The sequence below is a fragment of the Bittarella massiliensis (ex Durand et al. 2017) genome (genome assembly GCF_001486165.1).
GTDB classification, from domain to species: Bacteria; Bacillota; Clostridia; order Oscillospirales; family Ruminococcaceae; genus Bittarella; species Bittarella massiliensis.
Genome location: NZ_LN908975.1, coordinates 284,816 through 340,000, shown reverse-complemented (window position 1 = coordinate 340,000; position 55,185 = coordinate 284,816). Strand labels below are relative to the sequence as shown.

General features: G+C 60.8%; 57 protein-coding genes and 1 pseudogene (2 of these 58 only partly in view). 25 read left to right on the top strand and 33 right to left on the bottom strand.

What is annotated here, in order from left to right; all coding sequences use genetic code 11:
- Positions 1-143: the end of a TFIIB-type zinc ribbon-containing protein gene (locus BN3266_RS02020; protein ID WP_059003382.1), read on the top strand. Its footprint begins 319 nt before the window's first position; only the last 143 of its 462 coding nucleotides appear in the window; its start codon lies beyond the left edge, outside the window; it ends in the stop codon at positions 141-143.
- 905 nt (positions 144-1,048) lie between these two features.
- Here BN3266_RS02020 and BN3266_RS02010 read toward each other — a convergent pair.
- The gene (locus BN3266_RS02010) at positions 1,049-1,339 is read right to left on the bottom strand and encodes a hypothetical protein (RefSeq protein WP_059003378.1); all 291 of its coding nucleotides are present in this window, start codon (positions 1,337-1,339) and stop codon (positions 1,049-1,051) included.
- A 261-nt stretch (positions 1,340-1,600) separates the two neighbouring features.
- On the opposite strand from BN3266_RS02010, the gene trkA reads away from it, so the two are divergent.
- Together trkA and BN3266_RS02000 are read left to right on the top strand one after the other, a co-directional pair.
- Complete coding sequence (gene trkA, locus BN3266_RS02005; protein WP_059003376.1) at positions 1,601-2,962, top strand: Trk system potassium transporter TrkA; 1,362 nt, start codon at positions 1,601-1,603, stop codon at positions 2,960-2,962.
- Between the two features lie 15 nt (positions 2,963-2,977).
- A complete protein-coding gene (locus tag BN3266_RS02000) occupies positions 2,978-4,432 on the top strand; it encodes a TrkH family potassium uptake protein (RefSeq protein ID WP_059003374.1) in 1,455 nt (484 codons plus the stop codon).
- A 74-nt stretch (positions 4,433-4,506) separates the two neighbouring features.
- On the opposite strand, the gene BN3266_RS01995 is transcribed toward BN3266_RS02000, so the two are convergent.
- The 12 genes from BN3266_RS01995 to BN3266_RS01945 form a co-directional block, all read right to left on the bottom strand.
- Positions 4,507-5,094: a M23 family metallopeptidase gene (locus BN3266_RS01995; protein ID WP_059003371.1), complete on the bottom strand. Its 588-nt coding sequence runs from the start codon at positions 5,092-5,094 to the stop codon at positions 4,507-4,509.
- Positions 5,095-5,097: 3 nt separating this feature from the next.
- Positions 5,098-5,286 (bottom strand): hypothetical protein, encoded by a 189-nt coding sequence (locus tag BN3266_RS01990; protein WP_021660955.1) that lies wholly within the window; start codon positions 5,284-5,286, stop codon positions 5,098-5,100.
- 13 nt (positions 5,287-5,299) lie between these two features.
- Positions 5,300-5,551, bottom strand: coding sequence for a hemolysin XhlA family protein (locus tag BN3266_RS01985; protein WP_154668928.1), 252 nt, complete (start codon positions 5,549-5,551; stop codon positions 5,300-5,302).
- Positions 5,544-6,935: a hypothetical protein gene (locus tag BN3266_RS01980; RefSeq protein WP_059003366.1), complete on the bottom strand. Its 1,392-nt coding sequence runs from the start codon at positions 6,933-6,935 to the stop codon at positions 5,544-5,546. Before BN3266_RS01980 ends, BN3266_RS01985 begins: the two co-directional genes overlap by 8 nt.
- 16 nt (positions 6,936-6,951) lie before the next feature.
- Entirely contained in the window at positions 6,952-7,983 is a 1,032-nt protein-coding gene (locus BN3266_RS01975) for a siphovirus ReqiPepy6 Gp37-like family protein (RefSeq protein WP_082671584.1), read from the bottom strand.
- Between the two features lie 3 nt (positions 7,984-7,986).
- Positions 7,987-8,832, bottom strand: coding sequence for a phage distal tail protein (locus tag BN3266_RS01970; RefSeq protein WP_059003363.1), 846 nt, complete (start codon positions 8,830-8,832; stop codon positions 7,987-7,989).
- Positions 8,829-10,991: a phage tail protein gene (locus tag BN3266_RS01965; RefSeq protein WP_059003361.1), complete on the bottom strand. Its 2,163-nt coding sequence runs from the start codon at positions 10,989-10,991 to the stop codon at positions 8,829-8,831. Before BN3266_RS01965 ends, BN3266_RS01970 begins: the two co-directional genes overlap by 4 nt.
- A gap of 71 nt (positions 10,992-11,062) precedes the next feature.
- A complete protein-coding gene (locus BN3266_RS13685; protein ID WP_021660962.1) occupies positions 11,063-11,206 on the bottom strand; it encodes a hypothetical protein in 144 nt (47 codons plus the stop codon).
- 29 nt (positions 11,207-11,235) lie between these two features.
- The gene (locus BN3266_RS01960; RefSeq protein WP_021660963.1) at positions 11,236-11,625 is read right to left on the bottom strand and encodes a hypothetical protein; all 390 of its coding nucleotides are present in this window, start codon (positions 11,623-11,625) and stop codon (positions 11,236-11,238) included.
- A gap of 12 nt (positions 11,626-11,637) precedes the next feature.
- On the bottom strand, positions 11,638-12,243 hold the full coding sequence (locus tag BN3266_RS01955; protein WP_075109640.1) for a major tail protein: 606 nt from the start codon (positions 12,241-12,243) through the stop codon (positions 11,638-11,640).
- 70 nt (positions 12,244-12,313) lie between these two features.
- Positions 12,314-12,640: a hypothetical protein gene (locus BN3266_RS01950; protein WP_059003357.1), complete on the bottom strand. Its 327-nt coding sequence runs from the start codon at positions 12,638-12,640 to the stop codon at positions 12,314-12,316.
- Between the two features lie 155 nt (positions 12,641-12,795).
- Entirely contained in the window at positions 12,796-13,185 is a 390-nt protein-coding gene (locus tag BN3266_RS01945) for a hypothetical protein (protein WP_059003355.1), read from the bottom strand.
- A gap of 80 nt (positions 13,186-13,265) precedes the next feature.
- On the opposite strand from BN3266_RS01945, the gene BN3266_RS13680 reads away from it, so the two are divergent.
- Both BN3266_RS13680 and BN3266_RS01940 read left to right on the top strand, forming a co-directional pair.
- Entirely contained in the window at positions 13,266-13,436 is a 171-nt protein-coding gene (locus BN3266_RS13680; RefSeq protein WP_021660968.1) for a hypothetical protein, read from the top strand.
- Positions 13,437-13,819: 383 nt separating this feature from the next.
- Positions 13,820-15,199: an alanine/glycine:cation symporter family protein gene (locus tag BN3266_RS01940; RefSeq protein WP_059003353.1), complete on the top strand. Its 1,380-nt coding sequence runs from the start codon at positions 13,820-13,822 to the stop codon at positions 15,197-15,199.
- A 72-nt stretch (positions 15,200-15,271) separates the two neighbouring features.
- Here BN3266_RS01940 and BN3266_RS01935 read toward each other — a convergent pair whose 3' ends face one another.
- Complete coding sequence (locus tag BN3266_RS01935) at positions 15,272-16,924, bottom strand: AMP-binding protein (protein WP_059003832.1); 1,653 nt, start codon at positions 16,922-16,924, stop codon at positions 15,272-15,274.
- Between the two features lie 5 nt (positions 16,925-16,929).
- The gene (locus BN3266_RS01930) at positions 16,930-17,511 is read right to left on the bottom strand and encodes a helix-turn-helix domain-containing protein (protein WP_205301319.1); all 582 of its coding nucleotides are present in this window, start codon (positions 17,509-17,511) and stop codon (positions 16,930-16,932) included.
- A gap of 1,334 nt (positions 17,512-18,845) precedes the next feature.
- On the opposite strand from BN3266_RS01930, the gene BN3266_RS13395 reads away from it, so the two are divergent.
- The 7 genes from BN3266_RS13395 to BN3266_RS01895 all read left to right on the top strand — a co-directional run bounded on the left by BN3266_RS13395 (position 18,846) and on the right by BN3266_RS01895 (position 25,922).
- Entirely contained in the window at positions 18,846-19,094 is a 249-nt protein-coding gene (locus tag BN3266_RS13395) for a YdbC family protein (protein WP_185915526.1), read from the top strand.
- 68 nt (positions 19,095-19,162) lie between these two features.
- Positions 19,163-20,107, top strand: a complete 945-nt coding sequence (locus BN3266_RS01920) for an AEC family transporter (RefSeq protein ID WP_059003350.1) — start codon at positions 19,163-19,165, stop codon at positions 20,105-20,107.
- 204 nt (positions 20,108-20,311) lie between these two features.
- A complete protein-coding gene (locus BN3266_RS01915; protein WP_059003349.1) occupies positions 20,312-21,313 on the top strand; it encodes a nucleoside hydrolase in 1,002 nt (333 codons plus the stop codon).
- 141 nt (positions 21,314-21,454) lie between these two features.
- On the top strand, positions 21,455-21,982 hold the full coding sequence (locus tag BN3266_RS01910) for a DUF4358 domain-containing protein (protein ID WP_059003347.1): 528 nt from the start codon (positions 21,455-21,457) through the stop codon (positions 21,980-21,982).
- Between the two features lie 244 nt (positions 21,983-22,226).
- Entirely contained in the window at positions 22,227-22,769 is a 543-nt protein-coding gene (rbr, locus tag BN3266_RS01905; protein WP_059003345.1) for a rubrerythrin, read from the top strand.
- A gap of 391 nt (positions 22,770-23,160) precedes the next feature.
- Entirely contained in the window at positions 23,161-24,837 is a 1,677-nt protein-coding gene (locus BN3266_RS01900) for a hypothetical protein (RefSeq protein ID WP_059003344.1), read from the top strand.
- 17 nt (positions 24,838-24,854) lie between these two features.
- Positions 24,855-25,922, top strand: a complete 1,068-nt coding sequence (locus BN3266_RS01895; RefSeq protein WP_059003342.1) for an NAD/NADP-dependent octopine/nopaline dehydrogenase family protein — start codon at positions 24,855-24,857, stop codon at positions 25,920-25,922.
- A 153-nt stretch (positions 25,923-26,075) separates the two neighbouring features.
- Here BN3266_RS01895 and BN3266_RS14195 read toward each other — a convergent pair whose 3' ends face one another.
- Together BN3266_RS14195 and BN3266_RS14190 are read right to left on the bottom strand one after the other, a co-directional pair.
- Positions 26,076-26,198: a DUF4368 domain-containing protein gene (locus BN3266_RS14195; protein ID WP_368013938.1), complete on the bottom strand. Its 123-nt coding sequence runs from the start codon at positions 26,196-26,198 to the stop codon at positions 26,076-26,078.
- A 168-nt stretch (positions 26,199-26,366) separates the two neighbouring features.
- Positions 26,367-26,687: a recombinase zinc ribbon domain-containing protein gene (locus tag BN3266_RS14190; protein WP_242861700.1), complete on the bottom strand. Its 321-nt coding sequence runs from the start codon at positions 26,685-26,687 to the stop codon at positions 26,367-26,369.
- A gap of 642 nt (positions 26,688-27,329) precedes the next feature.
- Between BN3266_RS14190 and BN3266_RS01885 the strand changes: the two genes are divergently transcribed.
- Genes BN3266_RS01885 through BN3266_RS13070 form a run of 3 tightly spaced genes read left to right on the top strand, consistent with a single transcriptional unit; the run spans position 27,330 to position 29,277 of the window.
- Entirely contained in the window at positions 27,330-27,473 is a 144-nt protein-coding gene (locus BN3266_RS01885) for a helix-turn-helix domain-containing protein (protein ID WP_368013937.1), read from the top strand.
- 29 nt (positions 27,474-27,502) lie between these two features.
- The gene (locus tag BN3266_RS13075) at positions 27,503-28,432 is read left to right on the top strand and encodes a DNA-methyltransferase (protein WP_154668927.1); all 930 of its coding nucleotides are present in this window, start codon (positions 27,503-27,505) and stop codon (positions 28,430-28,432) included.
- Positions 28,433-28,446: 14 nt separating this feature from the next.
- A complete protein-coding gene (locus BN3266_RS13070) occupies positions 28,447-29,277 on the top strand; it encodes an EcoRI family type II restriction endonuclease (RefSeq protein WP_075109639.1) in 831 nt (276 codons plus the stop codon).
- A gap of 1,056 nt (positions 29,278-30,333) precedes the next feature.
- Here the strand turns inward: BN3266_RS13070 and BN3266_RS13670 are convergent.
- The 3 genes from BN3266_RS13670 to BN3266_RS13665 all read right to left on the bottom strand — a co-directional run bounded on the left by BN3266_RS13670 (position 30,334) and on the right by BN3266_RS13665 (position 31,177).
- Positions 30,334-30,489: a hypothetical protein gene (locus BN3266_RS13670; protein WP_021660986.1), complete on the bottom strand. Its 156-nt coding sequence runs from the start codon at positions 30,487-30,489 to the stop codon at positions 30,334-30,336.
- A 121-nt stretch (positions 30,490-30,610) separates the two neighbouring features.
- Complete coding sequence (locus BN3266_RS01880) at positions 30,611-30,943, bottom strand: helix-turn-helix domain-containing protein (RefSeq protein WP_059003340.1); 333 nt, start codon at positions 30,941-30,943, stop codon at positions 30,611-30,613.
- A gap of 78 nt (positions 30,944-31,021) precedes the next feature.
- On the bottom strand, positions 31,022-31,177 hold the full coding sequence (locus BN3266_RS13665; RefSeq protein WP_021660986.1) for a hypothetical protein: 156 nt from the start codon (positions 31,175-31,177) through the stop codon (positions 31,022-31,024).
- Between the two features lie 913 nt (positions 31,178-32,090).
- On the opposite strand from BN3266_RS13665, the gene BN3266_RS01875 reads away from it, so the two are divergent.
- The 3 genes from BN3266_RS01875 (at position 32,091) to BN3266_RS01865 (ending at position 33,828) form a co-directional block, all read left to right on the top strand.
- Positions 32,091-32,441: a helix-turn-helix transcriptional regulator gene (locus BN3266_RS01875; RefSeq protein ID WP_021660990.1), complete on the top strand. Its 351-nt coding sequence runs from the start codon at positions 32,091-32,093 to the stop codon at positions 32,439-32,441.
- A 105-nt stretch (positions 32,442-32,546) separates the two neighbouring features.
- Positions 32,547-33,272: a hypothetical protein gene (locus BN3266_RS01870; RefSeq protein ID WP_059003338.1), complete on the top strand. Its 726-nt coding sequence runs from the start codon at positions 32,547-32,549 to the stop codon at positions 33,270-33,272.
- A gap of 154 nt (positions 33,273-33,426) precedes the next feature.
- Positions 33,427-33,828, top strand: a complete 402-nt coding sequence (locus BN3266_RS01865) for an RrF2 family transcriptional regulator (protein WP_021660992.1) — start codon at positions 33,427-33,429, stop codon at positions 33,826-33,828.
- Positions 33,829-33,954: 126 nt separating this feature from the next.
- Here BN3266_RS01865 and BN3266_RS01860 read toward each other — a convergent pair whose 3' ends face one another.
- From BN3266_RS01860 to BN3266_RS01850, 3 genes are read right to left on the bottom strand one after another with little or no spacing between them, the layout of a single operon-like run.
- Positions 33,955-35,946 (bottom strand): ABC transporter ATP-binding protein, encoded by a 1,992-nt coding sequence (locus BN3266_RS01860; RefSeq protein ID WP_021660993.1) that lies wholly within the window; start codon positions 35,944-35,946, stop codon positions 33,955-33,957.
- Positions 35,943-37,679, bottom strand: coding sequence for an ABC transporter ATP-binding protein (locus BN3266_RS01855; protein ID WP_059003335.1), 1,737 nt, complete (start codon positions 37,677-37,679; stop codon positions 35,943-35,945). Before BN3266_RS01855 ends, BN3266_RS01860 begins: the two co-directional genes overlap by 4 nt.
- On the bottom strand, positions 37,676-38,182 hold the full coding sequence (locus tag BN3266_RS01850) for a MarR family winged helix-turn-helix transcriptional regulator (RefSeq protein WP_021660995.1): 507 nt from the start codon (positions 38,180-38,182) through the stop codon (positions 37,676-37,678). The genes BN3266_RS01855 and BN3266_RS01850 overlap by 4 nt, the downstream gene beginning before the upstream one ends.
- Before the next feature lie 220 nt (positions 38,183-38,402).
- Between BN3266_RS01850 and BN3266_RS01845 the strand changes: the two genes are divergently transcribed.
- The 7 genes from BN3266_RS01845 to BN3266_RS01815 all read left to right on the top strand — a co-directional run bounded on the left by BN3266_RS01845 (position 38,403) and on the right by BN3266_RS01815 (position 45,144).
- Entirely contained in the window at positions 38,403-39,764 is a 1,362-nt protein-coding gene (locus tag BN3266_RS01845) for an aldehyde dehydrogenase family protein (protein WP_059003333.1), read from the top strand.
- A gap of 34 nt (positions 39,765-39,798) precedes the next feature.
- Positions 39,799-40,764, top strand: a complete 966-nt coding sequence (locus BN3266_RS01840) for a carbohydrate kinase family protein (RefSeq protein ID WP_059003328.1) — start codon at positions 39,799-39,801, stop codon at positions 40,762-40,764.
- A 91-nt stretch (positions 40,765-40,855) separates the two neighbouring features.
- Positions 40,856-41,839, top strand: a complete 984-nt coding sequence (locus BN3266_RS01835; RefSeq protein ID WP_059003326.1) for an IF-2B domain-containing protein — start codon at positions 40,856-40,858, stop codon at positions 41,837-41,839.
- The gene (locus tag BN3266_RS01830; protein ID WP_059003324.1) at positions 41,840-42,625 is read left to right on the top strand and encodes a BtpA/SgcQ family protein; all 786 of its coding nucleotides are present in this window, start codon (positions 41,840-41,842) and stop codon (positions 42,623-42,625) included. It begins immediately after the preceding gene.
- A 223-nt stretch (positions 42,626-42,848) separates the two neighbouring features.
- Positions 42,849-43,592: a MerR family transcriptional regulator gene (locus BN3266_RS01825; protein WP_059003322.1), complete on the top strand. Its 744-nt coding sequence runs from the start codon at positions 42,849-42,851 to the stop codon at positions 43,590-43,592.
- Positions 43,593-43,679: 87 nt separating this feature from the next.
- Entirely contained in the window at positions 43,680-44,414 is a 735-nt protein-coding gene (locus BN3266_RS01820) for an ABC transporter ATP-binding protein (protein WP_059003320.1), read from the top strand.
- Positions 44,401-45,144: an ABC transporter permease gene (locus BN3266_RS01815; protein WP_059003319.1), complete on the top strand. Its 744-nt coding sequence runs from the start codon at positions 44,401-44,403 to the stop codon at positions 45,142-45,144. Before BN3266_RS01820 ends, BN3266_RS01815 begins: the two co-directional genes overlap by 14 nt.
- A gap of 255 nt (positions 45,145-45,399) precedes the next feature.
- Here the strand turns inward: BN3266_RS01815 and BN3266_RS01810 are convergent, their stop codons facing one another.
- The 10 genes and pseudogenes from BN3266_RS01810 to BN3266_RS01760 all read right to left on the bottom strand — a co-directional run.
- Positions 45,400-45,780 (bottom strand): cytidine deaminase family protein, encoded by a 381-nt coding sequence (locus BN3266_RS01810; RefSeq protein WP_059003317.1) that lies wholly within the window; start codon positions 45,778-45,780, stop codon positions 45,400-45,402.
- A 22-nt stretch (positions 45,781-45,802) separates the two neighbouring features.
- Positions 45,803-46,465, bottom strand: a complete 663-nt coding sequence (trmB, locus tag BN3266_RS01805) for a tRNA (guanosine(46)-N7)-methyltransferase TrmB (protein ID WP_059003315.1) — start codon at positions 46,463-46,465, stop codon at positions 45,803-45,805.
- Between the two features lie 199 nt (positions 46,466-46,664).
- Positions 46,665-48,491, bottom strand: a complete 1,827-nt coding sequence (locus tag BN3266_RS01800) for an alpha-amylase family protein (protein WP_059003313.1) — start codon at positions 48,489-48,491, stop codon at positions 46,665-46,667.
- 1 nt (position 48,492) lies between these two features.
- Positions 48,493-49,191 (bottom strand): formylglycine-generating enzyme family protein, encoded by a 699-nt coding sequence (locus tag BN3266_RS01795; protein WP_021661007.1) that lies wholly within the window; start codon positions 49,189-49,191, stop codon positions 48,493-48,495.
- A 107-nt stretch (positions 49,192-49,298) separates the two neighbouring features.
- Positions 49,299-50,381, bottom strand: a complete 1,083-nt coding sequence (locus BN3266_RS01790) for a BMP family lipoprotein (RefSeq protein WP_154668926.1) — start codon at positions 50,379-50,381, stop codon at positions 49,299-49,301.
- A gap of 360 nt (positions 50,382-50,741) precedes the next feature.
- Positions 50,742-51,707 (bottom strand): annotated as a pseudogene (locus BN3266_RS14185) (BMP family ABC transporter substrate-binding protein).
- 547 nt (positions 51,708-52,254) lie between these two features.
- Positions 52,255-52,806 carry a pyruvate kinase alpha/beta domain-containing protein gene (locus tag BN3266_RS01775; protein ID WP_242861699.1) on the bottom strand — a complete coding sequence of 184 codons (552 nt, stop codon included), beginning with the start codon at positions 52,804-52,806 and terminating at the stop codon, positions 52,255-52,257.
- Complete coding sequence (locus tag BN3266_RS01770; protein ID WP_059003301.1) at positions 52,803-53,297, bottom strand: HNH endonuclease; 495 nt, start codon at positions 53,295-53,297, stop codon at positions 52,803-52,805. Before BN3266_RS01770 ends, BN3266_RS01775 begins: the two co-directional genes overlap by 4 nt.
- Positions 53,298-53,300: 3 nt before the next feature.
- Positions 53,301-54,449: an aldo/keto reductase gene (locus BN3266_RS01765; protein ID WP_082671582.1), complete on the bottom strand. Its 1,149-nt coding sequence runs from the start codon at positions 54,447-54,449 to the stop codon at positions 53,301-53,303.
- Between the two features lie 161 nt (positions 54,450-54,610).
- Positions 54,611-55,185, bottom strand: partial view of a hypothetical protein gene (locus BN3266_RS01760; RefSeq protein ID WP_059003300.1) — the 3' portion only. The gene runs 160 nt beyond the window's last position; the window shows 575 of its 735 coding nt (coding positions 161-735); the start codon falls outside the window, past its right edge; its stop codon occupies positions 54,611-54,613.

The window sequence follows — 55,185 nt, the reverse complement described above, 5'->3', positions numbered from 1 at the left end:
TCCAGGCCGTGCGGGACGGCAAGTTCGGCCTGCTGCAAAAGGCGCTTGTGGTCGTCGCGGCAGACGGCGGGGTGCTAAAACTCACCCTGCCCAAGCAGGCGCAGTGGAAAGAGGCCATCCTCGCCGCCGCTAACCTCCATTAAAGGAGAGCTCTGCCGAAGAGCTCCCTCTCCCGACCGGGCCTCAAGGGAAAAAGCCGCGCCCATCTCTCCCTGTCCTCTCTCAGCGCAAGTCCCGGGGGGGAAGGCCATCCCCAGCTCTCCCCCGGCCCTTCCCAACGCAAGTCCTGAGGGGAAGACTGTGCTATCTCTTTCCCCGGCCCCTCCTGACGCAGAATCCGGAAGAAGGGCTGCACCCAGCTCTCCCCCAGTCCCTCCCGCCGCAGGCCCTGAGGGGAAGGCCGTGCTATCTCTTTCCCCGGCCCCTCTTGGCGCAGACTCCGGAAGAAGGGCCGCACCCATCTCTCCCCGGCCTCTCCCAACGCAGGCCTCGAGAGAAAGACCGCACCCACCTCTTTCCCCTTCCTCCCCCAAGCGCAGACCCCGGAGAAAGGTCCCCCCAGCTCTCCTCTAGCCCCCCTGGCACAGGTCCTGAGGAGAAAGCCGCGCCCACCTCTCTGACCTCTCTTAACGCAAGTCCCGAGAGGAAGGCTATGCCGCCTCTTCCCTTGGCCGCCCCGACGCAGACCCTGGAAAAAAGATGGTGCAGTCTCTTCCTCTCTCTCTCGCCGCGAGCCCCGGAGAAATGGCCGCGTCGCCTTTCCCTCCGTCCTCCCCCGACCCACCGAGCAAAAGCCCCCTTGTCCCTATATCCCCCCTCCCTTTTCCCCCATGGAGCAGACAGGACGCGCTTTCGCCTCCCCGGGAAAAGCCGGTTTCCCCTTTTCCCCTCCATCACCGGCAGAGGAAACCAACAAGAAAAGGGCTCTCCCCCACCCCCTATCTGGGGCAGGCCCCTCTCCCTCCCACACAAAAAGGGCGGGTCACCGACACAATTGCCGGCGACCCGCTCTTTTTCCTTTTTCAAACCGTCCGCAGACGGCCCTCTTTTAGATGCGCAGCTTCTCTTCCAGTTCCCCCGCCTCTTTTTTCTCCGCAAAGGCGGCGTCGGCCTCTTTCAGCCAACCCTCCAGGGCGGTGCGCCCCTCCTCGTCAAGGGGAAAGGACTGCTCGCCCTCCACTGCGCTCTTGGCCCGGCAAAAGTACCCGTACCAGACCTCCGCGAACAGCTGTCCCTCCTGGGGCCAGATCCGGTAGTTAAACCCCCTGTGGCTGCCCACATAGTCGTTTCCGCTCTCAAAGTAGTCCAGGTTGGGGACTTCCAACACCCGCTCTTCCACCGCTCATTTCCTCCCTTGTTCCAGGGGACAGGCCAGCCGCCCCCCGCGATCTCCTGTCAGACAGTATAGCAGATTTTCGCCGCCCCCGGTAGCCCTCCTCCCCGACCTGTCCCCCTGTTTTTCTCCCTTTTCGCCAAAAAATCAGGGCGGGATTTATATAAAGATTTCGTTAATTTCATTCGCCTTATTGTTAATAACGTGTTAAGATATACCCATCGCGACAAAATTCTTTTCTTTTCACGAAAGATGAGAGGTGTTGAAATGAAAATCGTCATTGTCGGCGACGGCAAGGTCGGTCTGGCCCTCACCGCCCGCCTGTCCCGCGCCGGGCACGACGTGGTGGTCATCGACCGCGATCCCCGGGTGCTGGAAGAGAGTTTACAGACCTATGACGTGATGGTGGTACAGGGCAACGGCGCCTGCAAGTCGGTGCTGGAGGAGGCGGGCATCAACACCGCCGATCTCCTCATCGCCGCCACCAGCAGCGACGAGATCAACCTCCTGTGCTGCATGGTGGCCAACAAGATGGCCAATGTCCACACCATTGCCCGGGTGCGCAGCCCCGAATACGCCGGCCAGCTCAACTTCCTCAAGGACGAGCTGGGCCTCTCCATGACCATCAACCCCGAGATGGCCGCCGCCCGGGAGATCGACCACCTGCTCCAGTTCCCCTCCTTCCTCAAGCGCGACCGCTTCGCCAAGGGGCGGGTGGAGATCGTGGAGCTGAAGATCTGCGCCGACTCCCCCCTGCGGGGCAAGCCCCTCTCCCAGCTCTACAAACTCATCCGGGTCAAGGTGCTCGTCTGCGCTGTCGAGCGGCGGGGGATGGTCTACATCCCCTCCGGCGCCTTCACCCTCGAAGAGGGGGACAAGATCTCGGTCACCGCCGACAGCAAGGACCTGGTGACCCTGCTAAAAAATCTGGGTCTCACCACCGAGCGCACCCGCAGCGCCCTCATCATCGGCGGCAGCCGCATCGCCTACTACCTGGCGCGCCGTCTCCTCTCCAGCGGCATCACCGTCAAGATCATCGAGCAGGACATCGCCCGCTGCGAGGAGCTGGCCGCCCTGCTGCCCAAGGCCACCATCATCAACGCCGACGGCAGCCGGCAGGACATCCTGCGGGCCGAGGGGATCACCTCCACCGACGCGGTGGTCACCCTCACCGACATGGACGAGGAAAACCTCATCATCTCGATGTATGCCACCCATGTGGGGGTCCCCAAGAGCATCACCAAGATCAACCGGGCCGAGTACGTCGACACCTTCTCCGACCTGGGCATCGACACGGTCATCAGCCCCAAAGACCTCTGCTGCACCGACATTGTCCGCTATGTGCGCGCCATGGAAAACACCACCGGCGGCGCGGTGCAGACCCTGCACTACATCGTCGAGGGGAAGGCGGAGGCGCTGGAGTTCGTGGCCACTTCTGCCACCCGCCATCTGGACGAGCCCCTGACCCAGGTGCCCATCAAACCCAACATCCTCCTCTCCTGCATCCTGCGCGGGGGAAAGACCATCATCCCCCAGGGCTCCGACTGCATCCGCCTGGGCGACACCGTCATCGTCGTCACCACCGCCGAGCAGACCATCCGGGATCTGGGCGACATCTTCGCGGGATAGGCGGGGGAGGAAACTATGAACTGCGCGATCATCAGCCGCTACCTGGGCAATCTCCTGCTGTTGGAAGCGGCCTTCCTCGTCCCCCCCGCCGCCATCTCCGCCTCCCTGGGGGAGGAGACCGCCCGCCGCGGCATCCTCCTGACTGTCGGCATCCTCGTGGTGCTGGGGCTCCTCCTGCGGCGGGCAGGGCAGAGATCCGGCTCCACCTTCTACGCCAAAGAGGGGTTCGTGTTGGTGGCCCTGGCCTGGGTGGTCATGTCCTTTCTGGGCAGCCTCCCCTTCTACTTCAGCGGGGAGATCCCCAGCCTGGTGGACTGCTTTTTTGAGACGGTCTCGGGCTTCACCACCACCGGTGCCTCCATCCTCACCGACGTGGAGGCCATGAGCAAGGGGCTGCTCTTCTGGCGCAGCTTCACCCACTGGCTGGGCGGCATGGGGATGTTGGTCTTCCTGCTGGCCGTCGCGCCCGGGCAAAAGGGGCAGGGCTTTACCCTGCACCTGATGCGCGCCGAGAGCCCCGGCCCCTCGGTGGGGAAACTGGTGCCCAAGATGCGCCAGACCGCCAAGATCCTCTATCTCCTCTACGTCGGGCTGACGATCATCTGCGTCCTCTTCCTGCTGGCAGGGGGGATGCCCCTCTTCGACAGTCTCTGCACCGCCTTCGGCACCGCCGGCACCGGGGGCTTCGGCATCAAAAACGACAGCATGGCCGGCTACTCCATCTACCTGCAGGGGGTCTGCACCGTCTTTATGGCCCTCTTCGGGGTCAATTTCAGCGTCTACTACCTCCTCTTTCGCAACTGGCGTGCCGCCCTTAAAGACGAGGAGGTGCGGCTCTACTTCGCCATCATGCTCAGCGTCTCGGCCGTCATCGCCTGCAACATCTACCCCCAGATGGGCTCGGTGGGGATGAGCATCCACGAGGCCACCTTCCACACCAGCAGCATCATGACCACCACCGGCTTTGCCATCTCCAACTTCGACCTCTGGCCGGAGCTCTCCCGGGTCCTTCTCCTGGTGCTGATGATCGCCGGGGCCTGCGCCGGCTCCACTGGCGGCGGCGTCAAGACCATCCGCCTGCTCCTCATCTTCAAGAATATGAAGGCGGGCTTTCGCAAGCTGCTCCACCCCAACAGCGTGGAGACGGTCAAGCTCAACGGCCGCCCGGTCGGCCGCTCGGTGCTCGAGGGGATCAACACCTACATGTCGGCCTACTGCCTGATCGCCATCGCCTCCCTGCTGGTCGTCTCCCTGGACAACTTCAGTCTGGTGACCAACCTGAGCGCCGTCCTCTCCTGTTTCAACAACATCGGCCCCGGGCTCGACATCGTCGGGCCCATCCACAACTACTCCACCTACTCCGACCTCTCGAAGATCGTCCTCAGCCTGGACATGCTTTTGGGGCGGCTGGAGATCTTCCCCATGCTCATCCTCCTGCGCCCCGCCACCTACCGGCGGCGGCAGGCGTGAATGCCCCGCGCACCAAAGGGAGAGGCCCGACCGGCGATTTGGTCGGGCCTCTCCCCCTCTATGGGGTCTTGTCGCTACTGGATCTCGGGGATCTGCGCATCCCGCGGGTCGACCCATTCCCGGCCGTAGCCGGTGGCGATGGCCTGCCAGTCGGGGCCGGAGGCCTTGCAGTGGGTCACCCGCATGGGGTCCACCGTGGTGTCCTTCGCCCCCCGCAGTCCCTTCTTGAGTAGATTGGAGTGCCCCGTCAGGGTGGGGGTGTAGGCTGGGTAGCGGGTGTCGGTGTCAAACTCGACATGCAGGTGGGGGCCGGTGGTCAGCTTCCCGGTGTTCCCCACCGTGCCGATGCGGGTGTCCTTGGTGACCCGCTGCCCCTTTTTGACCCGCACGTCCGCCATGTGGTAGTACCGCCCCACCAGGGGACGGTGCCCGCCGTCAAAGTGGTTGACGCAGTCGTCGTAGACGATGCCCACCACATAGCCGCAGACGTTGTCCCAACCGGCAAAGGCCACCGTGCCCTCGCCCTGGGCGTAGACGATGGGGCCGCCGGTCATGTCCTGCCCGTAGTGCAGGGCCCCAAATTCCCGCTGGTAGGCGCCGCCCCACTTGTAAGACGCGGTCACCCGCGCCCGGTTGAGGGGCTGGATCAGTCTCTGTGCCATCTCTCATTCCCCCTTTTTGCCGCTGGACGGCTGTTTTGCAAAATAGAAGGTGATCACCGCTGTGGCCACCGTCATAAAGCTCTGCACATCGATCCTCCCTGCTGCCGACAGCGCGCAGAAGACCCCCATCACCATCAGGGTGATGATGCTCTTGACATCGATGAGCCGCGCCAACTTCTCCTTCACCTGCACTTGCACCCCTCCTTTAAAGTGTCTGGACATACCAGATAAAAAATCCCAGCAGGACCGAGACAATGGCCCCGCTCATCCCCCACAGCGCCTTGGTCAGCCCCTGCAAAGAATGGGTCAGGCTGTCGAATTTCTCCTCGAGGCGGACGATCTTTTCCTGTTGCATGTCCAGCTGATCCGACTTCTTGTCCACCCGCTGCTCCAAGCGCTCAAACCGATTTTCGCAGACGGCGTTGGGGCAGACGGTTCCGCCGTCGGCCCTAGTCATCGGTCAGGTAGGAAATGCTCCCCACCAGCTCCACCGTGCCGGATATGCCGAGCCCTTCATGGGCTGCCACCCGCCAGGATCGCTCTGCGTAGTTTCCCACAAAGTAGAACCCGCTGTCCCCACTGTAAATGCAGGTGGACAGGGCGCTGAAGGGGCTGCTGGTCGAGCCGTTGGCGTAGACGCCAAAATTGTAGTAGGAAACCGACCCGGCAGAGGTGGACGCCGGCGAGAAGGGAAGGTTGTTGATGACAACCGAATCGGTGCCGGACCTCCCTGTGATCGCCAGGTCAAAACTCAGGTGGACCCACCGACCGATTTTGGCGTAGTACCCCTTGGAAGAGCTGGCCAGGGTCCACCCCTTGGCCTTGGGGGTCCAGGTGCCAAACAGGACCCCCAGGTCCCCCAAAGTCGGCATCCAACTGGAAGGGCGCGCCCCCACCTGGGCTGCCGTATGGGTGTGGCTGGAGGGAGCGGCCCCCACCTGGGCCGCCGTGTGGGTGTGCCCCGCAAGGGCCGCGCCGACCTGGGCCGCCGTCACCCCGTGGGGGTTTTGCTTGTTGCCGGTGTGGCTGCCCAGCGCCGCCTGCACCGCCGCCGCACTGCCGGCCGCATCGGCCCCCACATCGCCGGCTGTCGGCATCTGCGCCAGCTTGCCCGCGCCGTCCAGGGTGGCGATCCCGTCCGCCTGTCCCCTGCTGTCCGCCAGCGCCTGCAGTGCGTCCTGCTCGGCAATGCCCCCCGGCTGCCCCTTGCTCTCGGTGATCTGGTTGATCTGTGCCTGCAGGGACCCCGCCACATTGTCCGTCAGCTGGTCCTTAATGGTGTCGAACCAGCCCTGAAATTCCTCGTTTTTGCCGGTGCGGTACTCCTCCGCCCAGGCGTCCAACTGCGCCATCAGCTGGCTGAAATCCATCTGGTCAAACCCCTGGGTGTACCCGCAGACCGCCTTGTCCGTCCGGGTGTCCTGCACCGCCGACTGGGTCAGGGCGATTGCCCCCGTCTCCACCTTCACCAGCGCCAACTGCAGGTCGTACACCTGGCTGTCCCGGCGCAGGGCGGGGGGCTGCGGGTTGTTGGCAGGCGTCCCCTCGACCACGCGCACCCCCATCACCTTTTCCGGCAGATCCCACCGCAGCACCACCGCGTCCTTGCGGGGCAGCGAGGGGTGCGCTGTGGGCACGGTGACCTCGACCGCCTCGTCGCTGCGGTAAAAATACCCGTTGATCCAGGCCCGTCCCGGCGTGACCTGCAGTTTCATCGACCCGTCGGCCAGCACCTGCGACCCGTTTTGGTAGACGCCGTTTGGCACCAAAGCCGCAATTCGCTGGGCCGGAAAGTCCTCGTCATAGGCCAGCCCGTTAAAATATCCGTATTGTTCCGCCATCTGCAAATCCCTCCTTTTACAACTGCAACGTCTCTGGAAGGGGGGTCCCCAGCACCGGGATCACCTGGTGTACCCCGCCCTCAAAGACCTCTTCTATCTCGGTGACCCGGGCGTCCAGCCGGATCCCCCACCGGGAATCGTAGACGCTCACCACATCGCCCAGCGCCCAGTCCTCCCCGTACACAAAGGGGGCGGTGGGCAGAATGGAGGAGTCGAAATTTTCCGCCACCTGGCTCTCCGCCAGCTTCTGCAGTCCCTCCTGGCGCAGGAGCGCCCGGTACTCCTCCTCTGTGCGCTCCTCCCGCCGCAGGCCGCCGGCATCGACGTAGAGCATCCGCCGGTCACCCCCGCCGCTTCGGTCCACTTCCACCACCATCCGCTCGCCGTTTTCGGCCTCCTCCCCGGCCACCAGGGCCACGTTTTTGTAGCCGGTGGCCGAATAGGTGTAGACCGGGGCGAGCAGATTGTCATACAGGTCGCTGAAGATCACCTGGGCGTTCTCCGTCTGTTCCAGCGTCCGAACGGCCCCCTGGTAGATGGCCAGCTGAAGGGCGCCGTCTCCCAGCACCTCCAGGTAAAACCCCAGGTTGTAGGCCTTTGCCAGGGCGGAGACGATCTGCAGGTCGCTCTTGAACCGCGCCTGCAGCTGAACGGTCTCCTCCGCTCCCCCGCCCTCAACAGAGGGCTCTGCCAGCGCCTTCACCCCCCCGGCCGCCACCGCCTTGCGCATGGCCTCGACCGCGCTGCAGGAGCAGGCAAACAGCGGTTGGATGTGCTGGTCCAGCCGGGCGGAGAGCATGCGGCCGGTCACCGACATCTCCTCCCCCTCCAGCTTGATCCCCGCGATTTCCCCCTGCTCCCGGCAGTCCAGCCGCTGCAGCCGGGCCCCTGGGCGGAGGAGGGCGACATTCTCTTTGCTGGCGGGGAGGTGCAGCTCAAACTCCCCCGGCTCGGTGTATTTCCGGCGCCAGCGCAGGGAGCCGAATTGGTCGATCACCCCGTGCCACGAAAGCCCTTGGCCGATGGGCGGGTACACATACAGTTCCATCTCTCAAGCCCCCCAGTATTCCAGGGTGTACTCCAGCTTCACATCCAGGTGTTCCACCCCCTGTTTCGCGCCGTACTGATAGGTGTTCTTCCCGGGGTACAGCTGGATCCAGTCGTTTGCCAGGGGCCAGATCTCCGGGTGGGAGACCCCGTTGAGGAATGTCCGCTTCTGGCCGCGCCCGGTCGTCACCACCACCGTGTCCCCCTCCGCCATCTCCAGTTCAAGCGCCAACTTGCCCCCGCTCCCCAACTCGGCGAGAGAGGGGTCCTTGACCGGCCCCCGGGCCACAAAGGTAATTGTCAGGCCGCAGGCCACGTTCTGGTCGTTTTGCACCTCCACGATCCGCTCCGCGATCCGACGGGCGGTCATGATGGGGGCGCCGTACACAAAGGGGAAGCGCACCAGCGGCTCCCAATAGGCCATGTTCACCACCGACCGCTCCGGCGCGCGAAACAGCGGATAGGGGCAGATGAGGGAGATGCTCACATCCCGGGTCTTCCCCTGCAGCGCAAACTCCACGCTCTCCACCTGGTAGTCGATGGCCTTCTCCCGGCCCCCCTGTTCCCAGTAGGTGAGGGTCCCCCTCTCCCGGGGCTGAAAGAAGCCGAAAAGCCGCTCTCTCTGGGCCGCGTACTCCCCTTTGATCGCCGCGGTGATGACGATGTTCCTCTTCTGGGCGCAGCTGCTCTGCCAGCTCTCCCCGTCCATTCCGTCCTGCCGCTGGGTGCTCACCTCATAGGCAGCCGAGGTCAGCCCGGTGGCGTCCTTGAGCCAGAGGGGCAGAAAATACCCAAAGGAGATCCTCTCCCCCCTGCTGTTTTCACAGGTAATTTTCTTCTGTGTGATCAAGCGAATTTCACCCCCATCACCATCTGGCGCATTGCATTGCGGTTGAGCCGCGCCGTCTCCGCCGGCGAAAGGGCCTTGGGGCTGTAGTTATTCACCGTCTGATTGAGGACCACCCCGCCGGGCACCCCGGCAGAGGCGGCGGCCAGTGTGCTGGGGGAGATCCCCCCCGCCAGCACGATCCCGCCAAAGCGGGTGGGAATGGCATTTTTCATCTGCTCCCCCACGCGGCCCATCTCCCCCAAAAAGCCGATGCCCAGCCCCTTGGCCAGATTCATTCCCACCTGGTCCCGGAAGACTTTGGACGGGGAGTGAATGCCGAAGAACCCCTTGATTTTTTTGAGCACGTTGGCACAGGCCTCCTTGGCCATGTCCCAGAGGATCCCCCCCGCATTCGCAAGTCCTCTCCCGATCCCTTTGATCAGGTCGATGCCCACCTGCAGCCAGTCGGTGTTGGCAAAGGCGCTGACGATCTTCCCGATGATTTCCGGGAGTTTGCCCACCAGCTGCGGGATGGCCTGCACCAGTCCACTCGTCACGGCAGTCAGTATCTGGATCCCCGCCTGGATGATCTGGGGCAGGTTGTCCATGATCAGTTTGACGATCATGGGGATCATTGCGACCACCGAATTGATCAGCATCGGGAGGGCCTGCACAATGCCCGCCACCAAACTCAGGAGGATTTCCAACCCCGCGGAGAGGATGGCCGGCAGATTCTGCATCAATGTTTCCACAAAAACGGGGATGAGCGCGATGACCTGCTCGATCAGAACAGGGATCGTCTGTACGATCCCCTCGATCAATCCCAGCAGGATCTGCATCCCCGCGATGATGAGCGCCGGCAAATTGGCGATCAACGAGGCCACCACCGTCGGTATCAGCAGTAAAATCTCCCCCACAAGCAGGGGGACAGACTGGGCGATCCCCGCCACCAAGCCCGTCAGCAGCTGGATCCCCGCTGAGATGATCTGGGGAATATTCTCCAGTAGGACCATGCTCATGCTGGAAATGAGCATGGGGAGCTGTTCCATGAGCAGGGGAACCACCTGGTTGAGCCCCTGTATCAGCCCTAAAAACAGTTGTAGTCCCGCCCCCAGCAGCGCCGGCAAAAGCGTGGGCAGTTGCCCGATCAGTGCGGAGACAAGGCCCACCAGCGCCGTCATGACCGCGGGCAGAAGCGTCTGTGTCAGGCTGGGAAGGACCGCCGCCAAGGCCGACAGAAGGCTGGTCAGCACCCCCGATAAGCCATTTAAAAAGGTCGGCAGCTGTTGGGTCAAGCCCCCGATCATCCCGTCAAACATCCCTGTCAGGGAGCTCGTCAGCGCGTCGCCGCTCACCTCGTTGCCTGAAAAAAGCCCGTTGATCGCCTGGCTGATTGCGGGTTTGGCCGACTCCATACTGGATGAAAACACCTCGGCGATGGGCGCGGCCTGATCGCCCAAAACGCGAAACAGCTCCTGCTTTTTTCCATTTAGTTCCGCAATCACCTCCGCATCCATAAAGTTTTCGGCAAATTTTTTCGACACCCCGGCGATCCCCTGGAAGGCGCCCCCCACGGCGCCCGCGATCCCCGAGACCGCCTTCCCCGCCACTTTCAATCCCGCGGAGATGTTCTTGGCCCCGACGACAAATTTGCCGAGGGTCGTCTCACCGTTTTTCGCCTGGTCAGCGACGTGCTGGATCGCCGTTTTAAAGGCTCCCAGTCCAGTTGTCTGCCCTTCGACCTGCGCCGCTTCGTCGGACATCTTCGCAATGTTGGTCGAAACGTCATACAGCTGATTCCGCAGCGCCGACACCGCAGCACTCTGTTTCCAGTAGGCCTCCTCCGCCCTGTTGACGGCGGCAGCGCTCTCGTCAGAGCCGGCGGCAACCGTCTCCGAAAGCTCCTTGTATTTCTTTTTTTGCTCTTCCAGTTTTTTGCTCTGTCTCTCATACTCTTCGCGCAGGGCCTCCTGTGCCGTCTGCTCCACTGCGATCGAATTGCGGAGCATCTGCTTTTTCACCAGCAGATCTTGCACCGAAGCCGCATTTTTGCCCATAGAAGCAGCACTTTCGGCCAGCACAGACGAAAACATCTTGAGCTGCTTATTTAAAAACTCCATCTTCGCCGCAAATATCTCGCTCCCGTTGACCTGAACATCTACGCTCCAATCATTCGCCAAATCCTCTCCTCCTTTCCCTCTCTTTAGAAAGGGCGGGCGGCCAACGACCGCCCGCCCCTTCTCTCTTTTCCCTACGGGAGGTCGGGGATCATCTCCTCATCCAGCGGCCGCACCGGCCGCTCCTTTGCCCCCTGGGCGATCTGCCAGCAGGCGATCAAGTCGCACAGCTCCCCCATCGGCATCGCGCACAGCTCCCGGCGGGGGATCCCCAGCATCCTCCCGTAAAACCAGTACCACGCAGTGCTTACCGGCCCTGCGCGGCCTCCCCGTTTTTTGGGTCGGCCTGCACCTCGACCTCTCTGCCCTGGCCCAGCTGCATCGCCTCGGTCAGGGCCTCTGTGATCCGCCCGGCGTCCTGCGCGCCCAGCAAGCACTTCAACTGCTCTTCGGTGAAGGGCTCTTCCTCTCTCCCCTCCATCACCCGGCAGTACTCGGCCCCCTGGCGGAGCAGGACCGCCAAAATCCAGAGGATGTCGCCCAGCGCCTCGTGGATCGGCTTTTCGTCAAAGGCCGAAAAGGCCTCCTGCATCCCCTCCAAGCTGCCGTACCGCCTGCCGATCTCCTCCACCGCACCCAGCGAGAAATTCAGCGGGCACTGCCGGCCGGCCAGCTCAATGTAACTCAGTCTCTCCATCGGCTCTCCCCCTTACGCCTGGGGCTCGGGAGAAGGGGCCCCAATGTGCAGCACCTGCTTGATGTAGGCCTCCGCCTTCTCCTCGCTGTCCAGGGTGGCCTCCCTCTTCCAGACGTGGGTGGCGCTGTCGTCCCGGAAGATGGCCCCCTCGATGGCCGGGGTCTGCCATTCCACCGCCTCGCCCTGGGTGGTGGCGCTGTCCTCCGGCACCTTGAACTGCACCTTGGTGAAGATGATGGCGCGGTAGGCATAGCTGCCGCTGCGCTTTTTCTTGATGATGATCCCCACTCCCAGATAGGGGGCGACGGACTCGTCGTCGTACACCAGCTCGGTGACCTTCTCCTCGCCTACGGTCACCTCGTTGGTCTTGAGCCCCAGCAGGACTTTGCTCGCCTCCTGCAGCAGGTCGTCGGTGGTAATGGTCAGGGTGCCGCCGGCAAACGAGCTGTCGCTCTCCACCACCATGTTGTCGGCGTACAGGTTGTTCTCCTCGCCAGCCTCGATGCTGGCAGACAGTTCCACCGCCTTGCCCATCAGGCCGCCGCCCTGGTAGCTGACGGTGCCGCCCTCGCTCTGATACAGGGCATAATACGGTTTGCTCACGCCAATAGTCGCCATCTTGATCCGCTCCTTTTAAAAATTTATTTGCAAACGCCTCTCTCGGCGGTCTGCACCCTCTCAAAAGCCCTCACAGGCTGACCCAGCGCCAGCGGTGCTTGACCAGCCCCGCGTCCCGGTCGTAGCCGCTGCTCTCCCAGGAAAACGCCAGCCGCGCCCCGCGCATCGCCTCTTCCACCGCGGCAAACAGGGGGTCTTCCTCCAGGGTGGTGTAGAGTTCCACCATCCCCTTCATCCCCCGTTCCCCCGACTGGTTGTCGGCGGCCGGACCCCCGGCCGGGCCGGTCTCTCCCCACACCAGGCAGCGCCCCGTGCCGCTGGGCGGGAACTGCCAGTACAGCGCCACCCCATCCTGCAGCGCGCCGGTCAAAACGGCCTTGATCTCCGCTTTTGTCAACGTCTGTCCCCCCTTTATCTTCTGGGCTCACCGCCCTGGTTTTCCTGCACCGCCGGCCCCTTCCCCTGCCGCTTCGCTGCGGTGTCTCTGCCACATCGGGGGAGTGTCCTCCCCTTTCACAATTTCAGTATACCGCCCCCCGGCCGTCCTTTTCGTCAAATGCGTCCCTCCTCCTTTACCCAGAACCGGCGGCACTTTTTGCGGGGATATTGCTCGTCGTACTCGCCGATGGCAAAGGCCACCCGCTGCCAGCTCATCCCCTCGAGGTAGCGCAGATTCAAGATCTGCCGCATCTGGCTGTCCTCCACCTCGCCCAAAAACGCGTAGCCCTCTTCCACCCGCATCAAATATTCGCGAACGGTGGCCTGCAGGCGGCGCTCCAGCTCCCGCATCTCGGTGCCGATCTCCTCCTGCGCCATCTCCCCTTCACACGGCCGCCGCATCGCCCACCTCTCCTGCGCCCTGCGCAGCCGCTCCAACTGCCCCTGCAGCAGCTTGACCTCCCGCTGCAGATGGGGCAGCTCCCGCCATTCTCTCTCCGTCATTTTCCGTCCTCCTGTATTCTTTGCCCCCGCTGGGAAACACTGAAAGCAAGCCATCATCTCATCCCAAAGGAGGTTTTTTTATGTCCGCCAACGCCAACTTCTACCTCAACGACCCCGCCCTCTCCCCCTACTTCAACTCCCTCCCCGTCGCCGTCCGCAAAATCATCCTCGACTCGGGCGTCGAGGTCTCCACCCTGGGCGAGTTGCAGCAGATCGCCGAGCACTACCGCGACAACCTGGTTTCCGAATAATTCGTTTCTTTTCAGAAACGATAGAGGCGCACCTCCCCCTTGGCGCAGCGCCTCTTCATCTGTGCTTTTCTCCCAGCCTGTTCGCCGGCAACTACCCCAGCCAAAAAAGGGGGGAGCAGGGCCGTTCACCATTCAGGCGCCATGCCACTTTTGGCCGACGCCCTCTATTTCTTTTTCGCAACTCCGTAAGTACAGTATACCGCTTTTGTTTCTAATTTGCAACTATTTTTAACCGTTTTGTTTCTTTTTAATTTTGTCCTTCACCAACCGACAGCCCGCCAGATTGTCTCTGTATGGAATACACCTGCATTTTTATTGTAGACAACCGCCCCTTTCTCTGGTATACTGCCAAACGTGTGACAAAAGAAAAAAGGGGCGTTATCATGTCATTTTTGGAATCTCTCGTATCGGTTGCAAACGACTATCTCTGGAACTACTTCCTCCTCTTTCTGCTCTGCGGGGCGGGCATCTATTTCACCTTCCGCCTGCGATTCGTGCAGGTACGCCGCTTCGGCCAGAGCTGTAAAGAGGTCTTCGGCAAGATCCGCTTCAGCGGGAAAAAGGCCGGCGACGACGGCATGAGCTCGTTTCAGTCCCTGGCCACCGCCGTGGCCGCCCAGGTGGGCACCGGCAACCTGGCGGGGGCCGCCACCGCCATCGTCATGGGCGGGCCCGGCGCCATCTTCTGGATGTGGCTCTCCGCCTTCTTCGGCATGGCCACCATCTTTGCCGAGGCCAGCCTGGCACAGGCCCACCGCACCCAAAAGGACGGCGCGGTCATCGGCGGGCCGGTCTACTACATAAAAGCCGCCTTTAAAGGGCGTTTCGGCAGGGTGCTGGCCGTCCTCTTCTCGGTCTTCATCATCCTCGCCCTGGGCTTTATGGGGAACATGGTCCAGGCCAACTCCATCTCCTCGGCCTTCGCCACCGCCTTTGGCGCCAACAAACTGGTCGTGGGCATCGTCATCGCCGTGCTGGCCGGCTTTGTCTTTATCGGCGGCATCCGCCGCATCGCCTCCCTCACCGAGAAAATCGTCCCCTTCATGGCCGTCGTCTACATCCTGGGCTGCGCCGTCGCCCTGGCCTTTCACGCCGGCTCCATCGGCGACGCCTTCCGCCAGATCTTTGTGGGCGCCTTCTCCCCCACCGCCGTGCTGGGGGGCGCCTGCGGCATCGGGGTGCAAAAGGCCATGCGCTACGGGGTGGCCCGCGGCCTCTTCTCCAACGAGGCCGGGATGGGCTCCACCCCCCACGCCCACGCCCTGGCCCAGGTGGAGCACCCCTGCCAGCAGGGCGTCGTCGCCATGATGGGGGTCTTCATCGACACCTTTGTGGTCCTCACCCTCACCGCCCTGGTGATCCTCACCAGCGGCCAGTACGGCTCGGGAGCAGACGGGATCGAGCTGACCCAGGCGGCCTTCACCGCCACCTTCGGCTCGTTCGGCAACAGCTTCATCGCCATCTGCCTGCTCTTCTTCGCCTTCTCCACCATCGTGGGCTGGTTCTTCTTCGGCCAGCAGAACATCGTCTACCTCTTCGGCAAAAAGGCCGTCCTCCCCTATGCCCTGCTGGTGGTGGGCTTCATCGTCCTGGGTTCCCTGCTCAAGCTGGAACTGGTCTGGTCCCTGGCCGACCTCTTCAACGGGCTGATGGTCATCCCCAACCTGCTGGGCCTGTTGGCCCTCTCCGGCTCCGCCTCCCGCCTCTACCGCGACTACGCCCGGTCCCCCCTGCTCGCCAAGGCCAAAAAGGGGCGGCAGTGACCCATTCCACAACAAAAAAGGCCCGAGACCGCGCCTTCGGTCTCGGGCCCTTTTTTGCTTTTTGACAGTCGCCTACTTCTGTGCCTCCTGCCGCAACTCCACCCGGCGGATCTTGCCGCTGATGGTCTTGGGCAGCTCCTCCACAAACTCCACGATCCGCGGGTACTTGTAGGGGGCGGTGTTCTTTTTCACGTACTGCTGGATCTCCTTTTTCAGCTCCTCGCTGGGGGCATAGCCCCGGGCCAGCACGATGGTGGCCTTCACCACCTGGCCCCGCACCGGGTCGGGGGCCGCCGTCACCGCGCACTCCAGCACCGAGGGGTGCTCCATGATGACGCTCTCGATCTCAAACGGCCCGATCCGGTAGCCGGAGGACTTGATCACGTCGTCGGTGCGCCCCACAAAGAAGAAGTAGCCGTCCTCATCCCGCCAGGCGGTGTCGCCGGTGTGGTACATCCCGTCGTGCCAGGCCTCCCTTGTCAGGGCCTCGTCCAGGTAGTAGCCGATGAACATCCCGCAGGGCTTCCCCTTGTCGGTGCGGATGACGATCTCCCCCACCGCGCCGGGCACACAGGAGCGGCCGTTTTCGTCCACAATGTCCACGTCGTACTGGGGGCTGGGCTTGCCCATGGCACCCATCCGCGGCTCGGCTCCCAGCAGGTTGCCCACCGTCAGGGTGGTCTCGGTCTGGCCAAAGCCCTCCATCAAGGTCAGGCCGGTGGCCGCCTTCCACTGGCGGAACACCTCGGGGTTGAGGGCCTCGCCGGCGGTGTTGGAGTAGACCAGGGAGGACAGGTCGTACCTGCTCAGGTCTTCCTTTATAAAGAAGCGGTACATGGTGGGCGGCGCGCAGAAGGTGGTGATGTGGTACTTGGCAAACAGGGGCAGGATCTTGTTGGCGTCAAAGCGGTCGAAATCGTAGGTGAAGATGCAGTCCTCACACAGCCACTGGCCGTAGAGTTTCCCCCACATGGCCTTCCCCCAGCCGGTGTCGGAGATGGTGAAGTGCAGTCCCCCCGGCCGGTTGTTGTGCCACCAGCGGGCGGTCACCACATGCCCCAGCGGGTAGGTGAAGGAGTGGGCCGCGATTTTCGGGTACCCGGTGGTGCCGGAGGTGAAGAACATCAGCATCGGGTCCTCGTTGTCCGGCGCCTCCTCGGGGGCCGGGCGGGGAAACTCGCCGGGGAAGGCCCCGTACTCCGCGTCAAAGGGCCGCCAGCCCGGCCGCTCCCCGTTGACGCAGATTTTCAGCTCCACCGTGGGGCTCTCCGCCATGGCCAGGTCCACCTCGTCGGCCACCGTCCCGTCGCAGGTGCAGACGATGGCCTTCACCCGCGCGGCGTTGAAGCGGTAGACAAAGTCCTTCTTCATCAGCTGGTTGGTGGCGGGGATGACGATTGCCCCCAGCTTGTGCAGCGCCAGCACCGCAAACCAGAACTGGTAGTGGCGCTTGAGCACCAGCATCACCACGTCCCCCTTGCCGATGCCCATGTTGGCAAAGTAGTGGGCCGCCCGAGAGGACTCCCGCTTGAAGTCCCCAAAGGTGAAGACCCGCTCCTCCATTGCCTCGGACAGCCAGACCATGGCCCGCTCGTCGGGTTTGGTCCGCCCCAGTTCGTCCATCACGTCAAAGGCAAAGTTAAAGTGCTCCGGCGGGTGAAAGGAGATGCCGGTCAGCCGCCCCTTTTCGTCCACCGTCTCCTCGGTAAATCTCTGGTAGATCATCTCGCTCACTTCTCGTCACGCCCTTCCACAACCATTGCCAAAAATTCGCAGTCCTCGCCCTCGGCGGCGATCATCCCGTGCCCGTGGCTGGAGTCGTAGTAGATCGAATCCCCCGCGTGCAGCACCGTGTAGTGGTCCTCAATGCGCACCTTCAGGCTCCCCTTGAGGACAAAGTCGAACTCCTGCCCCTTGTGGCGGGAGAGGGCGATCTCCTGGTTTTGCTCTTCCTTCCGATAGGGAGCTTTGACCAAAAAGGGCTCGCACATCCGCCCCCGCAGCAGATAGGCCAGGTGCTGGTACTCAAACCCCGCCCGGCGGCGGATGGGCATCCCCTCGCCCCGGCGCACCACGGTGAAAAAGGACAGCTTCGGCATCTCGCCGGTGATCAGTTCGGTCAGGTCCACCCCCAGGTGTTTGGCGCAGTTGTAGAGGAAGGTGAAGGAGAAATCCTCCTCCCCCTCCTCCAGGCGCAGGTACTCCTCCACCGCGGTGTCGGTGACCTGGGCCATCTCCTCGGGGGTGGTGTCGGTCATCTGGCGCAGGCCCCGCAGTCTCTCGGCAATTTGGCTGATTTCATTTTGCAGCATTGCAATGTCCTCCTCTGACTCTGGTTTTGTTTCCCTGTTGGACGTGGGCCCTGCCGTGAAGGCAAGAAAAAAGGCCCCGCCCCCCTGACCGACCCGCCCTCTCGGGCGGATCGGTTCAGAGAGACGAAGCCGACTATTTTTCATCGCTGCTCCGCGGTACCACTCTCAGTTGCCCCTCAAAAGGGCCGCTCAGCCGTGTCCAACAACACGCTCCCCTCTAACGGTGGGATACCGGCGACACTTACTCCCCTTTTGGGTTTCACTGCGCAGCTCCGGGGTGATCGGCGGCGGAACGGTCCGCCGGGCCAAGGCCCTTCCACACGGTTTCCTTCACGCCTTTCACCAACCGGCGCTTCTCTGTAAGGTCCCGTCTGGTCCGCTGTCCCCTTCTGGGCTTTTTTGCTCTTTGCTGTAGCCCCAAAATACCACAATCCACCAGGGTTGTCAACCGCCCTTTGCCAATCTTTTTTCGCCCCTCGCCCTCTCTGCGCGCCGGTGGCAAAAGGGGGGTATTGCCGCTGTCTCTGCCGCTCTGCCCGTTTTTCTCCTCCCTCCCCTTGCGCTGTGGTGCTTTCCCTCCCCTCGGTTAAAAAAGGGCATCGCCGTCACCCCCGTTTCACCGATTTCCCCGGTCCTGCCCTCTGCCAAAACACCCCTATCCCCGGTCGAAAAAGAGGGCACTGTTGCCTCTCCCCCCTCTTCGCCGTTTCCTCCCATCCTTCTCCCCGCCGGAGCGCCTCTCATCCTCAATTGAAAAAGGGGGCCATTGCCGCCTCCATTCCCGCTTCACCGACTTCCCCGATCCGTCCCTGCCGGGTACCTCCTTTCCTGAGCGACAAAGTGGGGCCGCCACCGTCACCTCCGCTCCGCTATTTTCTCCCGCCCCTTCCCGCCGAGGCAGTCCCCCCTTCTCCGGTCGAAAAAGGGGAACGCACCACCGCCTCCCCACTTCTCCGTTTTCTCTCGCCCTTTCCCCCACCAGAACGCTTCTATCCTCGCTCAAAAAAGAGAGAATGACCACTGCCATCCCCCTCTTTTGCCGGTTTTTTCTCCTCCCCTCCCTCACCGCCCCCTCTCCCAGTCAAAAAACAGCGGGGCGGCCACCTCCCCCACTTCGCCAGTCTCCCTCCTCCTCCCCCTCCAGACCATCCCCCTTCCCCGGTCGAAAAAGGGGTCAAAAATTGGTTTTCATGCTTTTTTTGCGGGCGGGAGTGTGCTATGATATACAAATGGATGCGCCCGGGAAGTGCGGTACCACCCGCCCCGGCGCAGCATCGGCGAGAACACAGCGGCCGGGCGAAGAGCGCCCGCCGACTTTCAGGAGGTATTTCAAATTGGCAGAATTCAAATACGAAATTGTGGACATGATCGGCGTTCTCTCTGAAAACGCCAAGGGCTGGACCAAAGAGCTCAACCTCATCAGTTGGAACGAGCGGGAGCCCAAGTACGACATCCGCGAGTGGTCCCCCGACCACAGCAAGATGGGCAAGGGCGTCACCATCACCAAAGAGGAGCTCTACTCCCTCAAAGAGCTGCTGATGGAACTGGAGATCGAGGCCCCGGACGACGAGCCCGCCCTCTAACCCCCGCCCCTTTCGGCCCTGCGGCGGGCCGCCCCAAATCCCATCACAGAGAGGACAGTGCACCCCCTATGGAAATTGCCCTTGCAGTATCCGGCCAGGTCGTGGTGATGGTCATCATCGCCGTCTGCGGCATCCTGCTGAAAAAGACCGGCAAGATCAGCGACGCCCTCACCACCCCCCTGAGCAACATCCTGCTCTACCTGGTCTCCCCCATGCTGATCATCAACTCCTTCCTGCGCCCCTTTGACGCGGCCGAGTTTCGCCTCTTCCTCTACGCCTTTGCGCTGGGGGTGGTGGTGCAGGGCATCTGCGTCCTCACCGGCACCCTGATCTTCCGCAAAAAGGGCGACCCCCTAAACGGCATCAACCGCTACGGCACCGGCTACTCCAACGCCGGGTTCATCGGCATCCCCCTGGTGCAGGCCAGTCTGGGCTCCACCGGGGTGTTCCTGCTGGTGGGCTTCCTGGCGGCCTCGGGCATCTTCATGTGGACCAACGGCGCCAAAGAGGTGTCAAACGGCCGCTATAAAATCAACCTGAAAAAGGCCCTCATCAACCCCAGCAACATCGGGGCGGCCATCGGCTTCCTGCTCTACATCTGCCGCTTCACCCCGCCCACCGTCTTCACCGGGGCCATTCAGAACATCGCCAACCTGAACACCGCCTCCTCCATGCTGATCATCGGCATCCTCATCTCCAACGTAAAGCCCAAAGAGCTGGTGAAAAACAGGGAGGTCTTCCAGGTGGCGGCGGCCCGCCTGCTGCTCTGCCCCCTGCTGATTTTGGGGCTGGGTTGGCTCCTCTGCCAGACCGGCATCGACAACATCGAGTTCGCGGTGATGGTCAACCTGATTGCCAGTTCCACCCCCTCGGCGGTGGCCACGGCCATGTTCGCCAACATCTTCGGCGCCGACGACGTCTACGCCGGCAAGATCGTGGCGGTCACCACCATCTGCTCGGTCATCACCATCCCCGCCGTCCTCTTCCTCTCCACCTTCCTCATCCCCGTGTGAGGGCGGTCGGTTTCCCTCGCACCTGTAAGCCCCCCGCAGCACTGCGCTGCGGGGGGCTTTTTTGCGGGCAACTGTGGCCTTTTCACAAAGCCGCCCCGCCCCTTTGCAGCGTTTGGGAGAAAACCCCACTTTCCCCTTGACCTCCCCCAAAAGCTGCCCCTATACTAAAATTCAAAGCCAAGGCAATAAAAGGAGGGTTTTCCCATGCAATCGACACCCCGAAAAGTCATCCTCGACGTGGACACCGGTTCCGACGACGCCATCGCCATCATCATGGCCGATCTCTCTCCCGACATCGACCTGTTGGGGGTCTGCGCGGTCAACGGCAACCAGCCCCTGTGCTACACCCTGGAAAACACCCTGCGCATCGTCGAGCTGCTGGGGGCGCAGGAGCGCATCCCCGTGGTCAAGGGGATGGACGTCCCCCTGGTCAAAGAGCTCAACCCCGGGCGGCTGCACCAGCCCATGACCCCCACCACCCAGTACGACGACCAGGGCCGCGAGATCTGCTACCACCCCAAGGAGTTCGACCTGCCCAGGGCCACCCTCAAGCCGGTGGATGAAAACTTCATCCCCTGGTACATCCGCACCATCAAGTCCTGCCCCGAAAAGGTCACCCTCATCCCGGTGGGGCCGCTGACCAACATCGCCATGGTGCTGCGGGCCGACCCCACCGTGGTGGAGAACATCGAGGAGATCGTCATCATGGGCGGCGGCCACACCGAGCGCAACTCCACCGCCGCGGCCGAGTTCAACATCTGGAAGGACCCCGAGGCCGCCGAGATCGTCCTCACCTGCGGGGCCAAGGTGGTGCTGGTGCCGCTGGACGCCACCCACAAGGCCTCCACCCGGCTGGAAGAGGCCCAGCTCTACCGCGACCTGCACACCCCCGTGGGGGAGATGGTGGCCCAGCTCATCGAAATCCGCACCCGGGCCTACAACCTCTTGCAGCCCCTGCACGAGCCCGACCTCTGCCCCATTCACGACGCCCTCTGCGTGGCCTATGTCATCGACCCCAGCGTCCTCCCCGGCCTGCTGCACACCCGGGTGGACGTGGACATCTCCGGCGGCTTTGCCGACGGCCAGACCATCGTGGACACCCGCAAGCTCCACAACCTGCCAGACAACTGCTGGGTCGCCCTGGACGCCGACCGCGACAAATTCAACCGGATGCTGCTCGACATCTGCGCCCGCTACTCCCGCTAGATCCTCGCTTTTCACAAAAAAGCCGCCCGCCTTTTTGCCGGCGGCTTTTTTGCGCATAACGGCGCCCGGCCGGGAAACACTCTGGAAAAAGGGCCGCCCTTTCCCGGCGGCCTTGAAATCGAGAATCGAGGTACGACCGCCATGCGCCACACCCCCTTCACCCGCCTGCTCCCCCTGCTCCTGGCCGCCCTGCTGGCCTTTACCGGCTGCGGCAACGACTCCAACGGCTCCTCCAGCGACGCCGACCTCTCGGCCATCCACCGGGAGGTCAAGGCCCTCTACGGCGAGGGGTACTACCCCTCCCTGGCCATCGACAACGACACCCTGTCCCGCAAGTACGGCCTGACCCGCGAAAAGATGGACGAGGTCATCGCCGAGGAGGCCGCCCTCTCCGAACACCCCGACACCTTCATCGCCGTCAAGGCCAAGGAGGGAGAGGCCGACGCCCTGGAGGAGGAGCTGGCCGCCTACCGGGACAAGGCCGCCCGCGAGTACCCCGACAGCCCCAAGGCCCAGGTCGCCCAGGTGGTGCGGGTGGGCGACTATCTCTTCTACCTGGCCCTGGGGCCCGAGCCCGCCGAGGGGGCCTCCCCCACCGCCGCCCTGGAGAGCGCCCGCGAGGAGATCGCCAAAGGGGTGGACGCCGTCACCGCCCGGCTCAAGCGCTAGTCCCTCCTCTCCCCTTTTTCCCTTTTCCGCGCCCCTTCCCCGCGGCCGCCCGCCGCGGGATTTTTTTGTCCTCTTCCCCCTCACCCCTCAAAACACCCGGCCAAAGGGCCCTTTTCCCGCCCCTTTTGTCCCGTTTTTGCACCAAATCGGTTCAAAAACGGCCCGCGGTGCATACAAATGGCTTGAAGGGCTTTCGCGCTCCCTCGCAAAAGCGCCCACAAACCATTTCGAGGAGGAATATTCCATGAAATCACTCAAAGGCACCGCCACCGAACGAAATCTCCGGGCCGCCTTTTCCGGGGAGACACAGGCCTGCGCCAAGTACCAATTCTACGCCACCCAGGCGGGGGTGGACGGGCTGCACGCCTACGGCAAACTCTTTTCCGAGACCGCCGCCAACGAGTTGGAACACGCCAAGGTCTGGTTCAAGCTGCTGCACGCGGGCATCCCCTCCACCATGGAGAACCTGCTGGACGCCGCCGGCGGCGAACACGCCGAGTGGACCGACCTCTACGAGCGCTTCGAGAAGGAGGCCCGGGAGGAGGGCTTTACCGAGATCGCCGACCTCTTCGCCAAGGTCGGCTCGGTGGAGAAGGCCCACGAGGAGCGCTACCGCGCCCTGATCGAAAACCTCTCCCAGGGGGCGGTTTTCAAAAAGGGGGAAAAGGTGCTGTGGCAGTGCGGCTCCTGCGGCTACCAGTTCGAGGGAAAAGAGGCCCCGGCCATCTGCCCCGCCTGCCACCACCCCCAAAGCTTTTTCGCCGTCAAATGCGAGTCCTACAAGTAACCCTCTCCCCCGTCCGCAGCGGCCGATCCGCCGGTCTTTCCCTGCCCAAATCGTTGAAACGCGACAATGATTTTTCATAATTTTCGTCAAATTCCCCAATATTTCTCCTCCGCCTTTTCTGTGTGGGCCCTTTTGTTCACAAAATATTGATTGTTAAGGGCCGGCAATTCTGCTATAATAATTTCGATATAAACAACAGTTAACAGAGGTGAACACACACCTGGAGGCGTTTTGAAGCAGATAGCGGAACAAGCGAATGACCCGGCACCAAAAATCCATTGATTGCGCTATACCTGAAGCGGGTCCGCCCCGCAAAACGCCCCTCCCGGGTGTTTTGCGGGGCTTTTTGTCGAAAGACCGCCCTGTCTCTTCTCGGAGGGAGGAAATGACTATGGAAAAAATCGTTCTCGGCGCGTCCCTTGGCAACTGCGTGCACGTGGGCGGCGTGGCCCACTTTTTGCAGCTGGCCGAGCGGGAGGGCTACACCCCCATCTACCTGGGGCCCGCCATCCCCGTGGACGACCTGCTGCGGGAAATCGAGCTGCACCACCCCGCCATGGTGGCCGTCGGCTACCGGCTCACCCCCGAAAACGCCCGTCCCCTGATCGCCGAACTGGTGCAGAAGGTGAAGGAGCGGGGGATCGAGACCGTCTGGTCCTTCGGCGGCACCGGCCCGGTGGCCCGGGTGGCGGAGGAATTTGACTTCTTCGACTACATCTCCGACGGGAGCGACGACATCGACGACTCCCTCTACTTTCTGCGCAACGGCAAAAAGGCCACCAAAGACGAGGTCCTCCCCGACGACCTGGTGGCCCGCATCAGCGCCAAGTACCCCTATCCCCTGCTGCGCCACCACTACGGCGAGCCCTCGGTGGAAAAGACGGTCGCCGGTATCCGCGAGATCGCCGAGAGCCGGGTGCTCGACGTCATCTCCGTCGGCCCCGACCAGAACACCCAGCAATTTTACTTCCACCCCGAAAAGCGCAAACCCGAGTACGAGGGCGCCGGCGGCGTCCCCCTGCGCACGCGGGAGGAATTCGAGGCCCTGAAGGCCGCCACCAAGTTTGGCAACCAGCCCCTCATCCGCTGTTACAGCGGCACTGCCGATGTCTTCGACATGGCGCAGCTGCTCAAAGACACCCTCAACAACGCCTGGTGCGCCGTCCCCCTGTGCTGGTACAACAAGCTCGACGGCCGGGGCGACCGGGACATCGACACCTCGGTCAAAGAGGCGGTGGAGCTGATGCGCTGGCACGCCGAGCGGGGCATCCCCGTCGAGGCGAACGAGCCCCACCACTGGGGCCTGCGCGACGCCCACGACGTCATTCCGGTTGTCATGGCCTACCTGAGCGCCCGCAACGCCAAAAAGGCGGGGGTCCGCCACTACGTCAGCCAGTACATGTTCAACGTCCCCAATTCCCTCTCCTTCCCCATGGATCTGGCGCGGGTGCTGGCCATGATCGAGCTGACCGAAAGCCTGCAGGACGACACCTTCACCCTCTACCGGGAGACCCGGGCCGGCCTGCCCTTCCTCAGCGCCGACCTCGACGTGGCCAAAGGCCAGCTGGCGGCCACCACCTATATGCAGATGGCGGTGCACCCCCACATCATCCACGTGGTGGGCTTCTGCGAGGCGGAGCACATCGCCTCCCCCAAAGACGTCATCGAGAGCTGCAAGATCGTGCGCGGGGTCATCAAGACCTGCCTGGAAGACCAGATCGACCTGGTGCACGACCCCCGGGTGCAGACCCGCAAAGAGCACCTTCTCAAGGAGGCCCGCTTCCTCCTCTCCTTTATCGAGCGGTTTTACAGCGATTACCAAGACCCCCTCTGCGAGCCGGCCGTCATCGCCGACTGCATCAAGCGGGGCTTTATCGACGCCCCGCACATCGTCAAGGGCGGCGAGTTCACCGGCGACCTGTTCACCACCATCATTGGCGGCCGCTGCGTGGCGTACGACCGGAAGGCCGGTCGGGAATTGACCGAGCGGGAACGGCTGGCCCACCTCTGTGAAAAAGAGGGGATCCCGATCGAGGGATACTTGGACCCCGCTCCCCTTCACGCATAAGCAGAGGGGGATTCAGGATGAAAATTACTGTCATCGGCAGCGGCAACGGCGGCACCGCCTTCACCGGCTACCTGACCTACCTGGGCCACCAGGTCAAGCTGTTCACCCGCACCCCCCAGAAGGTGGAGCTCTACCGCGCCCAGCCGGAAATCAACCTGGCCGGCGTGGTGAACGCCACCGTGCCGGTGGGGCTGGTGACCCTGGACATGGAGGAGGCCATTCGCGGCAGCGAACTGATCATGGTGGCCACCCCGGCCAACACCCACAAGGAGATCGCCACCAAAATGGCCCCCTACCTGAAGGGCGGGCAGACGGTGGTGCTCAACCCCGGCCGCACCTTTGGCGCCTACGAGTTTGCCCACACCCTGGAGAGCTGCGGCTGCACCGCCGACGTCACCGTGGCCGAGACCGACACCCTGGTGTTCACCTGCCGCAATCAGGAGTTCAACCACCCCATCATCTACTCCATCAAAGAGGACATCCGCCTCGCCTGCCTGGAGCCGGAGCGGACCCCGGCGGCGGTGGAGCTGATGCAGGAGCTCTTCCCCGGGATCCACGGGGTGCCCTCCATCCTCTACACCGGGCTGACCAACATCGGCATGATCTTCCACCCCACCCCCATCCTCCTCAACTACACCCGCATCGAGTCGGGGCAGACCTTCCTCTACTACAAAGAGGCCATCACCCCCATGGTCGCCCAGTACATCAGCCAGGTGGATGCCGAGCGGGTGGCCGTGGCCGCCGGCCTCGGGCTGGAGGTGGAGACCGCCCTGGAATGGCTGGTGCGCTCCTACGGCATTGAGCCGGGAGCCGATCTCTACGAGACCATCCAGAAAAACCCCGCCTACGCCGACGTCTACGCCCCCCAGTCCACCGACTGCCGCTATGTCTGGGAGGATGTGCCCACCGGCCTGGTCCCCATTTCCAGTGTGGGACGGCTGCTGGGGATCCCCACCCCCTTTATCGACACGGTGATCCAGCTGGCCTGCACCATCTACCGGGTGGATTTCCGCCAGACCGGGCGGATGATCGCCGACCAGGCAGCCCTCGACCGCATCCGCCTGCCGGAGGCGGCACAGGTCTGACGCGCATAAAGGAGCGCTCGCGAGTTCTTTTTCGCGGGCGCTCTTCCTTTCTCCCCCAACGAGCTGTCCTCCCCAATGGATGCAAAAAAAGAGTCCTCTTCAGGGTGGCACTCATAAAACAGCTTAAAAATGTTTTCGGGACACGGCATAACTTCAGCTATGCCGTTTCTCCGTGTCGTTTAAGGCCGTCGGCATTAGCTCGTCCAAATTAAGATACCTTTGCACCTTACTAATAAGCCTATCAATATTTTCTGCCTGTTCTTCTTGCTGTGTAATTTCTTCATTCAGTTACAATAGCTTTTCCCGCAGTTCTTCCTACTCCTGTTCATAATCGCCAAAGTGCATTTGAAATCCGCTATCGGATCATTTTCCGTTAGCGTTGTCCTTATAAATATGCTTAAATAGTCGGTCAAATTCTTCAATACTGCGTTCCGCTTGTGCCTCTTACCGCCGCTTTGCCGCAAGTTCTTTTTTTGCTTTGGCCTTCTGCTTTGCACCCATAGCTTTTCTAAACTGTTCTTCATGGTTAGCTACACAGGAAATTACAAGCCGCAGATGTGCAAGCACACCTTGTTCCAGTACCACAGCGCGAATAAAATGCGTCGGACAAACTTCTTTCCCTTTCAGTCCTGAAGTAGAACATACAAAATGGTCTTGTCTTGCTTCAAGAATTTTGCTTGCACAGTAATACAGCTTTTCTCCACAATCAGCACAACGCACTATGCCGGAGAGCAAATTTGTTTTCCTGTTCTCGTCGGGCGGCATTTGTTCTTACGCGATTCCTATACCTGTTCCCATGTGTCAGTGACAATAATCGCTTCGCACGAAAATCCTTTTGACTGCCTCGACAGCTTCCCTGTCCACAATCCAACGCTTTTTATCGTTTGTATTTTTCATATATCCATAAGACGAATTTGTTCAAAGATGTTCGTCTGCTTCGCCTTTGGACTTCATCACAGCGCTGATTTTCTTGCTCGTGTCTTTCACATACCACTCATTGATGATATGGAGAAACGGGGTAAAATTGCTGTCCTGTTGGTTTGCGCTGTCAATGCCGTTATTGATAACAATAAACCGCACGACTTTTCATGCTCTCTGATTTTTCCCTCACTACTTACAACACCGCACAGGATAATTTTGACTAAGTTTTGAGAGAGGTTTTTAAAAAGCATGTGCTTTTTCCATTTCATTTTCTACTACAGACAAGGTTTCAAAACGCCAAAGAAAAAGCGAGAAAGCTCAACACAATAAAATATCACAATTTCAAAATACATAGTTGGCGCTGCGCTTGCTTTGTGTTATGCTAAAATAAAGATGGGCAACTAAGGCAAGGAGGGCTTTCCGAATAACGTATAACTACAACAAGCTTTGGAAGTTGTTGATTGATAAAAAATAAGCCGGACGGCAATGCGGAAGCAAGCGGGTATCAGCACCAATATACTTGCAAAAATGGGTAAGGACGAGCTTATCTCAATGGGGAGCCTTGCGAAGATATACACCACGTTAAATTGTGGGCTGGACGATATTATGGAAATTACCACTGATACATAGAAATAAAAAATGAAAGAGGTACAAATTACATGGCTATACATAATAAATCCCACAGCAACCATGCTTTAATGTCATTAAATAAAATGCGTAAGAATAATAGCTGGAAGCAAAAAAGTGCAGCAGATTTTGAAAAGCCTGATAAAGTGAAGATACTTCACAGCATTATGGATTGTTGCGAGTTTCTGAAAGAATTGCCGGATGAATCTGTACAGTTGATATGTATAGATCCGCCATATAACCTTGAACTCACAGGATGGGATATATATGACAACTATATTGAATGGGCTTCAACGTGGATAAATGAGGCATATAGAGTATTATCAAAAAATGGTAGCATGGTTATTTTTGGTGGTATTCAATTCCGCGATGTTAAGTCCGGTGATTTGATAGATATTATTCAACACGTTAGACATAACACGAAATTCAAATTGATAAACACTATCATTTGGCATTATAAGAATGGCATGTCGGCACATAGATATTTTGCAAACAGACATGAAGAAGTCATTTGGTTAGCAAAGACCAATGACTATTATTTTGATTTAGACGCAGTTAGAGAGCCGTATTCAGAGGAAGATTTGAAACTGGCATTAAAGGATAAGCGTCTTAACCCTGAAAACACGATGAAAGGGAAAAACCCCACCAATGTTTGGCAAATTGGTAGGTTAAATGGAAACAGTAAAGAGCGTGTAGGGCACCCAACACAGAAACCTGTTGAAATTATTGACCGTTTCATCAAATCGCTTTCTTATCCCGGTTCAATAGTCCTTGACTTTTTTGCAGGAAGTGGAACTGTTGGTAGAGTGTGTATTACAGAGGGACGACACTGTTTAATGTGTGATAGCGACCCTGCTTCAAAGGACTATTTTAATAAACATATTGAATTAATGAAAAATTTGGGGCAAGATACCGAGTATGAAGAAATAACAAGTGTTGATAATTTCTTCAATGTTGGATAAAGGAGTACATAGCAATGAAAAAAGGACAGTCAAATAGATTAACCGTACAGCAAAAAGAGGGGCAGGGCCCTATAACAATCTTTCATAAAGATGCACAAATGCATGATAAAGAAGTCGGAAATACATCTCTTTTTGTCAAAAAACAACTTGAGTTTGAATTTCCCATGCTTACATTTAGATATAGAAAGGACTTATATAAGAGAGAAATTAACGAAGCTTTGAAAAGGATTGATGAATACCTTGGACAAACACTTTTCGTAGAAAGCGCAAGCATAAGGCCGGATGGCGGACTTATAGAGGTACAAGATGATAACGGTAATTGGCGCGTTGTGTTAGTATCGGAGGCAAAGCATCAGGGGAAAGATATTGAAAATATTAGAGCTGGCAAACTTGTTGGCAAGAAAAACAATCAAGACCTTATGGCAGCAGGAAATGCAATCGAAAGAGCATATAAAAACGTAAATGAAATTGCCAATTTCATGCTATCCGAACGATATTTCCCTTATATTCTGTTTTTGGAGGGATCCAATTTTTTGACACAAAATGTAACTGTCATAAGACCTGATGGCAGAGAAGTGACATTGGTTTATAACGACGGAACATTGAACAGACTTGATAGATTAACCGCTGCAAATTATGGTATGCCTATAAATACCAATCTTTGTGAAAATAGATTTGTAAAATGCAACGGTGCAACTATCATGTTGCAAGCCGCTTCAATTTATACGCAAGGCGGGGGAGGACACTGGAATGATGGAGATATGATTATGGTAATGCTTGAAGTTGCAAGAACTTCTTTGAAAATGTTAGGAAGTGACCTTTTCGAGCAACTTAGCAAACGATAAATCACTGCAAGTGGGAATGTATAGTTTTCTTATTGCCTGCTATCTTCTAGTATCGCAAAGTAGATTTAAGCAACAAAAGCAAGACAAAAGAGTGGTAAATCCTTGATTTTACAGGAGCTTTACCACTCTTATTTTATGCAAAAGGGGAATGGCTATGTTATGGACATCAGACACTACTAAAATATGTTTCATATCTCAGTAAGTAGCAAAGTCAAAGAAAGTCGTCAAGAATAAGCTTCGCGCTTCGCGGCTTTGACGGTTTTCCCTGTCCTTGCTTTGGGGAAATCAAGAGCGCAATCGGATAGACCGCTTGCACTCTCTATGAACTATGGCTTTTATAAACGGATAATTATTTCTGCATTTCCAATTCCTTTCGCTTCTGTTCCAGCGGGTTATAGGTAATTTGATTTAACTAGCAATTTTTTAATGTTTACTTTATATACCTTTATTTAATCGCGTTGGATTTTCCAGTATTGGATTACCCGATGTCGGTAAAGCCACTATCGGATAATCCAACACCGGAAGCATCCACAGGTTTTGTTTCGAGTAAACAAATATATGAACTGCCACAGTAATGTTACGAAATAAAGTGTAAAATAGTCTTAATTTAAGCGGCTTACAGACACGAAAACATCAAGGGTAAGAGGTTTATACATTTTCCCTCAAAAATGGGCTTCTACCGCGTAATAAAATGAAAAAAGCAAGCGATAGGCAATCAACTTTCTCACTGCTCTTTTCTATACCCTGAATGGCAGCTACCTTAATTCAGTTTGTTAGTTGATACTGTTTTATGCGTAGCTACCATTTGGCGGGTCCTTTTTACGCGTTTTGCATGACGGTCACAACCACTAGGAGAATGGCCAACAGGGCCACCACGCCCGACATCATCAGCATTTTGGTGGTGTTGGGCAACTTTTTAAACCACTTGATCACAGCCGGCTCCTCCCCGCCCCCAGGGGGCAATCTGTCGTTTCGCTCAGTATAGCACAGTTTGGCCGACGGCGCAAAAAAGGGCGGCCCAGCACCTGCCGGGCCGCCCCTTCCTGCCGGAAAAATCTACTTTTTCTCGGCAAACTTGCACTGCATGCAAGCCACCGCCTCGTGGATGTTCTCCTGCCGGTGCAACTTGATGCACTCGCAGCAGTGGCCGTGGTTTTTGCAGTCGGCGGTGCAGGGGCAGGTGTCCTTGTTAGCGCTGGTGGAACAAGACATGGGCCATACTCCCTTTCTGAAATGATACTCCAAGTCTACCAAAATTCGACGCCCTTTGCAACCGGCCCCCAGCCCGCAAAAAAGAGAAGGGGCGCTCCTTCGCCCCTTCTCCCCCCGCCGGTCAGCGGCAGGCGGCCTGCCCCTCTAAAAGGGTATCGGCGGTCTTTCGGAGAACCGCCCTGTTTTCCTCGCTCAATTGGCGGTACTGCTCTGCCAAATGATGGATTTCATCATCCAGCAGCAGCTCTTCGGCAGAGCCGTCATCCACCAAAAAATCAAGGGAGGTTCCAAAATACTCCGCCAACTTGCGCAGCGTGTTGAGTTTGGGCCCCTCACATTTCTTTTTATACCAGCCGTCAACCGTCGTATAGGGTATACCGCTGGCTTTCGACAGCGAATATTTCGTCAAGCCGCTTTTTCCCATCATGAAATTCAGCTTTTCAAGAAAGTTCACCGCCAAGCCGCCTCCCTATAACCTCATCGCCACAGCCGGTTCCGCGCCCGCCGGGCCGCCCCTTCCTGCCGGAAAGACCTACTTTTTCTCGGCGAACTTGCACTGCATGCAGGCCACCGCCTCGTGGATGTTCTCCTGGCGGTGCAGCTTGATACACTCGCAGCAGTGGCCGTGGTTTTTGCAGTCGGCGGTGCAGGGGCAGGTGTCTTTGTTGGCGCTGGTGGAACAAGACATGGGCCATACTCCCTTTCTGAAAGGATACCCCAAGTCTAACAAAATTCGACGTCCTTTACAACCGGCCCTCTCACACGTAAAAGTCAAAAATACGTTGCCTCCGCGGTCACGCCATCGGTCTCCCAGAACAACCTTTTGAAAGTATCGCCTTTACCACATTTATAAACCACTTTCTAGACTTTCCTACTAAAACATTTAAAGCCACTAAAAATAACGTTTATACATATATTTTATAACATTTATATACTTTTATAAGTAACTTTTGTGATTTTTATTGACATTTTATATAAATGCAGTGTATTGTTAACCTTATGGCAAGTAATCGGCAACTCTGCGTGCATAAAAATATTTTCCACATCGTCAAATCAAAGGTGTTTTTTCCTCTTATAGATGAGCACACGTGCCAAATATCCCCCTCCCGCCGACACCATTCAGCAGTATCTCCATGCTTCTTTTCAAATTCTTCAACATACCGCTGAAACAGCAGTTCTGTCTCGCGGTTGGCGGAACGCGCATTCTATTCGGCCAGATTGCGAACCTTTGCCAAAAAGGCGATGTCACTTTGTTGTCAACGAGCCCATTAAGAATTTGTTTTGTGCTACATTGGACGGGACATTTCAAAAAAGCGCCTTGATCCCATAAATTCGGCGGGGGCGAGAAAAGGGAAAAGGGGGAACGGCACTCCAACGCATGTTAGAAACGGCCTCCCCCGCCGCCGGTGGGGCGGGGCAGGGGGGCACGTCGGCGCGCCGCCCCTGTCTTGTCCCCGCGGGCCAAGCGCCGCTCTACGCCGGGGATTGGGTTTCCCCGTTTTTTCAGTTTTGGCGCATAATTTTGCGGCGATTAACTGGTGGTAAAATTTTCTTTTTCTCTTTATGATAATAGCAGATGGAAACAGGTGGTGAGTGCGCGGATGGCAGGCGAGAAAGTCTTTCTGAAAAACCTAAAAAAGCTGCGCCTGCAGCGCGGACTGTCCCAGGCTGAAATGGGCCGGGCCATCCACGTGACCCCGCAGACGGTCTACACCTACGAGGCCGGAAAAGTAACACCTTCTCTGCCCACCCTTCTGCTGTTGGCGGATTTTTTTCAGGTGAGCACCGACTACCTTCTCGGGCGCACGGCATTTCAATACCCTGTTCCCGACCTCGGCGACCACCTCGTCGCCGACGACGACGAGGCGGCGCTGCTGAAGCTCTACCACGCCATGCCCGCCGCCACCAAGCGCAAGGCGCAAGCCATTCTCCGGGAGCTGCACGGCAGCTAGCTCCCGCCGGTCTCCGGGAGAAGACCTTTCCCCGTTTCCATTTTGAAAAGGCGGCAGGAGCACCTTCTGCCGCCCTATTTTATGGTCCGAAAGGAGCGAAGTGCGATGATAAAGGTCCCCCCCAACTTAATTCCCCTGCTGCCCGCCCTGCGGGACAAGGTGGTCTTTGACACCAGCCACCCCCCGTCCCCGCCGCGAAAGATCTACCCCGAGATCGCGTTTCCGCCGCAGACGGGCAAGCGGGCCCCGTTTATTTATCAAAAGCACATCACCGTGCACGACCGCTGGATCATCGCCGAGCGCTGGCACCTGACCCGGATGGTGACCTTTGTCTACCAGCAGACCGTTCCCATAAACGACCTGCCGGAGCGGTTCGCCGCCACCCTGCGGGTGGTGACGGCAAACCTCTCCGCTTTTGACGACCCGATGTTCCGCCACGGGCTGCGCTACTGCCTGGGCGACACCCTGCACGGGGGGCGCTTTGGCTTTGTGGTGCGCACCCACCACCCCCTCTGCTACACCCAGGCAGCCATCATGCACGCCCTGACGGAGGTGACCTACCTCACCCTGGGGGAGGACTTTGCGCGGCATACCCAGGACAAAATGCCCCCTTTGTCAATGGCTTGGAAGGACTCGGTCGGCTCGGGGGACTACCCCAAATGGTGGGTCGCGGCCGTCCTTCAGTTGGAGGAAGAGGGGGTGCTGCGGGCCGAGGATTACCAGTTTCCAGACCACCTGAACTACGCCCGGCTGCACGAGACGCCGGTTTGCGCCATCTGTCGGCGGCTGATCGACATGAAGGAGGAGTTCGGGGAGAGATACGGCAACTGACCGGTGCGCCAAGGCCGTTTTCGCCCCCCTTTTTCAATTGATTTCCCCGTGAATTGACCATTTCTCCCTTTTTTGTTAGAATGTTGGTACAGTTAAGCGGCGAGGGCTTGTCCTCCGCTGTGCAGACAACAGTTCTACAATAAGGTGGTGTATCATGTTAATCACGCGGGAAATGGACTATGCCATTCGGGCGGTGCGCGCACTGGCCGACGGCGAAAAACACAACATCAAAGAAATATGCAGCATGGAGGACATCCCCACCGAGTTCGGTTACAAAGTTCTCAAAAAGCTCAGTCACAGCGAAATCGTAACTGTCATCCGCGGTCAGGGCGGCGGCTACCGCCTGCTCTGCGATCTCAACGAGACGACCCTGCTGGACATTGCCCGGGCAATCGGCGGCAACCTGCTGCTCAACGAGTGCCTGGAAGGGGGCTATATCTGCGTCAACAACAGCGGGGAAAAGGTCTGCACCGTCCACAAAGAACTCTGCCGCATCCAAAATGTCTTGATTGCAGAATTAAAGGCCAACACCCTGGCCCAGATCCTGGCCATGTGATGGCAAGGCCTGTATCGCCGTCCCTGCCTGTCGGGGGCGGCTTTTTCTCTTCCCCGGCACCACTTCCCAAAAAAGGGGCCCGGCGCGCAATGGCGCCGGGCCCCTTTTTGTCTGTCAAGCAGTTTCCTATGCGGTCTGTTCAAACTGGGCGTTGTACATGGTCTTGTAAAAGCCGCCCTGCTCGATGAGTTGGTCGTGGGTGCCCTGCTCGATGATGTCGCCGTCCTTCATCACCAAGATCCAGTCGCAGTCCTTGATGGTGGAGAGCCGGTGGGCGATGATGAAGCTGGTGCGCCCCTTCATCAGGTTGTTCATGGCCTTTTGGATGCGCACCTCGGTCCGGGTGTCCACCGAGCTGGTGGCCTCGTCGAGGATGAGGATCTTCGGGTCGCTGACCATGGCCCGGGCGATGGTCAAAAGCTGCTTCTGCCCCTGGGAGACGTTGCTGGCCTCCTCGTTGAGCTCGGCGTCGTAGCCGCCGGGCAGGGTCTTGACAAAGTGCTCCACATGGGCGGCCTTGCCCGCGGCCTCCACCTCTTCGTCGGTGGCGTCCAGCCGCCCGTAGCGGATGTTCTCGCGGATGGTGCCGCCGTAGAGCCAGGTATCCTGCAACACCATGCCAAAGACGTCCCGCAGGTCGCTGCGCCGCAGGTCGCGGATGTCCACCCCATCGACCTTGATGGCGCCGCCGTTCACGTCGTAAAAGCGCATGAGCAGCTTGACGATGGTGGTCTTGCCGGCGCCGGTGGGGCCGACAATGGCGATGCGCTGCCCCGGCTGGATGTGGGAGGTGAAGTCGTGGATGATGATCTTGTCGTCGCGGTAGCCGAAGGAGACGTCTTCAAAGTCCACCTGGCCCCGCACCTCGCCCAGCTCTTTGGGGGGATTTTTCTCGGGGACCTCTTCGGTCTCAGCCAAAAATTCAAACACCCGCTCCGCTGCGGCGGCGGTGCTCTGCAGCACGTTGGCGATGGACGCCATCTGCGAGATGGGCTGGTTGAACTGCCGCAGGTACTGGATGAAGGACTGGATGTTGCCGATGCTGATGGAGCCCTGCACCGCCAGGTAGCCGCCCAGCACGCAGACCCCCACATAGCCCAGGTTGCCCACAAAGGTCATGATGGGCATCATCAGCCCCGAGAGGAACTGGCTCTTCCAGGCCGAGTCGTAGAGCTTGCGGTTGATTTTTTTGAACTTCTTGACCGAGACGTCCTCCCGGTTGAAGACCTTGATCACGTTGTGGCCGGAGTACATCTCCTCGATGTGGCCGTTGACGTTGCCCAGGTATTTCTGCTGGCCGACAAAGTGCTTCTGGCTCTTTTTGACAACGGTGGAGATCAGCCCCACCGAGATGGGCAGCATCACCAGGGCGACCAGGGTCATCCAGACGCTGATGGACAGCATCATGTAGAGGACGCCGGCCAGGGTGGCCACGGCGGTGACCATCTGGGTCAGGGACTGGTTGAGGGTGGTGGCCACCGTGTCCACGTCGTTGGTGACCCGGCTGAGCACCTCGCCGTGGGTCTGGCGGTCAAAGTAGGCCAGGGGCAGCCGGTTGATTTTTTGGGAGATGTCCCGCCGCAGGTTGTAGGACACCTGCTGGGAGACCCCGTTCATGATAAAGCCCTGCACATAGCTGAAGGCCGCGCTGAGGGCGTAGAGCCCCAGCAGCCAGAGGAGGATGCTCCCCACCCGGCCAAAGTCGATGCCCGGCTCGTGGGAGAGGTCCATCTCCTGGATCTTTTCCAGGGTGCCCTCGGGGATTTTGGCCTTGGCCTCCTCGGGCATCTGCGCCAGCAGCTGGCCGGCGGTGGTGCCCTCCGGCAGCTGGGCGCCCTCGGGCAGGTGCTCCATGATCTGGCCGTAGGCGGCCTTTTCCACAAAGCCGTCCACAATGGCGTCGGTGGCGTTGCCGAGGATCTTGGGGCCGATGACCACGAAGACGGTGCTGGCGATGGCGAAGAGAAAGACAATGGCGATTTTCAGGTAGTAGGGGCGCATGTACCGCGCCAGCTGACCCATGGTGCCCTTGAAGTTCTTGGCCTTTTCACCCGCGGGCTTGATGCCGCCGCCCATGGGGCCGCCGCGGCGGGGGCGGTGGGTGGTTTTCTCACTCATGCCAATTCCTCCTTTGAAAGCTGCGACTGGGCGATCTCGCGGTAGACTTCACAGTTTTCCAGCAGTTCCCGGTGGGTGCCGATGCCGGCGATCCGGCCGTCGTCCATCACCACGATCTGCTCGGCGTGCATGATGCTGGAGATGCGCTGGGCGACAATGAGGACGGTGGCGTCCTTGGTCTGGGGTGCCAGGGCCCGGCGCAGGGCCGCGTCGGTCTTGAAGTCGAGGGCGGAAAAGCTGTCGTCAAAGATGTAGACCTCGGGCTTTTTCACCAGGGCGCGGGCGATGGAGAGGCGCTGTTTCTGCCCGCCGGAGACGTTGCCGCCGCCCTGGGCGATCTCGGTCTCAAAGCCGTCGGGCTTCTCCTCGATGAAGTCCAGCGCCTGGGCCACCTGGGCGGCCTGGCGCAGCTCCTCCTCGTCGGCCTCCTCATCGCCGTAGCGCAGGTTGTCGGCGATGGTGCCGGTGAAGAGCACCCCCTTCTGGGGGACATAGCCGATCTTGTCGTGCAGGGCGTGCTGGCTCTGCTCCCGCACGTCCACCCCGTCTACCAAGATCTGGCCCTCGGTGGCGTCGTAGAAGCGGGGGATCAGGTTGATGAGGGTCGATTTGCCCGACCCGGTGGAGCCAATGAAGGCGGTGGTCTGCCCGGGCTTGGCGACAAAGGAGATGTTCTTGATGACCTCGTCGTCGGCCCCGGGGTAGGCAAAGGAGACGTTGCGGAACTCCACCGTGCCGGGGAGGGTGTTGCCGCCCTCGTCGGAGCGGTCGCTCTCGGGGTCGCGGATGGCGGGCTCACAGGTGAGCACCTCGTTGATGCGCTCGGCCGAGACGCTGGCCCGGGGGAGGAGGACGAAGGCCATGGACACCATGAGGAAGCTCATGATGATCTGCATGGCGTACTGGATGAACGCCATCATGTCGCCGATCTGCATGCTGCCGGCGTCCACATAGTGGGAGCCGAACCAGACAATGCCCACGGTGAGGGCGTTCATCACCAGCATCATGGTGGGCATCATGGCGGCGATGAAGCGGTGGACGAAGGTGTTGAGGCGGGTCAGGTCGCGGTTGGCCTCGTCAAAGCGCGCCTCCTCGTGACCCTGGTTGTTGAAGGCGCGGATGACCAGCATCCCCACCAGGGATTCGCGGGTGACCCGGTTGAGGCGGTCCACCAGCTTCTGCACCACCTTGAAGCGGGGCAGGACGATGGAGAACAGCACCAAAATCACCCCGAGGATGACCAGCACCGCCAGGGCGATGAGCCAGCTCATGGAGGGGCTCTTCCCCACAGCCTTGATGACGCCGCCAATGCCCTGGATGGGGGCGTAGAGGACGAAGCGCAGCAGCATGACCGTCACCATCTGGATCTGCTGGATGTCGTTGGTGGTGCGGGTGATCAGCGACGAGGCGCCAAAGCGGTCAAACTCGGCGAGGGAAAAGCCCTCCACCTTGGCAAAGACGTCGTTTCGCAGATCGCGGCTGATGCCGGCGGCGATGCGGGCGGCGATCAGCCCCACCGCCACGGTGCAGCCGGCCCCCACCAGGGCCACCAGCAGCATCTTCCCGCCGGCGGGAAGGATGTAGGCCAGGTCCTGGGCGGCCACCCCGTTGTTGACGATGTCCGACATGTAGTCGGGCAGCGACAGGTCGCACATGGCCTGCAGGAACAGCAGCGCAAAAACAGCCAGGATCTGCGACCAGTAGGCCTTGAAATACCTTGTCAGTTTGGTCAATCTCTCTCTCTCCCTTCACCTGTGTGCCGGGGCCCCCTGGGCGACTGCTCGGGGTGTTCCCGGTCGTATTGAAACGCGGCCTGAAAGGCCGCCTTGACAAGCGAGACCATCTGCAAAAAGTCCTCCTGTCCCATCTGGCGGATGATGTGGGTCACCTTCTCCACAAAGAGGTCGGTCTGGCCCTGGATAAAGGCCCGCCCCTCCTCGGTGAGGGTGACCTGGGCCCGGCGGCGGTCGGACTGGCTGGGCTGGCGCTGCAACAGGCCCTTTTTCTCGAGCGAGTTCAGGGCCGAGGTCACCTGGGCCCGGCTGACCCCCAGCTCGGCGCTGATTTGAGAGGGGGAGAGGGGTCCCTCCGCCCCCTTGGTGCAGCCGTAGAGACAGCCAAGCACCGCCATCTCCCCCTGGAAGAGGGCGGCGTCCCGCGCCCGGGCCATCCGCCGGTAGCCAAACCGGTGGGCCTCCCTCAAAATCTGCACCGCCAACGCGCGGTCGTCCTGCATCTCCCGTTCCCCCTCTGCAAATAGTTCAGTATGTAAATTATCAATGTGGTTTATTATACGTCGGTCGTTGGCGATATGCAACAATTTCTTTGTGAATCTTTTGTGAACTTGCACAGAGAATGGGGGACAACCGGGAAAGCGCCGAAACAGAGGGGGCAGGTTGTGCTATACTAGGTGTACAGAGTGAAAAAAACGATTTGACAAGTGGGGAGACGGAGCGATGAACCATCTGGAAAAGCGGCTGGACCGGCAGCGCGCCTACTTTGACAGCGGCGCGACCCGCCCTCTGCCCCGGCGGGAGGCGGCCCTGCGCCGGCTGTTGCGGGCGCTGGAGCAGAGTGAGGGCGACCTGCTGGCCGCCCTGGAGCGGGATTTGGGCAAACACCCCTTTGAGGGGTACGAGACCGAGGTGGGGCTGGTGCGGCAGCACCTGCGCTACACCCTGTCCCACCTGCGAAGGTGGGACAGGCCCAAGTTGGCGGCGGTCTCCCCCCTCCACTTCCCGGCGGGGGCCTTCATCCGCCCCGAACCCCGAGGGCTGGTACTGATCATCGCCCCCTGGAACTACCCGGTGCAGCTCTGCCTCATCCCTCTCATCGACGCCATCGCCGCGGGCAACTGCGCGGTGCTCAAGCCCTCCGAGGGGGCGCCTGCCACTGCCCAGGCCCTCTGCCGGCTGCTGCGGCTGGCCCTGCCAGAGGGGTGGGTCAGCTGTATCCCCGGCGGGGTGGAGACCACCCAGGCCCTGCTGGCCGAGCGGTTTGACTACATCTTCTTCACCGGCGGCCAGCGGGTGGGAAAGATCGTGATGCGGGCGGCGGCAGAACACCTGACCCCGGTGACCCTGGAACTGGGGGGAAAGAGCCCCTGCATCGTCGCCCCCAGCGCCGACATCCCCCTGGCGGCCCGGCGCATCCTCTGGGGCAAGCTACTCAACGCCGGGCAGACCTGTGTGGCCCCCGACTACCTGTTGGTGCACCGCTCGGTAAAGGAGGCGCTGGTGGCAGAGCTGCGGCGGCAGCTGGCGCTGCTCTGCCCCGACTTTGCCCACAACAGGGACTACCCCCGCCTGGCGAGCGCCCGCGCCTTTGACCGGCTGGCGGGGCTGCTCATCGGCCGCACCCCCCTGGTGGGGGGCGGCGTCTGCCGGGAGGAGCTGAAGATCGAGCCCACCGTCGTCGAGGCGGAGCCGGGCGACCCCCTGCTGAGGGAGGAGCTCTTCGGCCCCCTGCTGCCCCTGGTCACCTTTGACCGGCTGGGTGACGCCATCCGCCTGGTGCGCGCGGGGGAGAAACCGCTGGCCCTCTACCTCTTCACCCGCAGCGCGGGGACGGTGCGCCGGGTCTGCGAGCAGCTCTCCTTCGGCGGGGGCTGTGTCAACGACACGGTGGTGCAGATGGCCGGGAACACCCTCCCCTTCGGCGGGGTGGGGGCCAGCGGGATGGGCCGCTACCACGGCCCCCACGGCTTTTTGGCCATGAGCCACCAAAAGCCGGTGGTGCTGCGGGGCAGACTGGACCTGCCGGTGCGCTACCCGCCCTACGGCGAAAAGCTGGACCTGTTAAAGCTGCTGCTGCGCTAGCGCGGCGCGCTGCAATATAAAGGAGGCAACTGCCATGAATCAGAGAAACCGCCCGGGCGGCTACGTGGTGGCCGTGGGGCCCAACGACATCGACGAGTACTACGAGTGCGTGCAGCCGCTGGTGGTGGGGGACAAGTGCTTTATCCGCCAGCTGTCGGTCTCGCCCGGCGGGCTGACGGCCAACAGCGCGGTCATCCTCAGCGCCTTCGGCACCAAGACCTACCTGCTGGACTCGCTGGGGGACGACCAGTACACCCCCATGCTGCTGGAAGATCTGCGCAGCCACGGCATCGACACCGACTACATCGAGGTGCTGCCGGGGGAGGAGAACATCCGCGCCCAGATCCTCCTCTCGGGCAACGAAAAGACGGTGCTCCTCTACGAAAACCACAAGCCCTTCATCACCATGACCCCCCAGAAGCGGGAGCTGATGGAGGGGGCCTCCTACATCTACACCACCATGGTCAACATGAAGGAGATCGAAGGCAACCGGGAGCTGATCGACGGTCTGGTGGCCCACGGGGTCAAAATCATGTACGACGCCGAGCGCTCCACCTTCACCTCCTACGACGACCCAGACGACCGCTTCTACTTTGAGCGCGCCTCCGTCCTCTCCTTCAACGACGCCTCGCTGGAAAAGTTCTGCGCCGGGCGGGGGCTGACGGCCATCGACGAGCTCATCGGCAGGAGCGACAAGATCGTCCTTCTGACCCTGGGGGCCAAGGGCTGCATCGTCAAGACCCGGGAGGGGGAGATCGCCATCCCCGCCTACGACGTCAAGCCCAAGGACACCACCGGCGCCGGGGACACCTTCAACGCCGGGTTCCTGCACGGCCTCTGCAGCGGGATGACCCTGCGGGAAGCCGGGGAGTTCGCCACCGCCGCCGCCAACCGCTCCATCCTCTCGGTGGGCTCCCGCACCGGGGCCGTGTCGGTGGACGAGGTGGAGGCCTTTGCCCGAGAACACGCCGGCCTGCGGGTCGCGCCCCCTGTTCTCTAATTCAAATTATACGTTTTGTATAAATACATATTTGGTTTTGTTGACTGCGGGCGCCGCCTGACGGCTCCCTTTAAAAGAGGAGGACAACCCCATGTACCAACCCGACACCTTAAAAGACTACCTCTCCCCCAGCGCCAAGGACGATTTTGACGACATCGTCCTCGCCCGAAAGCTGGGGGCCAGCGCCAACATCGTCTCCATCGGCAACATGCTCAAGGACATCGCCGCCCACGCCGCCGAAAACGGCCTCTCCGCCGGGGAGATGATCGACCGGGTGCTGGCGATCGCCGGCTACTTTGACAAGCTGCGGGGCGAGAGCACCGTGGCCGTGACCAACGCCATCAAACTGATGACTGGCGGCCTGAGCGCCCTGCGGGAGGCCCCCCTGGCCGAGGCCTGCAAGCGGGTGACCGACAGCTGCAACCGCTACGGCGAAAAGGCCCGGGAGTGGATGGACAACATCGTCACCTACGGCTACAACCTCATCAAGGGCTGCAAGGGGATCTTGGTGTTCGACTACTCCTCCTCGGTGGACGCCATCGCCAAGCAGGCGGCCCTGAACGGGCAGATCATGGACATCTACATCCCCGAGAGCCGGGTCCTGGACGGGGGCAAACCCTTTGCAGTGACCGCGGTGGAGATGGGGCACCGGGTGCACTTCTTCCCCGACGTGGCCATCTACCACTTCCTCAAAAAAAGCGACATGGCCTTCATCGGGGTGGAGACCTTCTACCCCGACGGCAGCGCCGCCAACACGGTGGGCACCGACATGCTGGCCATCCTCTGCAAACAGGCGGGGGTCCCCTTCTACATCCCCACCACCCTCATCAAGGTGGACATGCGGGGGCTGCAGGGGATCGTGAAGCGGGACCTGGCCCAGGACCTGTCGGGGCTGCTGGCCCCCCACTGGGACGAAACCCTGCGCGCCCACACCGATTTCACCTGCCCCGACCTCTCGATCATCGGGCCGGAGTACATCACCGGCTACATCACCGAGGTGGGCATCGTGCCGGGGACGGCCATGTTCGGCGTCGCCCGGGAATACGCCGCAAAGTTGGAAAAGGGGGAGCTGTAAATGGAGCTGTTTGGAAAGAAGAAGATCGCCCTGGGGATGGTGCAGCCGCCGCCGCTGCCCGGCAGCTATCTCTACGACGGCCGCGGGATGGAGGCCATCCTGGACTACACCCTGAACGAGGCCGGCACCCTGCAGAAATACGGCTTTGACGGCTACATCCTGCAAAACTTCGCCGACGGCCCGGTCAAACAGCAGTGCGGGCCCGAGACGGTGGCCTGCATGACCGCCCTGGCCACCCGGCTGAAGGCAGCCTTCCCCGAGATGATCCAGGGCATTTTGGTCAACTGGGACGGGGTCGCCTCCCTGGCGGTGGCCGAGGCTGCCGGCAGCGACTTTGTGCGGGTGGAGCACGTCTACACCCGGGCGGAGATGACCCTCTGCGGGATGATCGAGGGCCAGTGTGTCGAGGTGCTGGAGCTCAAGAAGAAGCTGGGCTCCAAAATGCCCATCTACGCCGACATCTACGAGTTCCACGGTACCCCGGCCTACCCCATCCCCCTGCCGCAAAACGCCTTTGAGACGGTGACCGGGGCCCACGCCGACGGGCTGCTCCTCTCGGCCCCCACCCCGGAAAAGAGCATCGAGTACGCCCAGTCGGTGCGGGGGCTGGTGGAGGTCCCCCTGATTTTGGGGGGCGGCACCACCGGCGACAACGTCTACGAGCTTCTGCAGCACTACGACGGGGTCTGTGTGGGCGCCTGGATCAAAAACGGCAGCCTGCAAAACCCGGTCGATCCCGAGCGGGCCAATCGCTACATGGACGAGGTGGAGCGGGCCCGCGCTTAAGAGCGAGCCGAAGAAAGCCCGCCTGCCCTCTGCCGAGCGGCCATAAAAAAACAGAATGCAGGAGGGGAGGGCCGGCCGGTCCTCCCCTTCCCTTTTTTTGCGCTGGACGCAACGGAGCGGCGGCCGGGGGCGACGCAACCCTCCTTCCCCGCCAAAACCCTCCACTATACCACCAACCTTCGGCCCTGTGGTATGATGGTATCTAGAAAGGAGGCGACCGCCGGTGAGGACCTATCAGACAGCCGAGGTGGCGGCCGCGATCGGCGTCCACCCCAACACCGTCCGCCTCTACGAAAAATGGGGGCTGATCTCCCCGCCGGTTCGCCGCCCCAACGGCTACCGCGTCTTCACCGATCTCCACCTCGCCCAGTTTCGGCTCGCCCGCCTCGCCTTTCAGGTGGAGGTGCTGCAAAACGGTCTGCGGAAAAAGGTCGTTTCGGTGGTCAAGGCATCCGCGGCGGGCGACTTTGACGCCGCCCTCACCCTCGCCGAAGGGTACCTGGCAAAGCTGCGGCGGGAACAGGCCAACGCGGAGGAGGCGATTGCGGTCGCAAATCAGCTCCTGGCCGGCCAGCCGGAAAAATCCACCCGCCTCTGGCGGCGCGGGGAGGCAGCCGCGCTCCTCGGCATCTCGACGGACACCCTCCGCAACTGGGAGCTCAACGGCCTGCTGCGCGTCAAGCGCAGGCAAAACGGGTACCGCGTCTACACCGGCGAGGACCTGCGGCGGCTGAAGATCATCCGCTCCCTGCGGTGCGCCAACTACTCTTTGGAGGCCATTTTGGGGATGCTCTGCCGGCTCTCCCAAAACCCGGGGACAGACATCCGGCAGGCTCTGGACACCCCGCGGGAGGACGCGGAGATCGTCGCGGTGTGCGACCGGCTGATCTCCTCCCTGACAGCCGCGGAGGAAAATGCCGAGCAGATGATCCGCCAATTGCGGGGGATGAAAGCGGCCTTTACCTAGTTTTCCCGCCCCCAACCCTCCACCTTGCCACCAGTGTTTTGCCTGGTGGTATCCTCTTTTTATCCCAAAAGAGAAGGAGGAAACAACATGCAGGAGGCAATCAAGGTAAAGGGGCTCGCCAAATCTTACGGCAAGCTGCTGGCACTGGAAAACATCAACCTGTCGGTCAAGGGCGGAACCGCCCTGGGGCTGCTGGGAGCCAACGGCGCGGGGAAGAGCACAGCGGTGGAGTGCATTTTGGGGACCAAAAGGGCGGACAGGGGACGAGTATCCATCCTGGGAATGGACCCGCACAGAGATCGCAAGCGGCTGTTTGAGCGGGTGGGGGTGCAGTTTCAAGAGGGCCGCTGCCAAGAGGGGATCACCGTGGGGGAACTCTGCGCGCTCACCGCGTCGCTCTATCAAAAACCGGCCGATCCGGCCGACCTGTTGGCCCAGTTTGGACTGGGCGGGCGGCAGAAAAGCCCCGTCAAAGAGCTCTCCGGCGGGCAGCGGCAGCGGCTGTTTGTCGTGCTCGCCCTCCTCCCCAACCCGGAGGTGGTGTTTTTGGATGAATTGACCACCGGACTTGACACCGAGGCCCGCCGGGGCGTCTGGGCGGCCCTTTCCGAGCGCAAAAAGAAGGGGCTGACCATCTTTTTGACCTCCCACTTCATGGACGAGGTGGAGGCCCTGTGCGACCAAATCTGCATCCTGAAACGGGGGCGGACGGTATTTTGCGGCACAGCCGCCGATGCGGTCGCCGGCAGCCCCTGCGACACCCTGGAAGACGCCTATCTCTGGTACACCAGCGAAGGGAGGGATTCTCGTGAAAGCGTTTAAATCCATGCTGAGGACAGAGCTGAAGCTGTCCCTGCGGGGGATGGATATGTTCCTCTTTGCCATCTGCGCCCCCCTGGTCACCCTCGTCATCCTGGGGATCACCTGCGGCAATCAGCCCGCCTCCACGGGTGCCGAACACACCTTTTTGGAGCAGTCCTTCGGCGCGCTCGCCTCCATTTCCATCTGCGCGGGCGGCGTGATGGGGCTGCCCCTGGTGGTGTCCGACTACCGGGGCAGGGGCATTCTAAAGCGCTACCGGGTGACCCCTGTCAGCCCCTCGCTGATTCTGGCCGTGCAGGTCGCCGTTTACACCCTCTACGCGCTGCTGTCCCTGCTGTCGCTCTACCTCGCCGCGGCAGGTCTTTTCGGGTACCGATTTCGCGGGTCGCCCCTCCGTTTTCTCTGTGGCTATCTTCTAGTAATGGGGTCGATGTTCAGCATCGGCATGATGGTGGGCGGCCTTGCCCCCAACACAAAGATGGCGGGGGTCATCGCCAGCGCGCTCTACTTTCCCATGCTGCTGTTTTCCGGGGCGACCCTCCCCTACGAGGGGATGCCCTCCGCCCTGCAAAAGGTCGCGGACATCCTGCCGCTGACGCAGGGAATCAAGCTGCTCAAGGCGGCCTCTCTCAACGCCCCTGCCGGCAGCGCCCTTGTGCCGATGGCAATCATGCTCGCCATCGCCGCGATCTGCATCTGCGTGTCCCTGCAATTTTTCAGGTGGGAGTAGCGAAAAAACACCGTAGCCCAGTGGCGGAGGCCGGGCCGGCGCTGCGGTGTTTTTGCCAGTAAAAAAGAAGGCGTTTATCTCCCCGCACAAGCGCAGCGTCGGTCTTCCGCCAAAAGGGTCAAAAAACAGCCGCGCGACAGCACAGAGGGCTGTCGCGCGGCAGACATATCCTGCTATTTCGGCGGCTTTGGCTTGGTCAAAGCCGCCGTTTTTCCGGTTGCCGGCCCGGCCGTTTTTGCGGGCTTGCCGGCAAGCTCATCCCCAGCGGTCGGGGAGCAGTTCATCCAGGGTGGCCACCCGGTCGGCCAGTTGGACCAGACAGGCGGGGTTTTCGTCGTGGAGTTGACAGAGGAATTCGCGGCAGCGGCCGCAGGGGGGGATGACCGAGCCGTCCTCGTACACGGCGATCAGCCGGACCACCCGGCTCTCGCCGGCGGTGACCATGGCGGCGGCCGCCGCGTGTTCGGCGCAAAAGCCCATGGAACAGGGGGTGTCGATACAGACGCCGGTGTAGACCGCCCCACTGGGGGTCTCGATGGCGGCCGCCACCGAGCCGGCAAAGCTGTTTTTGGAGAGCTGCCGGGGGCGGAGCACCGCCTTGGCCCGCTCGTAAAGGGCGATGAATTCGGGTTGCACGGGGAATTCCTCCTCTCGGTGTTCAGCCGTCCAGGGCTGCCTTACAGAACTTGATGGTCTTTCCCATCTCGACAAACATCTGCTCGTGCTCGGTGACGATGTTGTCGGGCAGCTGCTGGGCGTGCAGGTCGGTGGTGGCGTAGAGCACCCGCCACCCGCCCTCGTCAAAATAGACCATGGTGTCGGCAAAGAGGGGGTCGTCGTCGGTCTTGAACCAGATCTCCCCCCCGGGGGCCAGCAGCGCCCGGTAGTTTTGCAGCTGGCGGGGGTGGGTGAGCCGCCGCTTCTGGTGCTTGGCCTTGGGCCAGGGGTTGCAGAAGTTGATGTAGATGCGCTCGACCCTGTCCTCGGGGGCCAGCACCTGGGGCAGCAGCTCGATGTTCTGGGCGAAGATGTAGAGGTTGTCCACCGGCCGCCCGGCGGCGGCATAGGCGGCCTCCGCCTTGCGCTTGCACAGCCCCAGCATCTCGCTCTTGATGTCGATGGCCAGATAGTTGTTTTCCGGGTGCTGGGGGGCCAGCTGGGAGATGAACCCCCCCTTGCCGCAGCCCAGTTCCAGGTGCAGGGGGGCGTCGGGGCGGGCAAACTGCTGCCGCCAGCGCCCCCGGTTCTCGCCCGGCTGGGCGATGTAAAAGGGGCAGGCCTCCAATTCGGGGCGGGCCCAGGGTTTTCTGCGTATGCGCATAATCGATCGCTCCCCACTTTCTTCTCTCGCGTCGTTTACCTGGGCTATTATAGCACAGCGGGCGGGCGCTTGCCAGCCCCCTTTCCCCAAAGCGCAGAGGGGCGCCGCCGGCAAAAGTCGGCAGCGCCCCTCCCCATTTGGATGGAGATCCTCTCCGCGGCCTGTGTGGCGGCCGCGGCGGGTCGGTTTGGCTGGGTGTCTAGGGTTTGACCGAGATGTGCACCACCTCTTTGGGGGGCAGTTGGGCGTAGAGCTTGCCGTTCTTGACCGACGCCTCGCCGCCGCCCAAAATCACCTCGGCGGTGGAGCCGGGGACAAAGAGCTCGCAGAGGGCCCCGTCAAAGAGCAGGTCGCCGTCGTTGTAGAGGGAGTAGATCTGCTCGCTGCCGCTGTCGGCCGGGAAGAGGTTGCAGTAGACCTCCCGCGGGGCCACCGGGTAGAAGGGGGTGGGCAGTGCGCACTGGTAGGTGAGGCGGTGGGCCAGGTAGACTTCCTTCCAGCCCTTGATGGCGGCCTTCTGCTCGGCGGAGAAGGGCATCCAGCGGCCGAAGATGTCCTGCCAGATGACCAGGGGGGCCGCGCCGAACTGGCTGTACTGGATGAGCAGGTCCTTGTCTTCCTTGCGGTACCAGCGGGAGATGACCGGGGCGATGTGCCGGGGACAGAGGAAGCGGAAGATGTCCACCTTGGGCATGGGGCGGGTGTCCCAGAACTCGTCCCAGGAGGTGGTGATTTTCTCGATGGGGTGTTTCTTGTCGGGGTGGTGCTGGGTGGTCATCACCAGCCCGGGGCGGACCGCGTCGCACTTTTCGCGGAAGGAGTCGGGGATGTCGCCCAGGGTGTCCAGCTGGTAGCCGTCGGCGCCGGTTTGCTCCAGCAGCCCGGCAAAGTGGTCGCCCAGGGTCTCGGGGGATTCTTCGGCCCCGGCGTCCCAGGGGATGTAGGGCATGAAGACCTGTACCCCCTTGGCGTGAAAGGCGTCCACCGCCTCTTTAAAGGCGGCCATCCCGCCGGGGAAGTCGTTGTAGAAATCCCACTGGCTGCGCTTGTCGACGCCCAGGCGGGGGTACTGGTTCCAGAGGGTGACGGTGTCGAATCCGCCGAACGCCTCCCCCTCTTTGAGCAGCTTTTCGGGGTCGATCTTCTGGTTCTCGGCGTCATAGGCCTCGGTGCCGTAGAGGAAGGAGAACTGGTGGAGGAACTTCTCGTTGAACCACTTCAGATCCTCCTTCTCGTACTCGGAGAAGTCGTACCCGCTCTCCCACTGCTGGCGGAAGCGGGCAAAGGCCTCCACCCAGCCGCCGGAGAGGCCGGTGATCTCGAACTCGAAGGTGTCGTTGTAGGTGTTGTCGGGGTTGCAGAGGATCTGGTGGGTGTGCAGCTCCTCGGCGCTGGCGATCTTGGAAAACTGCATGTTGCGGTTTTGGATGGCGCCGCAGTCGTCCAAGTCGGCCTTGGAGGGGAACTGCACGGCAAAGCCGCTCTTCCCGCCCTTGTCGCAGCAGACCAGGGGCAGCTTGACGTCGTTGTTGTAAAAGCTCTCCCGCATCATCTTCAGCAGCGGGGTGCCGTCCAGGCTCTCGACGGCGTTGGCCGGGTAGTAATAGCGGTCCCCCTCCCCCCGCATGGACAGTTGGGCCAAAAAGGGGCTGTGCAGGAACAGCTCGTAGGGGACGCCGTGGATGTAACGGTCCCGGATCTGCACGATGACCGAGATGGTCTCTTTTTTGTCGTTGAGGAAGTGCACCCGGATGGAGAGGCCCAGGGCCTCGTTTTCCAGGGGGACCGTCAGCAGCTGGTGCACCCGGTCCTGGCAGGTGAGCACCTCGCCCACCGCAAAGTCGCGGGAGGAGTACTGTCCCCCCATAAAGGTGAGGTTGAAGAGCTCCCGCCGGGGGTTTTGCTGGTCCCCGGTGAGGAGGTTGGAACACTCCTCGATGAGGATGCCGTCGACAAAATTCAGGGTCATCTGGAGGGTGTTGTTGCGGATGACCGCCCGCTTGGTGTTCTGGTCGTACTGCAGCATATCAGTCTCCCTCCTTTACACAGCGAAAGCCAACGGTGGCGTTGCGGCTCATGGCGCCGCTCAAAAACTGCATCTTCAAGTGGGTGTTGTTCTTCTGCGGCCCGCCCTCGGCGTGCCAGTAGTGGTGGGCCCGGTAGAAGCTGCCGCCCCGCAGCAGCTGGAAGTAGTGGCTGCCGTCAAAGTGGAATTCGTCCACCATCTCCCAGCAGTTGCCGCACATGTCCATGCAGCCGGTGGGGGACACCCCCTGGGGGAAGGCGTCCACCGGGGTGAGGCCGTGGCTGTACACATTGGCCCGGCTGTAGTCGGGGCTGTTGCCCCAGGGCCACTCGAGGCACTCGTCCCCGGCGGCCAGGTACTGCCATTCGTAGTCCTTTGGCAGCCGCTTGCCGTAAAAGGCGGCGTAGGCCCTGGCGTCCTCCAGGCTGACCCAGACCACCGGCTTGTCGGCGTCCTCGGGCTTGTAGCAGCCGTCCACCCAGTGGCGCAGGTAGCCCCGGTCGTCCTCCGGCCGGTAGCCGCTGTCCTGCACAAACTGGTAGTACTGGGCGTTGGTGACGGGGTAGACGTCGGCGTAAAGGGGGCCGACGGTGACCGGCATCGGGCCGTGCTCGCACTGGCAGTCCCCCTCCATCACCCGGTGTACCACCCGATAGATGTAGGTGGTCTGGGGAATGAATACGGTGTTTTCGCGTTCCATGGGGTACCTCCCTCAAATTGGTTTTGAACAGCGCAGCGGCGGCCCCGGCCAATGGCCCTGGCCGCCGCTGACGGTGCGTTTTGCGCGTTGAAAAACAGATGTGTCCGCTACGGCTTGACAGACTCGCGGATCTTCACAAACTCGTCCTGGCTCATGCCGTACATGGTGGAGACCTTCTGCTCGCCGCTGACGAGCTTCTTCTCCAGCCCGTCGATGTAGGTCTGCACCTCCTGCGGGGTGTGCTCCTTGTAGTAGTCGTTCTTGGCCAGGCCCACAGCCTCTTCCTTCAGGCCCCACTTCTCCAGGTGGCCGTAGGTCTGGGTGCCGGCCAGGGTGTCTTTAATGACCTTGTAGACCACCATGTCCCCCCGCTTCATGGCCGAGGTGAGGATGGTGTCGGCGATGTCCTTTTTGGTGTCGATGAAAAACTGGCGCTGGTCGGCGTCCACGCCGATGGCCCAGAGGTCGTTGTCGCGGCAGGCCTCGATGACACCCAGCCCGGCGCCCATGGCGCAGGGGTGGAGCAGGTCGGCCCCCAGCTGTTTGATCTGCACCAGGGCCATCTCTTTGCCCTTGGCGGCGTCGGTCCAGCTGCCGATGTAGGAGGTGGCCACCTTGCCGTTGGGGGCAACCAGCTGCGAGCCCTCGATAAAGCCGATCAAAAAGTCGTTGATGATGGTGTCCTCACTGCCGCCCAAAAAGCCGATGGTGTGGGACTTGGACATCTTCTGCGCCAGCGCGCCGGCCAGAAAGTCCACCTGGTTTTGCAGGTAGGTGATGCAGAACATGTTGGACATCTTGATCTCGGTGGTGGGCTCGATATCAAAGCCCACGAATTTCGACTCCTTGTACTCGTCCATGTGCTTTTCGATGATGGGGATGTACTCGCTGCTGCCGAAGAAGATGACATCGTAGCCGGCGTCGGCCACGTCCTGGATGGCGGGTTCCATCTTGGCCTTGTCGGTGCCGATCTCGGCCACCTTGATTTCGACCCCCAGGTCGGTCTCGGCCTTTTTCAGCCCCTCGTAGGCGATGTCGTAGTAGGACTTGTCGCCCAGGGCCGAGCAGATCATCACCACCCGGAACTTTTTCTCATCGTCCTTTTTGCCCTCGTCCTTTTCGCCGCAGCCGGTCATCAACAGGGATGACGCCGTCAGGGCGGCCAACAGAATTGCCAGTGCCTTTTTCACAGTTTTCCCTCGCTCTCTCTTTTTGGATTTTCACGATTTCGACGGGCGTTCACCCGCCCTTCACAATCCCATCCTAGACCTTGAAAAGAGGGGGAGCCAGGACAATTGTCCCGCGGGAGGATGTTTTTTTCAGACTTTTGCAGTCTTATAAAAACCCTATTTTTTCGCCGTTTCTCCCAATTGCAGATGGCGGGATTTGTCCCTTTTGGCGGAAGGTCGGCCCTCCTTTTGTGTGGGGATACAAAAGCCCCCTTTTTTTATTGGCAAAAACACCTAGGAAGAATCTGGCAGACAAAGGGCTTCATTTGGGGTAAAAAATAATTTTTTTTCTTTTTTTGAGTGGAGACGGCGCGTTCGCCGTTAGGGCTTGACCCCCTCGCGGATGGCGACAAAGTCGTCCTGGCTCATGCCGTAGGCGGTGGAGACCTCCTGGCTGCCGTCGAGGAGCTGCCCTTCCACCTTGTCCACATAGTCCTGGATCTCCTGCGGGGTGTGTTCCTTGTAGTAGTCGTTCTTGGCCAGGCCCACGGCCTCTTCCTTCAGGCCCCACTTCTCCAGGCTGCCGTAGGTCTGGGTGCCGGCCAGCTCGTCTTTGATGACCTTGTAGACCACCATGTCCCCCCGCTTCATGGCCGAGGTGAGGATGGCGTCGGCGATGTCCTTCTTGCTGTCGATAAAGAATTCCCGCTGGTCGGCGTCCACGCCGATGGCCCAGAGACCGTTGTCGCGTCAGGCCTCGATGACACCCAGTCCGGCACCCATGGCGCAGGGGTGGAGCAGGTCGGCCCCCAACTGTTTGATCTGCACCAGGGCCATCTCCTTGCCCTTGGCGGCGTCGGTCCAGCTGCCGATGTAGGACGAGGCCACCTTCCCCTTGGGGTTGGCCAGAAGGGAGCCCTCGATGAAGCCGATCAAAAAGTCGTTGATGATGGTGCCCTCGGTGCCGCCCAAAAAGCCGATGGTGCCCGACTTGGACATCTTCTGCGCCAGCGCGCCGGCCAAAAAATCGACCTGGTTTTGCATATAGGTGATACAAAACATGTTGGACATCTTGATTTCGGTGCTGGGCTCGATGTCAAAGCCCACGAACTTGGACTCCTTGTACTCGTCCTGGTGCTTTTCAATGATGGGGATGTACTCGGTGCTGCCAAAGAAGATGATATCGTAGCCGGCGTCGGCCACGTCCTGGATGGCGGGCTCCATCTTGGCCTTGTCGGTGCCGATCTCGGCCACCTTGATTTCCACTCCCAGGTCGGTCTCGGCCTTTTTCAGCCCTTCGTAGGCGATGTCGTAGTAGGACTTGTCCCCCAGGGCCGAACAGATCATCACCACCCGGCACTTCTTTTCCCCGTCCTTGTTGCCCTCGTCCTTTTCGCCGCAGCCGGTCATCAGCAGAGATGACGCCGTCAGGGCGGCCAACAGGATTGCCAACGCTTTTTTCATTGCTCGTTTCCCTCGCTCTCTTTTTTCATTCAGAATGGTATAGGATTTCTTTCGCCCTCAAAGAGGGGAAAAATCAAACGAAAGGTTGGCATTGTTGATGCAATGTCGGCCTTTTTTGCTTTTTTCGACCCTCTTTTGGAGTGAATGAAAATCTATACCAAACTGTTCCTCGCCTTCCAATTTAAACAAATTAATTTAATTTGTCAACTAAATTTTACTATTCATTTATTTTTTGGATATATTGCTCTTTCTCGCAATAAAGCACTCTTTTGTGCCGCCTTCACAGCGACGCCGCATTCTTTTTAGAAGTTCCTCTATAAAGAAGGGGGCGGCACAAAATATGCAGGGGGAAAACACCGAGAAATCTGGGAAAACCGCCAAAAAAGGCCCTCGCCGCCGCAAAAGGGCGCCGAGGGCCTTTTAGAGGCGCTTACTCCCCCTCTTTGCCGGGGAGACAGAGCACCTCTTTGACCTTGGTGGCAAAGAGTTTGGACGAGTAGCTGGGGCGCAGGACCAGAGCCGTGTCGCAGCCGAGGCTGGTCCCCCCCACCGCCACCACGTCCTCGCCAAAGGGGAGGTAGCCGCCGTCTATGGCCATGGTGGAGCACTCCACACAGACCTTGGTGCCCTGGGAGAACATCCGCAGGGCGTTGGCGACGATCTCCAGCGGGTACATCCCACCGTTGGCGCCGGAGACGGCCCGCTCGGCCGCTGAGAGGGCGTGGGCGGCGGTGCAGACCGAAAAGCCCCAGTCCTTCAACTTCTGGCGCTCGGCCTCTTCCATGACGTTTTTGCCCGGCTCCTTGGAGCCGTAAGCCAGGGTGACCACCGTCACCTGTAAGCCACAGTCCCGAAAGAGTTCGGCTGTGGCGCCGGAGGAGCTGGCCACCACCAGGTGGCGGATGCCCCGGGCCTTGGCCCCTTCAACGGCAATGCGGGCGGTTTCCTCTGCCCCGGCGGGGCCGACTGGTACCAATTTCAATTGTCTTCCTCCCATTCTGTGCGCCCGCCGCCGGCAGGGGTGTCGGGCGGGCGCTTCTCCCCCCGCCGCGGCGGGGGATAGCGAACTTTTGTGACCCGGTGTCCATCGCACCAGGCGGTAAAGGCGGGCCCGAAAAAGCAGAGCCCTTCCGACCAGGGGCACACCCCCGCCACCCCCTGCGCCACCGCCGGGGGCAGCCGTCTCCCCTCTCCTGGGGGGAGGGGAAGGGCCCCGTCGCCCATCGCCCGGGAAAAGAGGGCGCAGACCGTCCCCTCCCAGTCGGGAGGGACCGCGTCCCCCTTTTCCCGGTTGCAGGCCCGGCAGCAGAGGACCAGGTTGTAAACTGCCGAGGGACCCCCGCGGGCGCGGGGCAGGTGGTGGTCCAGGGTGCCGCCGCCAAAAGAGAGGGGTTTGCCGCAGTAAAAGCAGCGGCCCCCTTCCCGCAGATAGCAGTAGCGGCGCTTGGTCTTGTCAAAGACGTAGGGGCGCACCGACTACTTCCCGAAAAGGCGGGTGGCCCTGGCCATATTCTCGATGACCGGCACCCCAAAGGGGCAGTTTTTCTCGCAGGAGCCGCAGGCGATGCACTCCCCCGCGGTGACGGGCAGGGCCTCGTAGTGGGCGGCCACGGTGGCGGGGACCGACAGCCCCTCCCCCGCCTCGGCCAGGTCCAGGTATTTGTGGACGGCGGCCACGTCGATGTGCTGGGGGCAGGGCAGGCAGTGGTTGCAGTACATGCACCGGTGGGAGAGGGAGCCCTGCATCTCCTGGGCGAGGAAGGAGAAGTCCCGCTCCTCTTCGCTGGCATCAAAGTAGCCAAGGGCGTCCTCCAGCTCGGCCACGCTCTGCACCCCCAGCAGCACGCTGGCCACCCCGGGTTTGGAGAGGGCGTAGTGGATGCACTGGGTGACGGTGAGGGGCCGGTGGAAGGGGGTGGTGGCCGGGTCCAGCAGTTTGCCGGCGGCCAGGGCCTTCATGACGGTGATCCCCACCCCGCGGGCCCCGCAGAGCTGGTAGAGCCGCTCCCGCTCGGGGGAGAGCTGGCCCTGGGTGGGGGCGGCGGCGATGAGCTGGTCGAGGGTCTTCTCGGCCGGCTCAAAGTCGTAGGCAGGGTTGATGGAGAAGAGGAGGAGGTCGAAAATCCCCGTCTCCACCAGTTTGATGGCGGTGGCGGGCATGTGGCAGCTGACCCCCAGCTTGCGGATGACCCCCTTCTCCTTGAGGCGGAGGGCGTAATCGATAAAGTCGCTCTCAAAGACGCCGTCCCAGTCCTTCTGGGTGTCGACGAAGTGGACCATCCCCAGGTCGATGTAGTCGGTGTGGTACTTCTCCAAAAAGTCGCGCACATAGGTGTCGGCCTCTTTCACCTTGCGGGAGCGGGCGTACTGCCCCCCCTGGAGCACCGCACCGATGTGCCCTTGCAGGTAGACGTTTTTGCGGTAGGGGCGCAGGGCGTCCCCCATCTTCCGGCGGTACTCCACCTCGGGCATGAAGAGGTCGAAGATGTTGACCCCCCGCTCCACAGCGGCGCCCACGGTGGTCTCGACGGTGGGGTAGTCGCGGGTGCAGAGGTGCTCGCCCCCCACCCCCACGGCGCTGACGGAAAACCCGGTGTTTCCCAGCTGTCTGTATTCCATCTCCATGAAAAGGCCTCCTTCTCTCCTCTGCGGGCACGGCGGGCCGGCCCGGCAGGAGCTGTTGTAACTTCAGTATACCCCTCCTTTTAAAAGGGCGCAAGGAGCAGGGCGCAAAAAAGGGCCGGGGCAATCCGCCCCGGCCCTTTTCAACTGCGAAAAGGGGATGATTACTTCTTGGACGCGACCGGCTCGGGCTCGGTCTTGCCCTGCTCGAAAACTTTGATGATGCCCTTTTTGTACATCAGCCAGGAAGTCAGGATGGTGACGGGGATCATGCCCACGATGACAAAGCCCTGGTAGGTGCTCAGCGGCACGCCCATGATCATCAGGATGATGACAATGATGACGGCGGGGACAGCGCCCAGCAGCTTGCCCTTGATGTTGTACTTGCCGGACCGGCCGTTGAAGATGCCCAGGGCCAGGCCGCCGAACAGAGCGGGCAGCATGTAGCCAGTGGCGGTCTTGACAGCGGGGATGGCGAAGATGGGCTGCAGCGGCACCAGCAGGATGACGCCCAGGGCGATGATGGCCATGGTGACGATGGAGGAGGCGCCGACGGCCACGGTGACAACGGCGTCGCCCTCGTCGGTGGACTGCTCCACGCCGGCGATGTCGATGGCGTTGATGGCCACAGGCAGCTTCAGGTTCATGACGTTGCCGGTGATGAAGGTGATGTAAGAGGCGGAGCCGAGCACGGGGGCGTAGCTGAACACCTCAGAGATGGCGATGGGGATGAACATGG

Bases quoted from the DNA above. Each gene is read 5' to 3' on its own strand.
- trkA (WP_059003376.1), top strand. From the start codon at position 1,601: ATGAAAATCGTCATTGTCGGCGACGGCAAGGTCGGTCTGGCCCTCACC.
- BN3266_RS02000 (WP_059003374.1), top strand. From the start codon at position 2,978: ATGAACTGCGCGATCATCAGCCGCTACCTGGGCAATCTCCTGCTGTTG.
- BN3266_RS01995 (WP_059003371.1), bottom strand. From the start codon at position 5,094: ATGGCACAGAGACTGATCCAGCCCCTCAACCGGGCGCGGGTGACCGCG.
- BN3266_RS01985 (WP_154668928.1), bottom strand. From the start codon at position 5,551: ATGACTAGGGCCGACGGCGGAACCGTCTGCCCCAACGCCGTCTGCGAA.
- BN3266_RS01980 (WP_059003366.1), bottom strand. From the start codon at position 6,935: ATGGCGGAACAATACGGATATTTTAACGGGCTGGCCTATGACGAGGAC.
- BN3266_RS01975 (WP_082671584.1), bottom strand. From the start codon at position 7,983: ATGGAACTGTATGTGTACCCGCCCATCGGCCAAGGGCTTTCGTGGCAC.
- BN3266_RS13685 (WP_021660962.1), bottom strand. From the start codon at position 11,206: ATGCTGGGGATCCCCCGCCGGGAGCTGTGCGCGATGCCGATGGGGGAG.
- BN3266_RS01960 (WP_021660963.1), bottom strand. From the start codon at position 11,625: ATGGAGAGACTGAGTTACATTGAGCTGGCCGGCCGGCAGTGCCCGCTG.
- BN3266_RS01955 (WP_075109640.1), bottom strand. From the start codon at position 12,243: ATGGCGACTATTGGCGTGAGCAAACCGTATTATGCCCTGTATCAGAGC.
- BN3266_RS01945 (WP_059003355.1), bottom strand. From the start codon at position 13,185: ATGACGGAGAGAGAATGGCGGGAGCTGCCCCATCTGCAGCGGGAGGTC.
- BN3266_RS13680 (WP_021660968.1), top strand. From the start codon at position 13,266: ATGTCCGCCAACGCCAACTTCTACCTCAACGACCCCGCCCTCTCCCCC.
- BN3266_RS01940 (WP_059003353.1), top strand. From the start codon at position 13,820: ATGTCATTTTTGGAATCTCTCGTATCGGTTGCAAACGACTATCTCTGG.
- BN3266_RS01935 (WP_059003832.1), bottom strand. From the start codon at position 16,924: ATGATCTACCAGAGATTTACCGAGGAGACGGTGGACGAAAAGGGGCGG.
- BN3266_RS01930 (WP_205301319.1), bottom strand. From the start codon at position 17,511: ATGCTGCAAAATGAAATCAGCCAAATTGCCGAGAGACTGCGGGGCCTG.
- BN3266_RS01920 (WP_059003350.1), top strand. From the start codon at position 19,163: ATGGAAATTGCCCTTGCAGTATCCGGCCAGGTCGTGGTGATGGTCATC.
- BN3266_RS01915 (WP_059003349.1), top strand. From the start codon at position 20,312: ATGCAATCGACACCCCGAAAAGTCATCCTCGACGTGGACACCGGTTCC.
- BN3266_RS01910 (WP_059003347.1), top strand. From the start codon at position 21,455: ATGCGCCACACCCCCTTCACCCGCCTGCTCCCCCTGCTCCTGGCCGCC.
- rbr (WP_059003345.1), top strand. From the start codon at position 22,227: ATGAAATCACTCAAAGGCACCGCCACCGAACGAAATCTCCGGGCCGCC.
- BN3266_RS01900 (WP_059003344.1), top strand. From the start codon at position 23,161: ATGGAAAAAATCGTTCTCGGCGCGTCCCTTGGCAACTGCGTGCACGTG.
- BN3266_RS01895 (WP_059003342.1), top strand. From the start codon at position 24,855: ATGAAAATTACTGTCATCGGCAGCGGCAACGGCGGCACCGCCTTCACC.
- BN3266_RS14190 (WP_242861700.1), bottom strand. From the start codon at position 26,687: ATGCCGCCCGACGAGAACAGGAAAACAAATTTGCTCTCCGGCATAGTG.
- BN3266_RS01885 (WP_368013937.1), top strand. From the start codon at position 27,330: ATGCGGAAGCAAGCGGGTATCAGCACCAATATACTTGCAAAAATGGGT.
- BN3266_RS13075 (WP_154668927.1), top strand. From the start codon at position 27,503: ATGGCTATACATAATAAATCCCACAGCAACCATGCTTTAATGTCATTA.
- BN3266_RS13070 (WP_075109639.1), top strand. From the start codon at position 28,447: ATGAAAAAAGGACAGTCAAATAGATTAACCGTACAGCAAAAAGAGGGG.
- BN3266_RS13670 (WP_021660986.1), bottom strand. From the start codon at position 30,489: ATGTCTTGTTCCACCAGCGCTAACAAGGACACCTGCCCCTGCACCGCC.
- BN3266_RS13665 (WP_021660986.1), bottom strand. From the start codon at position 31,177: ATGTCTTGTTCCACCAGCGCCAACAAAGACACCTGCCCCTGCACCGCC.
- BN3266_RS01875 (WP_021660990.1), top strand. From the start codon at position 32,091: ATGGCAGGCGAGAAAGTCTTTCTGAAAAACCTAAAAAAGCTGCGCCTG.
- BN3266_RS01870 (WP_059003338.1), top strand. From the start codon at position 32,547: ATGATAAAGGTCCCCCCCAACTTAATTCCCCTGCTGCCCGCCCTGCGG.
- BN3266_RS01865 (WP_021660992.1), top strand. From the start codon at position 33,427: ATGTTAATCACGCGGGAAATGGACTATGCCATTCGGGCGGTGCGCGCA.
- BN3266_RS01860 (WP_021660993.1), bottom strand. From the start codon at position 35,946: ATGAGTGAGAAAACCACCCACCGCCCCCGCCGCGGCGGCCCCATGGGC.
- BN3266_RS01850 (WP_021660995.1), bottom strand. From the start codon at position 38,182: ATGCAGGACGACCGCGCGTTGGCGGTGCAGATTTTGAGGGAGGCCCAC.
- BN3266_RS01845 (WP_059003333.1), top strand. From the start codon at position 38,403: ATGAACCATCTGGAAAAGCGGCTGGACCGGCAGCGCGCCTACTTTGAC.
- BN3266_RS01840 (WP_059003328.1), top strand. From the start codon at position 39,799: ATGAATCAGAGAAACCGCCCGGGCGGCTACGTGGTGGCCGTGGGGCCC.
- BN3266_RS01835 (WP_059003326.1), top strand. From the start codon at position 40,856: ATGTACCAACCCGACACCTTAAAAGACTACCTCTCCCCCAGCGCCAAG.
- BN3266_RS01830 (WP_059003324.1), top strand. From the start codon at position 41,840: ATGGAGCTGTTTGGAAAGAAGAAGATCGCCCTGGGGATGGTGCAGCCG.
- BN3266_RS01820 (WP_059003320.1), top strand. From the start codon at position 43,680: ATGCAGGAGGCAATCAAGGTAAAGGGGCTCGCCAAATCTTACGGCAAG.
- trmB (WP_059003315.1), bottom strand. From the start codon at position 46,465: ATGCGCATACGCAGAAAACCCTGGGCCCGCCCCGAATTGGAGGCCTGC.
- BN3266_RS01800 (WP_059003313.1), bottom strand. From the start codon at position 48,491: ATGCTGCAGTACGACCAGAACACCAAGCGGGCGGTCATCCGCAACAAC.
- BN3266_RS01795 (WP_021661007.1), bottom strand. From the start codon at position 49,191: ATGGAACGCGAAAACACCGTATTCATTCCCCAGACCACCTACATCTAT.
- BN3266_RS01765 (WP_082671582.1), bottom strand. From the start codon at position 54,449: ATGGAGATGGAATACAGACAGCTGGGAAACACCGGGTTTTCCGTCAGC.